Here is a 48035-nt window from a genome sequence, read left to right as displayed (position 1 = left end):
CTCGGCCCCTGCGCCGGCGGCGCCGCCTACAGCCCCGCGCTGACCGACTTCGTCTTCATGGTCCGCGAGACCTCGCAGATGTTCATCACCGGCCCCGACGTCGTCCAGGCCGTCACCGGCGAGAAGATCACCCAGAACGGCCTCGGCGGCGCCGACGTCCACTCCTCGCTCTCCGGCGTGGCCCACTTCGTCTACGACGACGAGCAGTCCTGCCTGGAGGAGGTCCGCTACCTGCTCTCGCTGCTGCCGCAGAACAACCGCGAGATGCCGCCCGCGGCCCCCGCCGACGACCCGGTCGACCGCCGCTGCGAGTCGCTGCTCGACCTCGTCCCGGCCGACGGCAACCGCCCGTACGACATGCGCAAGGTCATCGAGGAGATCGTCGACCACGGCGAGCACCTGGAGGTCCACGAGCGCTGGGCGCAGAGCGTGATCTGCACCCTCGCCCGGATCGACGGCCACGTGACCGGCATCATCGCCAACCAGCCGCAGACCCTGGCCGGCGTGCTCGACATCCACTCCTCGGAGAAGGCGGCCCGGTTCGTCCAGCTCTGCGACGCCTTCTCGATCCCGCTGGTCACCCTGGTCGACGTCCCCGGCTTCCTGCCGGGCAGCGACCAGGAGCACGGCGGCATCATCCGGCACGGCGCCAAGCTGCTCTACGCGTACTGCAACGCCACCGTCCCGCGGATCCAGCTGATCCTGCGCAAGGCCTACGGCGGCGCGTACATCGTGATGGACTCCCGCTCCATCGGCGCGGACCTGTCCTTCGCCTGGCCCACCAACGAGATCGCCGTCATGGGCGCCGAAGGCGCGGCGAACGTGGTCTTCCGCCGGGAGATCGCCGCCTCGCCCGACCCGGAGGCCACCCGGGCGATGCGGATCAAGGAGTACAAGAGCGAGCTCATGCACCCGTACTACGCGGCCGAGCGCGGCCTGGTCGACGACGTGATCGACCCCGCCGACACCCGGACCGTGCTCGCCCGGGCGCTCGCCATGCTGCGCGGCAAGCACGCCAGCCTGCCGGCCCGCAAGCACGCCAACCAGCCGGTGTGATCCGCGATGACCACCGCCACCCCCGAGGAACTGGTGCTGAAGGTGGTGCGGGGCAACCCGCACCCCGAGGAGATCGCGATCGCCACGGCGGCGCTGCTGGCCCTGGCCCGGATCCGCGCCGCCGCCGGGCACCCCGCCGACGGGCCGGGCCGGACCCGTCCGACCGGGACGGGCTGGCACCCCGACCCCGACTACGGCCCGCCCGGCTCCTGGGCCGCCTGAGAACGCCGAAGGCCCCCTCGCGAACGAGGGGGCCTTCGACCGTCTGTGCGCCGCCAGGGACTCGAACCCCGGACCCGCTGATTAAGAGTCAGCTGCTCTAACCAACTGAGCTAGCGGCGCCTGCTGACGGGGACGACTCTAGCAGCGGCCCGGTCGGGAACCAAAATCGAATACCGCCGACCGGTCGCGCCCCGTTCAGTCCCCGTTCGACACCCGGTCACGGCCGCTGTTCTGGCCCCGCGCGGCGCGTACGCAGGCCCAGAGCACCACGGCCGCGCCGGGCAGCCAGGGCTCGCTGCTGTCCGGCGCGACGATCCAGCGGCCGGCGCCGGGGGAGTCCGGGGCGTCCAGCATCCGCTGCACCGGCGGGACGGTCACCGCGTCGCCGAGGCCGTGGCAGAGCAGCGGCGGCACGTCCCGGGCCCACTCCTCCCAGGCGAGCAGGGTGCGCAGCCGGGGCGCCGCCCCGGGCTGGACGAACAGCAGGGTGCGGCCCCGGTAGCTCGCCACCGGGCCGCAGCCGGGGCCGGAGGCCCACAGCTCGTCCAGCACCCGGCGGCCGAAGACGGCCGGCAGGCTGATCACGTCGAAGGTCTTCCCGCACGGCAGGACGGCCGGCGCCCACGGCCGGGACTCCCACAGGGCGCGCATGGAGCGCGGGTAGTCGCTGGCCGAGGCGAGCCACGCCTCGCCGGCCGCGGTGACGTACTCCACGGTTTGATACGTCCAGATGTCCACGGCTTCAGCGTGGCGCGGACATGCAGCCGCACGGGCCGAAAGGCCGATTCGCCGGACAGCGGGCCGGTCGTGGGCGTACCCTCGCCCGGCGCATATGCCACTGGCGATCGAACGGCCGCCGAACCGCTCCGTGGACAGCCCCGACGGCCCCCGGTCGCCGCCGCTACCATCGGCCGCCTCTGAACGATCAACCGGAGGTCCATCCATGATCCAGCGCATCGCCAGTGGCGCCCGCATGAGCGAGGCCGTGGTGCACAACGGCACCGTCTACCTGGCCGGCCAGGTCGCCGGGAACCTCGACGAGGGCGTCGAGGGCCAGACCAAGCAGGTCCTGGACTCGATCGACCGCCTGCTCGCCGAGGCCGGCAGCGACAAGGCGAAGATCCTGCGCGCCGAGATCTTCCTCGCCGACATCGCGACCTTCGCCGAGATGAACGCCGCCTGGGACGCCTGGGTCCCGGCCGGTGCCACCCCGGCCCGCGCCACCGTGCAGGCCGCGCTCTACCGCCCCGAGGCCCTGGTCGAGATCGTGGTCACCGCCGCCGTCTGACGCCCGTCCGGCGCCCGCCCCGGCGGGGTCCGCTCAGTGCAGGTCGCCCTCGGCGCTGCGCTGCTTCTGCAGCGTCCGGCCGTAGTCGACCATGCGCGCCGCGTAGTCCGGCGTCCAGTCGACCCGGTCGGCGATCTCGGCGGGGGTGAGCGCGTCGAACCGCCGGGGGTCGGCCAGCTGCGCGGCGGCGATCGCCTGGAAGTCGGTGGCGCGCTCCGCGGCGGCGCGGAAGGCCAGCGCCAACTCGGTGGAACGGCTCAGCAGTTCGGCCGGGTCGGCGATCGACTCCAGGTCGAAGAAGCGCTCCGGCTCCGGCTCGCCCGCCTGCGGCTCGAAGATCAGCTGCGCCGGGCGAAGCCGCCGGCCCTGCGCGCCCGGGCCCGTCGCGGCCGCCGTGGTCGGACCACTCGGGTCGGACGCCTGCGCGTGGGGATCGGGCATGGTGGGGCACCTCCGGAGTCTGGGTGGTGGTTCGCCTGGGCGGATCGGCCGTCGTCCATTGTCGCTCGCCGGCCGCCCGTAGCGGAACGGTGCGCGTCCGGTCGCTATTCCCCGCCGACCCGCGCGCACCGTTCCCCGCGCGCCCCCGAGGGCGCCCCGCTCAGCCCAGCCGCACCCGGTGCCCGGCCAGGTGCGCCAGCACCGCGTGGTTGGCCTCCCAGCCGTCCGGGAACTTCACCGAGACGCCCAGCTGCACCGGCTCGGTCGACGGATGCCGGTCCAGCAGCTCGGCGATCCCCTCCCGGGCCACCACGATGCACGCGTGCCGGTGCCGCGAGGCGAGCACGCACAGCCGGCCCGTCTCCAGGTGGAACGCGGTCGCGTCCGGCCGGCCGGACAGCGGGTGCAGCACCACCGTCACGTCGTACTCCCGGCCCTGCAGCCGGTTCGCGGTGTCCACGGTGACCGCCGGCCCCTGGGCCGCGTCCACCGGCACGCCCAGCTCCGCCAGCGCCGCGCGGACCGCCGCCGCCTGGTCCCGGTGCGCCGTGCCGACCGCGACCCGCCCCGGCGTCAGCGGCGCCGAACCCTGTTCCGAGTGCGCGGTCAGCCCGCGCTCCAGCAGCCGCCGCACGGTGCCGGCCACCGCCCGCACCGCCTCCGGATCGGTCCGCACCGTCCGCCGGGCGGGCAGCTCCAGCAGCGCCCAGCCGTGCCCGGCCGCCTCGTCGATCGCCGCGTCCACCGCCGAACCGTCCGCCGGGACCGCCGCCTCCAGCCGCCGCTCGCCCGGGCCGGTGCCGGAGCGGAACGGCGTGTACGGGTAGAACGCCGAGGAGATCAGCGGCGCCGCCGAGGCCGGCAGCCGCCAGGACACCGGCAGCCGGTGCGGCACGATCGCCGGATTGTGCGCCAGCAGCGTCACCACCGCCGACCCCGACGGGTCGTACGACAGCCCCGCCCACTGCTCGGTGCCGACCACCGTGAACGGGTCCAGCTGGCCCGGGTCGCCGACGAACAGCGCCCGCTCGAACAGCCGGGCCACCGCCAGCAGCGCGTCCGAGCGCATCTGGTACGCCTCGTCGACGATCGCGTGCCGCCACGGCGCCTCGACCCGCACCCACTGCCACTTGGCGGCCGTGGAGATCACCACGTCCAGCCCCAGCAGGTCCGCCACCTTCTCCGAGGCGGTCACATTGGCGTGCCGCAGCGCCTCCGGCGCCGGCCGGCCGTCGCTCGCGTGCAGCCGGCCCACCGTCAACTCCGGGGCCTTCTCGGCCAGCCGGTCCACCAGGTCGTCGACCTGGCTGTTGGTCTGCGCCACGATCATGATCTTCTCGCCGGCGCCGACCAGCTCCCGGGCCGCCCGGACCACCAGCGTCGACTTGCCCGCGCCCGGCGGCGAATCCACCACCACCCCGCGCGGCGCCCCCGGCTCCGGCGACACCACGGCCGCCAGGATCCCCGCCACCGCCGCATCGGCCGCCTCGCCCGGCGACCACCGATCGGTCATGCCGACGCTCACTCCCACTCCTCCTGGCCGACCGCCCCGAACGCCCCCGGCGGGCCGCCGTGCGTCCACGGCGTGTCCTCCGGCTCCGGCAGCGGCGCCGACTGGCGCGGCGCCAGCTCGAACAGCGTGAACACCACCCGGTCGCCGACCGCGGGCACACTGCCCGGCTCCGGCTCCTTCTTCCGCCCCATCCCGGACAGCAGACGGACCGTCACCTCGCCCGGCGCCGAGCCCACCACCTCCGCCTTCTGCGCCGGCTCGGCGTGCGCCCGGAACACCTCGCGCCCCGGATCCGCGTGCGGCCGGTCCGGCGTACGCACCGTCAGCACCGGCCGCGGCTTGGGCCGCGGACCCTCCGAGAACTCCACCGCCACCTCGGCCACCACCCCGGCGAACGCCTCGCCCGCCAGCCGGTGCTCCGCCATCGCCAGCGGATCGTCCAGCGCCTCCTGGATGTCCAGCCGGGCCTGCTCCCGCTCCCGCTGCGCCAGCTTCCGCGCCGCCGTCACCGCGTCGTCCCGCTTCGGCTGCGGCGGCTCACCCGCCGCCAGCCGGTCCCGGTGCCCGGTGTACGACCAGCGGTCGCCCTCCCAGCGGTCCGCCAGGTGGGCGGCGGGCGGCAGCGCCCGCAGCAGGCCGAGCCCGCGCCAGACGTCCTCCCAGGTCGGCCGGAGCACCCCCAGCAACGCCGTCTCCAGCGCCGACCGGGCCTCCTTCAGCACCACCGCGGCCCGCTCCGCCTCCGCCTCCGGCGCGGACCGCTGCGCCGCCAGCGCCGCGTCGTGCCGGGCGATCGCCGGTGCCAGCACCAGCTCGTCGAAGCGCGGATCGGTCGCCGGACCGGCCGGCGGGTGCAGCAGCTGCCCCGCCGCGTCCCGCTCCGACTCCGCCAGCTCCGCCGCCCGCGCGCCGGACAGGCCCGGCGGCGGGAAGTGCCACGCCAGCTGAGCCGCCAGGTGCTGGTCCTCCATCCGGCTCTGCCCGGTCGCCCAGTGCCGGGCCAGCAGCCCGGTCATCGGCAGCACCATGCTGGAACCCGGCACCTGCGCCCGCTCCGTCAGGTGCGTCAGCCACCGGCCCATCAGCGGCACCCGGGTCGGCGCCGGGAAGTCCCCCGGATCCGGGTCCTCCGCCGTCCGCCGGAACCGGGTCGACCGGCCCAGCAGCGCCAGGTGGTGCACCGCCCCCGTGTTCGGCACCACCAGCTGCGGCGCGTCCGTGCACAGCTCCCGGACCACCGGCACCTTCTCCCCGGTCTCCGGATCCTTCTCCGAACCCTCCAGCAGCTCCACCCCGGCGCCGAACGACTCCAGGTACGGCAGCAGCTCCGCCGCCAGCTCCGCCAGGTACTCGAAGCGCTGCGTCCGGTTCAGCGGCTGCGGCACCAGCAGCAGCCGCGGCGCCGCCCGTTCCGTCCCCACCAGCGCCGCCAGCGGCGCCCCCGACTCACCCGCCGTCGCCAGCGGCACCAGCACCAGCGGACGCTCCGACAGGTGCCGGTGGCACACCGTCGCCAGCGGCTCCGCCCGGCCGCTGCGCACCGCCTCCAGGCGGGCCAGGGTCGACAGCAGGCTCACTCCGCCGCCCCCGTCAGCGCCTCGGCACGCAGCGCCGCCGCGTACTCCAGGCGGCGCGCCGCATCCGCCTCCACGTCCTCGCCGGCCGCACCCGCGGCCGCCGCCAGCGCCTCGTCCACCGTGCCGATCGCCCCGAGCTCGCCGCGCACCCCGCGGCCCAGCTGCTCCACCGCCCCGGCGCAGCGCGCCTGCTCCCGGCAGTGGAAGCCCAGCTCGCAGGCCGAGATGCAGTCCGGGCTGTACGCCGCCTCGACCGTCTCCACCGCCGCCGCCAGCTCCTCGGTCGGCCGGGTCGGCGCACCGCTGTCGTCCACCGCCAGGTCGAAGGTGGTGCCCGGCGGCAGCGCCGCCAGCAGCTCCTCGACCCGGGTCAGCCGCGCCAGCTGCCGCCGGGTCGTCGCCAGCTCGCGCCGCACGTCCACCACCGACACCGTCGGCCGGTTCGAGAAGTCCTTCGGGCACGCCAGCAGCACGCTCGACTCCGGGCTGCCCGGCAGCTCCTGCACCGTGTACGGATCGGCGCTCGCCGGCACCCCCGCCAGCTCCGCCGCCGTCTCCTGCAGCGCCAGCACGTACACCGCCGCCTGCCGCGCCGCCGCCCCGACCTTCGCCGGATCCGCCGTACCGTCCAGCACCGGGAAGGACTTGATCTCCACCACCGTGCAGCGGCCGCCGTGCACCACCAGCAGGTCCGGCTCCAGGTACGCCGGGCCGCCGGCCACCGTCAGCCGCAGCATCGGGTGGTCGAGCAGCGTCCACGCCTGCTCCTCGGCCGCCGCCCGGGCCAGCACCTCGCGCGTCCGCTCCACCCGCACGGCCGGGGTCGCCCGGCGCAGCAGATCGGGCACCACCGGGGCCGGCCCGCCCTCCGGCGGCAGGCCGAACCGGGCCCGCAACGGGCCGAGCAGCGCGGCGAAGCCGTCCTCTTTCAGCCGGGCCTCGAAGAGGTTGCCGCGACTGATCGCGAACGGCGACTGGCCGAACGGCGCGGGCCGCCCCAGCCGCGACGCCACCGCCGCCTTGTCCACCCCCGCCGCATCCAACAACGCCCGCCGCCGACAACCGGGATTCGCCGCCAACGCGGCCAGTGCTCGGGCGTCCAGACTCCGCTGCGGAGCCGCCCCCCGCAGCTCGGCCAGCCGCTCCAGGTACAAGACATTCATGGTGCGGCCCAGTCTCGCACCCCCGACCGACAATTCCCCGAACACCCCGACCCTCCGCCGGGCGAGCGGCAGGAACCGGCCGGTGGGGCTGGGCAGCGGCGGGGCTGGGCAGCGGCGGGGCGTTCGGGCATCATCGGACCATGATCGAAATTCTGGCGGGGGTCCTGGCCTGTGCGCTCACCGGATGGTGGCTCGCCACCCGGCGCGCCCGCCGCACCGCGGCGGCCCGGGCCGCCGGGCTGCGGGTCGACATCAGCTGCGCGGTGCGGCCGCGCGACGGCGGGTCCTGGCGGCGCGGCCGGCTGACCGCAGGCGGGCCGGTCGCCACCTGGCAGCCCGCCTCCGGCCGGGTCCAGCCGGTACAGCTGCCGGCGCAGACCACCCCGCCGGTGGTCCGGTCCGCCTCGGCCCGTGAATGGATGGCGCTCAACCCGTCCTGCCGGATCGTCGAGTGCGACAGCCCGGCGGTCTCCGTCGCCGTCCTGCCGCAGGACCTCGACGCCCTGCTGGCCGTCCTCTCGCCGGCCTGACCGCCCACCGGCGGCCCCGGTCCGCGAGCGGACCGCCCCGGACATCGTGCAGCCGGTGCTCCCACTCCGCGCAGTGGGCGGTGCCGGCGGCCGCGGTGCCCGGGCGCGGGGCCGGGTGCGGGATCATAGGGACGGCCCTCAACGGCGAGCCCGGCCAGCGCAACCACCGCGAGGAGATACCCATGCCCGCCCGTATCGTGCTCGTCCGCCACGGCGAGACCGCCTGGTCGGTCACCGGCCAGCACACCGGCCGGACCGACGTGCCGCTCACCGACGAGGGCCGGGCGATGGCCCGCGCGCTCGGCGCCCGCCTCGCGAAGTCCCCGTGGGACAGCCTCCCCGACGCCGTCGTCTACACCAGCCCGCTCTCCCGCGCCCGGGAGACCGCCGAGCTGGCCGGCTTCGGCGCCCGCGCCGTCGACCGCCCCGAACTGCTGGAGTGGGACTACGGCCAGTACGAGGGCCGGACCGGCCACGACATCCGGGCCACCGACCAGCCCGGCTGGCTGATCTGGCGCGACGGCGTCCCCGGCGGCGAGAAGCTGGCCGAGGTCGCCGCCCGCGTCGACGCCTTCCTCGACGAGCTGAACGACACCCACGGCACCCCGCACCCCGAGACCACCACCATGCACGCCGCAGACTGCGACGTGGTGCTGTTCGCCCACGGCCACCTGCTGCGGATCCTCACCGCCCGCTGGCTCGGCCTGCCCCCCGAGACCGCCCAGCGCTTCAAGCTCGGCACCGCCGCGCTCTCCGTCCTGTCCTGGGAGTACGGCCTGCCCGCCGTCGAGATCTGGAACGACCACAGCCACCTCGAGCGGCTGTCCGCCCACTAGGCCGCCTCAGGCGGCCACCGCGCTGCCGTACGACTCCAGGAACGTCCGCACCTCCGGGACGCCGCGGTGCTCCCGCAGCCGCCCGGCGGTGTCGGCGAGCATGTGCCGGATCCGCGCCGACCGCACCTGCCCGAGCAGGGCGACGGCCGCCGTGCCGTGCTCGCCGGCCCCGGCGAGATCGCCGCGGCCCAGCCGGTCGTGCGCCAACTCGGCGGTGTACAGCGCCCTGTTGCGGACGAAGTGCGGGTCCTGGAGCAGTATCGCCCGCCCGGCCCGCTCGCTCGCCAGGTCCCACTCGCCCAGTGCGGACCAGCACTGGGCCTCCAGCCCGGCGAGCTCGGCGTCCCCGTAGAAGCTCATCCACTCCGGGTCGGCCGGGCCCGTCCCGCGGTCGTACAGCCGGTACGCCCGGGCCAGCGCGCGCCCGCACCCGGCCCGGTCCTGCAGCAGCGCCCAGCCGCCGGCCTCGCGCATCGCGAGCAGCGACAGCAGCCGGTCCGAGCCGAGGCCCTTCGCCGCCGCCTGCCCGGCCTGCGCGGCCCGCAGTGCCTCCCGCGGCCGTCCGGCGTCCCGCGCCAGGAAGGCGCTGTTGCTGAACACGTGCGCCTCCAGCGCTGCGTCGCCGGCCATCCGCGCGGTGGCCAGCGCCTCCGCGTAGAACGACCGGGCGTCCGCCAGCCGGTTCGAGTCGTGCGCCAACCAGCCGACGGAGATCGCGAGTTCACCGGCGCCGGCCTGCAGCCGGCGCTCCGTGTCGGCGCTGTAGTCGCCGTCGTTCAGCAGGACGTACGCGTTGCGCAACGACTGCCCGGCCATTTCGAGCAGGGCGTCCGCGCCGTGCGCGTCGTCCAGCAGCCGGATGTCGCGGATGGCCTGTTCGACCCCCCGGACCTCGGCGGCGCCCACCTTCCGGGGCGCGGGCGGCTGCTGGGCAGGGACCGCGGCGTGCGCGGGGCGGTCCAGGCCCAGCGCTGCCGCCAGGGCGGACGGGCCGCCGCTCAGGAACGTACGGCGACGCACGTCGTCGTTCTCCTCATCGGACAGGTGCGAGTCGGGCGCACCCGGGAGCGGAGGCAGCGGCCCGGCGCCCGGCGGACGGCGGCGCACCGCCGTCCGCGGCGCGAAGCCGAGGTCCTCCAGCGTCCGGTCCGGCCACATGTGCCGGAACACCCGCTCGTAGGCGTAGTTGGGGCAGCGGATCTCGCCCGACTCCACCCGGCCGACGTACCGCGCGTCGCAGGACACGTGCTCGCCGATCTCCCGTGCCGCGCGGCGGACCGCCAGCGCGAACTCGCCGGGGGAGAGGTCGCCGCGAAGGTCGCGCATCGCCGCGTTGGGAGCGGCCGGCGCCGGCCGCGGGACGCCTGCTCTGATGGCTGCCATGCTGCGGGCTCCAAGGTCGTGCCAGGGGGTGCCGGGCGGGCCCCGGAGGGCCGCCGCGTCGCCACGACAGTACCGGCCGTGACGCTCCGGCTACGCGGGGTCGCCGACGGAGCGCCGGTCAAAAGCTGACAATACGGACGCCATTGCCCGGTTCCGCCATGAAATGCCATGGCTTGCTGTACGCCACCCCGTGGCCTCGCCGCCCCCTCGGGCGTTGTCCTGATACGTGGAGAGCCGCCGAGCCTCCCCACCCGCACCCGGTCGTCGACACCCGACCGGGTGACGCGGGCCCGGCGGGTTTCCGAGCGACGGAGTGACCAGGAGGTCCGATGACCACCGAAGTGCCGCAGTACCGACGCCCGGACGCGCCCGCGGCCCCGCCGGCAGCGCCCGATGCCACCCCCGTCACCACCTACGACACCGTCACCGCCGCCACCCGGCACGGCCTGGAGACCGTCGACATCCTCCGCCTCCGCCGCGCCTGCGGCTCCGTCCGGCAGTCCGCCGACGGCGCCTCGATCGCCTTCCTCGTCCCCGCCGGCACCGCCCTCGGCTGGCACCTTCCCGGCACCACCTGCACCCCCGGCGCCACCCTTCCGCCCCCCACCGACCCCCGCTGGATCATGCCCCCGTCCGGCCCCGGCCCCCTCGCCCGCCCCACCGACTCCTGGGTCCTCCGCTCCGCCCTCTGCGAAGCCGCCTCCACCCTCACCGCCGGCGGCCTCGGCCCCTTCTGACCCGGCGCCCCGCGCCGCTGCGCCCTGCCCGCCTGCGCCCGCCCGCTCCCACCGGGGACAATGGCCGGATGGGACGCAACAGGGCCGGTCGAGCCCGCGACGAGGACTCCGCCGCCACCACCGGCACCGACGGCCGTACCCACGCACAGGGCCCGCTCGTCGTCCCCGTCGGCTCCGGCACCGCCGAGCTGCGCCCCGACCGCGACCGCCCGAACGCCTGGCAGTTGCTGATCGACGGCGCCCCGCAGTCCCTGGTCGACCTCGCCGACCCCACCCACCTGGGCTTCGAGTACCAGCGCCGGCTCGGCCACCTGATCGACCTCGCGGCCCCGCCGGGCCGTCCGATCACCGTCCTGCACCTGGGCGGTGGCGCCCTCACCCTGGCCCGCTACACCGCCGCGACCCGCCCGCGCTCCCGCCAGCAGGTCGCCGAGATCGACACCGCCCTCACCGAACTGGTGCGCACCGAACTCCCGTTGGACCGCACCTGGCAGATCCGGGTGCGCGGCGCCGACGCCCGCGCCGTCCTGGAACGCACCCCGGAGACCTCGGTCGATCTGGTCATCGCGGACGTCTTCTCGGGCGCCCGCGTCCCGGCGCACTGCGCCACCGTGGAGTTCGCGACCCTCGCGGCCCGCGCCCTCACCCCGGAGGGCCGCTTCGCGGCGAACATCACCGACGGCTCCTCCCTTGCCTTCGCCCGGGCCCAAGTGGCCACGCTGCTGGCGGTGTTCCCGGAGGTGTGCCTGGTCGCCGACCCGGCGGTGCTGCGCGGCAAGCGCTTCGGCAACCTGATCCTCGCGGCCTCGCACCAGCCGCTCCCGCTCGCCGAGCTGAGCCGCCGGGTGGCCACCGACTCCTACCTCGGCCGGCTCGAACACGGCCGCGCCCTGGCCGACTTCACGGCCGGCGCCGCCCCGGCGACGGACGCCACCGCCGCCCCGTCCCCGGCCCCGCCCCCGAAGGCGTTCCACTGAGTCGGAACCCGAACCCGAGCCGGAACCCGAACCGACCACCACCCCCGGCCCGGCTCACCGCAGCTCGACGGTCATTCCGGCCCGCTCCAGCATCCTGACCGCCGAGGTGAAGTAGTCCCCCTCGGGCACCGCGTCCAGGCGCCCTTCGGCCAGCGCTCGACGGGCGACGTCCGCGTCGTGCCAGACCAGCGTGAACGGTTCCGGGAACAGCAGGGACGTGCAGGAGCAGCCGTGCGGCAGGTTCCAGCAGAGACTCACCTGTTGTCCCGGTCCGGCGAGCGCCTCGCCGACCGCGCACCGCAGTCCGGGCAGGTCGGTGACGTACCGGCCGTCCAGGTGCCCGACCCCGCCCGCCGCCGCCGGTTCGACGACCCGGACGAACTGTAGCCATTCCTCGCGCCCTTCGGTGTCGAAGGCGGCCCAGCCGTTCCGCTCCCGTCCGGCTCCGCGTCGCCAGGCCCGCCAGACCGGTTCGACGGCCGGCCGCGGCGGCGATGCCGGCCCTTCCCGCAGCTGGACGTCGAGCAGTCCTCCGCCGAGTACCGACGGCCGCGCCTCGACGATCTCCAGGTCCAGCCGATCGCGGGTCCGGACCACCGTGCCGTCGCGGTCCACCGGCCACAGCTCCACGGTCATCGGCCCCGCCGGGTCGCTGCCGGCCCTGGGCCGGGCGAGCTGCAGCGCCAACTGCTCGGCGGGTTCGCAGCCGACCAGCCGCAGCGGTGGACCGGCCCGCCGCGGGCGTTCCAGGTACAGGCCGGGGATCCGACGGCAGACGCCGGTCCGGCCGGTGCCGTCGTCGTCGATGGACAGCTCGAGTCCTTCGGGTTCACCGTCCGGGTCCGGGGTGAGGCTCCCGCCGAACGGGCCGGCCACGAGCCCGGTGATCCGTACGTCGAGCAGGTCCGGATCCGAGCCGTTCGGCTCGCTGCCGTGGACCACGACCTCGTGCAGGTCCCAGTACTGGATCGCCCAACCGTCGTACGAGTTCGGGTGGTCGCAGGGGAACTCCGCGGTCAGGTTGAGCGTCCCCAGGCGCACCGGCTCCCGCTCGGCTCGTCGGATCGCCTTCAGGAGCCGTCCGGTCGGGCTGCACGCCTCCAGGACGAGCTCCTCCGGCGCCGGACCTTCGACGAACAGGCCGTCCACGTCGGAGCACCGGGCCAAGAGCAGCTGCCCGCCGTCGCGCTCCTCACCGACCAGCAGGTACCGCAGGGGTACCGGACGCTCCCATTGCCACCGCAGCTCCTCGAACCGCTCCCTGCCCACCGCACTCCCGACCGCGCGCTCCGCACTCACGCGCGCCAGCCTGGCACGGCCGGCCCCGGCCGCCCAGCGGTTATCGGCAGGGCCCGGCCGGCCCGGGGTCAGTGGCCGCGGGGCAGGCCGCGGTGCTTGTACATGGCGGCGCCGGTGAGCAGCAGGCCCGCCGCGATCGGGACGAGCACGGCGGTGCCGGTGTCGCCGCCGTCGGGGCGGGCCGGGGTGGCGGCGGCGAGGGCGAGTTCGTCGCGCTCGGCGGCGTCGGCCGCCGGTGCGGCGCCGTCGCCTGCGGGGAGCGCCTGCCGGGGGCCGGCCGCCCGGCCGTCGGCCGCCGGGGCGATCGGGGCGGGCACGGCGGAGGCGGTGCCGCGCTGTGCGGGTACGGCGACGGAGACGAGGTCGGTGGCGCCGCGGGCCGGGCCGCCCGCGGCGCCGTTCGTGGAGCGCGAGGCGCGCTGGATGACGTCGTCGGTGTCACCGGTGCCGTCGGTGCTGCCGCGGCCGCCCTGGGCGGGGACGGCGGGGAGCAGTCCCGACGCGATGGCGAAGGCGTCGGGCAGGGTGGCGACCTGGCCGGGCAGGGGCAGTCCGCCGGCCCGGATCTGCTCCTGGAGCACGTGTTCCACCGGTGCGGTGGAGCCGCCGAGCAGTGGTCCGGCGGTGCCGGTGAGGTGGCCGACCAGGGCATCTCCGGTGGACTCCACCGCGTCGACGCCGCCCCTGACGCCGGTCCGTTTGCCGGTGCCGGTGCCGGTGCCGCCGGACCGGAGGGTGGTCCGGCCACCGGGTCGTTGCACGGCGGAGGTGTCGGCCTGCGCCACGGAGGGCGCACCGGCCGCCGCGCACGCCTCGCTCACGCCGAGCCCCAGGCCGCACACCTGCGCGGCGAGGACCGCGCCACCGGCGGCCAGGGTGCCGGGTCGGGGCAGCCGCAGGGCCCACCGTCCGGGAACCCCGACCGGTGCTCCGCTGCGGTCCCGCACGCCGTGGGGCCCGCCGACGCCATCGGCCCCGCCGATGCCGATGGTTCCGGCGGTCCCGCGCCGTCCGCCGCGCCCGTCCCGCTCGCGCCGTCCGGGCCACGGCAGTCGCCAGGTCCGTCCCCGCTCCTCGGACGGCTGCGGCGTCTGGTTCGCGTGATTGGCTCGCACGTGAGAGGAGAACGAGCGAGCCCCTCCGACGTCACGCTTCACCCTTACGCAGAGTGATCCGTCGGGGCGGGGGTTGTCAGGCCAGCCCGCCCCGACGGATCACCTGCGAGTACCAGTGGGCGCTGGACTTCGGGGTGCGGACCAGCGTGTCGTAGTCCACGTGCACCATGCCGAAGCGCTTCTCGTAGCCGTAGGCCCACTCGAAGTTGTCCATCAGCGACCACAGGTAGTAGCCGCGGACATCGGCGCCGGCCTCGATCGCGTCGGCGATCGCGCCGAGGTGCCCCTCGATGTAGCGGATCCGCTCCGGGTCGTGGACGCTGCCGTCGGCGGAGACGACGTCCTCGAACGCGGCGCCGTTCTCGGTGACCAGCAGCGGCAGTCCGTGCTTGCGGTACAGCGAGGTCAGCGAGTCGGACAGGCCGGTCGGGTCGATCGGCCACCCCATGGCGGTGACGTCCTCGTTGGCGAGGTGGAAGGCCACGTCCTCGGCGCCCGGCCAGGGACTGTGCGAGCTGTCGCCGTGGCCGTCGTGCCGGGGGAGGTCCTTGGCGTTGTCGGCGGAGGAGACCACGGTCGGGTTGTAGTAGTTGAGCCCGAGCAGGTCGATCGGCCGGCCGATCTCGGCGAGGTCGCCGTCGTGGACCAGTTCGGACCAGTCGACGAGGTGCGAGGTGTCGGCGATCAGGTCGGCCGGGTACTCGCCCTCGAACATCGGGCCGGTGAAGATCCGGTTGCCGACGGCCTCGATCCGGCGGGCGGCCTCCAGGTCGTCCGGGTGCCGGCTGAGCGGCCGGACGGCGTGCAGGTTGAGCGAGACGGCGATCCGGGAGCCCGCCGGGAGGGCGGAGCGCAGGGCGCCGACGGCGAGGCCGTGGCCGAGGTTGAGGTGGTGGGCGGCCTTGAGGGCGTCGGCGGGGTTGGTCCGGCCGGGGGCGTGCACGCCGGAGCCGTAGCCGAGGAAGGCGCTGCACCAGGGCTCGTTGAGGGTGGTCCAGGTGGAGACCCGGTCGCCGAGCGCCTCGGCGGCGAGGCCGGCGTACTCGGCGAAGCGGAACGCGGTCTCGCGGCTGGGCCAGCCACCGGCGGACTCCAGCTCCTGCGGGAGGTCCCAGTGGTAGAGAGTGGCGACGGGGGTGATGCCGTGCGCGAGCAGTTCGTCGCACAGGGCGCGGTAGAAGTCCAGGCCGCGCTCGACGGCGGGGCCGCGGCCGGTGGGCTGGATCCGCGGCCAGGCGAGCGAGAAGCGGTAGGAGGTGAGGCCGAGGTCGGCCATCATCCGGACGTCCTCGCGGAACCGGTGGTAGTGGTCGACGGCGATGTCGCCGGTGTCGCCGCCGACCACCTTGCCGGGGGTGTGGCTGAAGGTGTCCCAGATGGACGGGGTCCGGCCGTCCTCCGCGCTGGCCCCCTCGATCTGGTAGGCGGCGGTGGCCGCGCCGTAGGCGAAGCCGGGCGGGAAGGCCCGTCGGGCGACCTCGGGGGAGGGGGTGGGGGCCGGTACGGAACCGGCCGCGGCGGGGGTCTCTGTCACGGTCATTGCGGGAGCGCTCCCATGGATCGTAGTGGAACGGGTCATCTGGACGGCTCAGCTCTTCACGGCGCCGGCGGTGATGCCGCCCACGATGTACTTCCCCAGCAGGGCGAAGATCAGCAGCAGCGGCAGGGTGCCGACCAGCGCGCCGGTCATGATCACGGCCTGGTTGATGTCGTGGCCGCTGCCGCCGCCGATCGCGGAGAGCGCGACCTGCACGGTCGGGTTCTGCTGGGTGAGCACCACGAACGGCCAGAAGAAGTCGTTCCAGGACTGCACGAAGACCAGCATGCCGAGCACCGCCATGGCCGGCCGGGCGACCGGGAACACCACGTGCCAGATGATCCGCAGGCTGTTCGCACCGTCCACCCGGGCGGCCTCGATCAGCTCGAACGGCAGTGCCTCGGAGAGGAACTGGCGCATGAAGAAGACGCCGAACGCGGCGACCAGCGAGGGCAGGATGACCGCCTGCAGGTGGTTGCCCCAGTCCAGCCCGGTGATGATCCGGTAGAGCGGGATCACGCTCAGCTGCGGCGGGACGGTCATGGTGGCGACCACCAGGGTGAGCAGCGCGTTGCGCCCCCGGAAGGTCAGCTTGGCGAAGGCGAAGCCGGCCAGCGTGGAGAACAGCACCGTGGACAGCGCCACGCAGCCCGCCACGATCGTCGAGTTGAGCAGCGCGGTGCCCATCGCGGCCTGGTCCCAGGCGGTCGAGATGTTGTTCCACAGCTCGCCGCTCGGGAACAGCGGCGGCGGCGACTGGGCGACCCGCTCGCCGGTCGAACTGGCGGCCACGAAGGTCCAGTAGAGCGGGAAGAGCGAGACCACGGCGGCCAGGCCGAGGACCAGGTAGGTGACCGGGCCGGCCTTGTCGTGGTCGCCGGCGCCGGCGCGGAAGAGGCGGCGCTTGCCGCCGGTGGTGGGAAGGGCGTCGGTGGCCACGGTTCAGCCTCCCAGCTGCTTGGTGCGGTTGCGGCGGGCGAACAGGTACTGCACGAGGCCGATCAGCAGCAGGATCAGCAGCATCGTCCAGGCCACCGCCGAGGCGCGGCCCAACTGCCGGCTCGGCCAGCCCAGTTCGTACATGTAGAGGCTGAGCGTCTGGAACTGGTGGGCGGAGCCGCCGCTGACGCCGACGCCGCCGCCGAACAGCATCGGCTCACCGAACAGCTGGGTGGCGCCGATGGTCGAGACGATGATGGTGAACAGGATGGTCGGCCGGATCGACGGGATGGTGATCCGGGTGAACTGCTGCCACCGGTTGGCACCGTCCAGGCTGGCCGCCTCGTAGAGGTCCTTCGGCACGGCCTGCATCGCGGCCAGGTAGATCAGCGCGTTGTAGCCGGTCCACCGCCAGGTGACGATGGTGGAGATGGCGATCTGCGAGGGCCAGGTGTCGGCGTACCAGTCGGTGCCGTGGATGCCGAACATCGAGAGGAACCAGTTGATCATCCCGTAGTCCGGGTTGAACAGCTGGACGAAGACCAGGGTGGCCGCCGCGATCGAGGTCGCGTACGGGGCGAGCACCGCCACTCGGAAGAAACTCCGGCCCCGCAGCCGGTAGTTGAGCAGGTGGGCCAGGCCGAGGGCCATCAGCAGCTGCGGGACGGTGGAGATCACCCCGATGGTGAAGGTGTTCCGCAGCGCGGTCCAGAACTGGTCGTTGCTCCACAGCCTGGTGTAGTTGTCGAACCCCTTCCACTCCATCACGTCGGGCTTCAGCAGGTCGACGTAGTGCAGCGACAGCCAGCCCGTCCACAGCAGCGGGAAGAGGCCGAAGGCGGCGAAGCAGATGAAGAACGGGGCGATGAAGGCGTACGGGGAGCCCTTCAGGTCCAGCCGGTAGAGGCGGGAGCGCCAGGCGGGGCGCGGCCGGGGAGCGCTCGGAACGGGGGCGGTGCCCTCGTCCTTCGCCGCGGCGCGGATGGTGGTGGCCACTGGGGTTTCCCTCCCGGAGGTGGCGGCGGTCGGTGGAGCAGGCGCCCGGCCGGGCCTCGACGGCCCGGCCGGACGGATGGGCTGACTCGGTGTCAGTGGCCGGTCTTGTCGTCGACCAGCTTGACCACGTTGGCCCAGGCCTTCGCCGGGTCGGTGCCGTGCTCCTCGATGTCGAGGATGCCGTTGTCGGTCAGGATGGTCTTCACGTTGCCGTCCTGCTCACCGATCGGCGAGGGGGTGATGGACTGCGCGGCGGCCGCGAAGATCTGGCCGGTCGGGGCGTTGTTGAAGTACTCCTGCTTGGCCGACTGGACGGCGGGCTGCTGCAGGCCGCCCACGGTGGAGGGCAGGTTGCCGACCTTGGTGAAGACCTTGGCCTGCTGCTCCGGCGCGGTCAGCCAGGCGGCCAGCGCGGCGGCCTCCTTCTGGTGCTTGCCGGCCTTCGGGACGGTCAGGAAGGCGCCGCCCCAGTTGGAGGCGACCGGCGGAGCGGCCACGTCCCACTTGCCCTTGCCGGAGTCGCCGGAGTACTTGCTGATGATGCCGGTCATCCAGGACGGGCAGACCACGGTGGCGAACTTGGCGTTGGCGAACGCCGCGTTCCACGGGTCCTGGAACTGCCGCAGGCCGGCGCTGATCTTCGCCTGGGAGGCCGAAACCGCAAGGTCCCAGGCCTTCTTGACGCCCGGGCTGTCCTTGTAGACCAGCTTGCCGGAGGCGTCCGAGTACTGCTCGGCCTGGGCCGACAGGGCCGCGTTGAACAGGCCGCTGGCGGAGTCGGTGAAGAAGGTGCCGGCCGGGGCCTTGGCCTGGTAGGTCTTGCCCGCCTCGACGAACTTGCTCCAGTCGCCCTGCCAGAGCTTGGCGACCTCGGCGCGGTCGGTCGGCAGACCGGCCTGCTGGAAGAGGTCGGTGCGGTAGCAGATCGCCATCGGGCCGATGTCGGTGCCCAGGCCGATCAGCGAACCCTTCGCGGTGGTGGCCTGCTTCGACTTCCACGGCAGCCAGTTGCCGGCGTTGACGCCCTCGACCTTGCTCAGGTCGGTGAACTTGTCGCCCAGGGTGTTGGTGGCCTGCGCGATGTAGCCGACCTCGACCGCCTGGATGTCGGCCAGGCCGCTGTTGGAGGCCAGGTGGGTGGTGAGCGCGTCCCAGTACTTCTGACCGTCCTGCGTGGTCTCGTACTTGATGGTGATGTTCGGGTGGGCGGCCATGTACTCGTCGTACAGACCCGCCTCCTTGTACCCGAAGGTGCCGAAGTCGCCCACGGTCAGCGTGATCTTCTCGCCCCCGGCCGCGGAGGAGTTGCTGTCCGAGCCGGACTTGGTGCCGCTGCTGCAGGCGGTGAGCAGCAGAGCGGAGGTGGCGAGGGCCGCGGTGGCCAGGACGGCCGCTCTGCGGGGGCGGGAGGTGGTGCGCATGGCGATCTCCTTGTTTTCCACTACAGTGTGGGGCACGTTGTGGGAGCGCTCCCACACCGGGCATGCCGGAAGGTTGCTTGGTCCCGGGGGTGAGTGTCAAGACGTGGTGACGCAAACGTTGCGGCGCTGTGTCCTGACGGAAGGCCACCCGGACCTCTCCCCACATGCCCTTACCGGCCACAATGGGCAGGCAAGCCCGACCCCGCCGACTCCACGAGAGGTGAGCGATGAGCCAGACCGCACAGCGTTCCGATGGGCCCCCGGCCACCGCCGGGGCCGTGGGACGCTCCTCCGCACGCCCAACCCTGGAGGAGGTCGCGGCACTCGCCGGCGTCGGCCGGGGCACCGTCTCCCGGGTGATCAACGGCTCGCCCCGGGTCAGCGACAAGGCCCGCGAGGCGGTCCAGACCGCCATCGCCGAGCTCGGCTACGTGCCCAACCGGGCGGCGCGCACCCTGGTCACCTCGCGCACCGACTCGATCGCCCTGGTCGTCCCCGAGGCCGAGACCCGGCTCTTCTCCGAGCCGTACTTCTCCGACATCATCAGCGGCGTCTCCGCCGAACTCGCCGAGACCGACATGCAGCTGCTGCTGATCCTGGTCCGCAACCAGCGCGAGCGGGAGCGACTTTCGGCCTATCTCACCGCGCAGCGCGTGGACGGCGTGCTGCTGGTCTCCGTGCACCAGGACGACCCGCTGCCCAGCCTGCTGGAGAGCCTGGAGATCCCCTCCGTGCTGGCCGGCCGGCGCGGCGACCTGGAACCGCTCAGCTACGTCCACGCCGACAACGCCGGCGGCGCCCGGATGGCCGTCCGCCACCTGCTCCGGCGCGGCTGCACCAAGGTCGCCACCCTGACCGGCCCGCTCGACATGGAGGTCGCCACGGCCCGCCTCGGCGGCTACCGCCGCGCCCTGGAGGAGGCCGGGCAGACCTACGACGAGGCCCTGGTCGGCCTCGCCGACTTCACCGAGGAGGGCGGCAAGCTCGCCATGCGCGAACTCCTCGACCGCCGCCCCGACCTGGACGGCGTCTTCTGCGCCTCCGACGTGATGGCCGCCGGAGCCATGCAGGTGCTGCGCGCCGCCGGCCGCCGGATCCCCGACGACGTCGCGGTGATCGGCTTCGACGACTCGATCGTCGCCCGGCACACCGACCCGCCGATGACCAGCATCCGCCAGCCGATCGAGGAGATGGGCCGCACCATGGCGCGCCTGCTGCTCGACGAGATCGCCGAACGCGGCCGGGCCCGCCGGCAGGTCGTGCTCGCCACCGAGCTGGTGGTCCGCGACTCGGCCTGACCCTCGCATCGGCGGACGCCGCGGTGCGGGTTCGCGTCGCCGTGCGTCGCGGTGCCGACAGGGCCAGCCGGGCCGGCCGCGGGTGGTGCGGTGGAGGGCCGGGTCGGCGAGTGGTGCGGTGGAGGTGCAGGTCAGCGAGTGGTGCGGTGGCCGTCGCGGTGGCTGTTGTGGAGGGCAGCCAGGGCGACCATCCGGCGCATCACCGCCACCGGCAGCGCCGGGTTCCGGGCCGCGTCCGCGGCCGCCTCGGCGTCCCGCAGCAGCCGGGCCAGTTCGGCCTGCGGCAACACCGGGTTCCGGCCTGCGAAGGCGCGGACGGTGGCGCTCCCGTCGGCCGTCAGCCGGACGGCCGAGGCAGGGGTCAGCCGCAGGTCCTCGGCCGCGCGGGAGCGCACCCCGGGATCCGGGTCACCGGCGAAGCGCTCCACCAGCGCGGGCGTCGAAGCCGGATCGTCCAGGGCCAGGACGCGCATCCGCGGGCGCGGGTCGTCCGCGAAGCGCAGCAGCCCGGCCCGCGGGAAGCCGGGGTGGTTGCGCGGACGCCCGGGGAAGGAGAGGCTGCCCGGCCACCACGACCAGACGTCCAGCAGCAGCTCCGGCGGCGCGTCCTCGCAGGACTCGCTGAGGAACAGCCGCACCGCCCGGTCCGGGTCGCGGGCCAGCAGCGCGGCGACGTCCGGCGGGAGGTGCGGGGCGCGGGCCACGCTGCGCCGGATCCACAGCTTCGGCGAGGACGCCAACTGCCGCATCGCCACCGGGTCGTCGTGCAGCGCGGCCACCCACCACAGGGCGTACGTGCGGTCCTCGACCGGGATCTCCGGCACCTCGTCGGCCCACGCGGCGATCTCCGCCGCGGTCGCGGGCGGACGGTCGTCGGGGTGCGGCCGGCGGGCGACGCCGACCCCGCCGCCGGACGCCCGTGCCGCCAGTTGCTCCGCCGCCATCTCCGCCAGCAGTTCGCGCAGGGCACTGCCCGCCCGGACGGCCAGCAGCCGCTCCCACTGCGCGGCGGACAGCCGCCCGCTCTCGGCGGCCCGGCCCCACACCGCTCTCAGCGGGTGGACCGCCGCCGCGTCCAGGACACCGTCCGGCAGGTCGGTGCGGTGCAGGAAGCCCGCGTGCCCGGCGTCCAGCAGGGCGATCAGCACCTCCGCCGGAGCCGCGCGGTTGAACCCCAGGCCGGTCAGCCACGCCTCGGTGACCGCGGGGCCGGGCCGGTCGGGCAGGTCGGTCAGGTCGCTCCAGGTGCTCACGGCTCCCACGCTAACCACCGGCCCGCGGGCCCCGGGCATCGGCCTGGGCCTGGGCATCGGCCTGGGCCGGGGCCTGGGGCCGGGCCGATGCCCGGGTGGAGCGTGCGGGTCAGTCGTTGGGGCGCAGCGTCCAGGTGATGGTCATGACGCCGGTCACCGCGCCGTCCTCGCGGGTGATGTCCACGGTGACGTCGAACTCGGGGCGCTCGCCCTTGTCCAGCTCGGCGACCACGTCGGCGATCGGGCGGCCCAGCGTGGCGGTGGCGGTCACGTCGCCGCGGGCGATCTTCTTGAACGCGATCTGGGCGTTGGTCGGCAGCGGCACCGCGCGGCCGAGCTGGTCGCCGAACGCGGCGAGCACGATCGCGCCGCTCGCCGACTCCGCCAGCGTGAACATCGCACCGGCGTGCGGCCCGCCGACGTGGTTCTGGTACTCGGGCTGGTCCCGCAGCACGAGCACGGCCCGCTCGGCGGAGGTCTCCAGGTACTCCAGCTTGAGGGTCTTCACCATCGGGACGGTGTTGGCGAGCAGCTCGCCGAGGGGAGTCGAGGTCATGCCGAGCATGTTACTGCCCGGTAGCTTAGTCGTCCATGATGCGTTTCTGAACGCGAATCAGCCCCTGACCTCGATCGAGGTCAGGGGCTGATTCCTGATGGGGTGAGTGACGGGACTCGAACCCGCGGCCACCTGGACCACAACCAGGTGCTCTACCAACTGAGCTACACCCACCATCTGTCCGGTGCGCTCTCCGCTTTCGCGTTCCCCGCTCCGACAGGAAGAACTCTACAGGATCCGAGAGGGTGCTCGCGCCAGGGTTTCCGCTCCTGCCCGGAACGGCCCTGATCGGGGCCTTGATCACCGCCCCGGCACCGCCGCCGGGCCCTCCCGGGACCGCGCTACTCCGCCGACAGCTGGTACTTCGCGGCGATCGCCCGCGCCTCGTCCGTCTCCGGACCGGGCTGCGCGACGAACACCGCCTCGCGGTAGTAGCGGAGTTCGGCGATCGACTCGCGGATGTCCGCCAGCGCGCGGTGGTTGCCGCCCTTCTGCGGGGCGTTGTAGTAGGCGCGCGGGAACCAGCGGCGTGACAGCTCCTTGATCGAGGAGACGTCCACGATCCGGTAGTGCAGGTGCGACTCCAGCGCGGGCATGTCCCGGGAGAGGAAGCCCCGGTCGGTCGCGACGGAGTTGCCGCACAGCGGGGTCTTCCCCGCCTCCGGCACGTGCTCGCGGATGTACGCCAGCACCTTCGCCTCGGCCTCGGCCAGCGTCACCCCGTGCTCCAGCTCGTCGAGCAGGCCGGACGAGGTGTGCATCGCGCGCACCACCTCGGGCATGTTCGCCACCGCCTCGGCGGGCGGACGGATGATCACGTCCACGCCCTCGCCGAGGATGTTCAGCTCGGAGTCGGTCACCAGCGCGGCAACCTCGACCAGGGCGTCCCGGTCGAGGTCCAGGCCGGTCATTTCACAGTCGATCCATACCAGACGGTCATTCACGCACCTCACCCTACGGCGCGACCCCGCCGCCCGGACACCATCCGGGCCGCACCACCCCCACCGACCTCCCGGATCCGCCCCCGGCGGACCGCGCCGCCGGTGGGAACCGTGCCCGGGCATCCTCGTCCGGCGCGCGGTCGGTGCTCGGTGCTCGGTGCTCGGCGGTCGGTGCTCAGTGCTCGGCGCTCTGCGGCCGGTGCCCGGCGGTCGGCGAGGCACCGGCAGCCGCCGGTCGCGGGCACGCCGCGCCCGGCCGCCGGCCGGAAGGTCCTCCCGGCCGGCGTGCTGCCCAGGGGCGCGCCGCGGGCACCCCTGGGCAGCACGCGACGGGGGCCCGGGCGCGGCGTTCTACCGGGCGCGCTCCCGTCGTCCGTCGGCCGCGGCCTCGACGTTCTCGACGTCGGCCGCACCCGACTGTGCCGGGACCGTCCCGGCGGACGGGTCGTGGTCGGGCCGGTCCGCCCGGTGCCCCAGCCGCTGGCCGCGCGCACTCGGCTGGTCCGAGCCGTACTCGTCCGCGACCGCGGCGTGCTCCGGCGCCCGCTCCACGGGTTGGCCCGCCCGCCCGGCCGCCCGGACCGGCCGACCGCCCGCCGGACCGCCGACCGGTGCCGGCCCGCCCTGCGGAGGCACCAGCGGACGGACCCGCTGCCGCCCCCCACCGCCCGCCGGTCCGGCGCCCGTGCCCGGACCGCCCGCCCCGGGGCCGCCGTACGGACCCGCCGCGTGCGCCCCGCCGCCCTGCTGGCCGCCGGGCACCGCGCCGTACGGACCGGCCGCCGGCCCGCCGTACTGCCCCGGACCCGCATGCATCCCGCCCTGCGCCACCATCCCGTGCTGGTTGCCGCCGTGCTGGCCGCCACCGTACGGACCCGCCGGGTGCGGCATCGCCCCGTGCTGGCCCCCCGTCGGCGACTGGCCGGCGCCCTGCGGCATCCCACCGGACATTCCGCCCGTCAGTCCGCCCGCCATTCCGACGCCGGCCCCGGCCTGCGCCGACACCACCGTCGCGGGCCGCCGGGCCCGGTACCCGGTCCGGTACGCGGCGGGGGAGACCCCCAGCTGCCGGCGGAAGTGCCCGCGCAGCGCCACCGGGGAACGGAAGCCGCAGCGCCGGGCCACGTCGTCCACCGACAGGTCGGAGGTCTCCAGCAGTCGCTGCGCCTGCAGCACCCGCTGGGTGATCAGCCACTGCAGCGGCGCACTGCCGGTGAGCGTGCGGAAGCGCCGGTCGAAGGTTCGCCGGCTCATGTACGCGCGGGCCGCCAGCACCTCCACGTCGAACTGCTGGTTGAGGTTCTCCAGGGCCCAGGTGACGACCTCGGCGAGCGGGTCGTTCCCGATCTCCTCCGGTAAAGACTGGTCGATGTACTGGGCCTGTCCGCCGCCGCTGCGGCGGTTGGGCACGACCAGGCGGCGGGCCAGCGCGTTCGCGGCCTCGGCGCCGTGGTCGCTGCGGACGACGTGCAGGCAGAGGTCGATCCCGGCGGCGGTGCCGGCCGAGGTGAGCACGTCGCCGTCGTCCACGAAGAGCTCGCGCGGGTCGACGTGGACCCGCGGGTAGCGCTTGGCGAGGGTCGGCGCGTACATCCAGTGGGTGGTGGCGGGCCGGCCGTCCAGCAGGCCGGCGGCGGCGAGGACGAACGCGCCGGTGCACAGGCCGATGATCCGGGCGCCCTCGTGGTGGGCCTTGCGCAGCGCGGCGATCGCCTCCACGGGCGGGGGCTGCGAGATGGAACGCCAGGCGGGGACCACGATGGTGCCGGCCCGGGCGAGCGCCTCCAGGCCGTACGGGGCGGTGAGGGTGAGACCGCCGGTGGTGGTCAGCGGACCGTCCTCGCCGCCGCACACCAGCAGCCGGTAGCGGGGCACGCCCGCGTCCTGCCGGTCGACGCCGAAGACGGAGAGCGGGATCGAGCTCTCGAAGATCGGCGCACCACTGAACAGCAGGACCGCGACGGTCTCGCGCCGGCGCCGGCCGGAGAGCTTGCGCGGCGCGGGAGCCTGCAGCGCGGAGACGGCCGTGACCGCGGCCGCCGCGGCGGCCGAACCGGCGGCCGCGGCCGCGGAGGCCACGGCGGACTGCTGGACGGGGGCGGCGGACGAGCCGGGCAGGTGGGCTGCGGGATGTGCGGAGGAGTGCGGCTGAGCGTGAGTCAGGTGGTGTCCGGAGGGGATGTGGTGACCGTTGGTCAACTGACCACCGGAACCGAAGCCGTGACCGCCTGTCGGGGAAGCGGTCGTCCCGGGCTTGGCCGTGCCGACTCTCGAGCCACGCCCGGGGAGGCCGGCCGGCGGCTGGCCGCCCTCAGCACCCGCGTCGCTCCTGCTCACCCTGCTCAAGGCGCTCCAGCCCCCTCGGTGGTGTGGTGTCGTGGTGCGGCTCTGCTCGCCAAGATCGAATCTACTTGGTGGACCGTTGCTGTTGTGACAAGTTCACCATCCGACGCTATGTCGACATGGCAATTTGGCGTGATGCATTCGATCACGAAGCGTGGCAGCCGTCGACCCCCCTGTGAAGGGGGCGCGGACAAGCGTGGCTGGTTGTCGCACGACCCATCCCCGGACCCCACGCACTGACGCCACTCGCCGGCCGGTGTGGGCTGCGGCTTTGTCCGACGGGAAGGGGGTGGACGCAGAATGACCGAAAACAGGCGGTCCCCATCGGGGGCGCGCGAGTAGGGTCCGCGCGCCCGCGCACACCCTTCCGCACCCCCGGAGGCCGGCCCCACCCCTGCCGTGCGCCCGGCGGGACCGCTCCCACCCGACCCGCGACCGGCCCGCGACCGGCGTACGGACACTCGCCCGGCCGCCGCCCGACCCGCGGTTCCACCCGCCGAAATGCGCAGCTCCCCGCCGTCCCGCCCGGCTAGGGTCGCCCCATGGACACCCCTGCGGACCTGCGCGCCCACCCGCCCGCGGACCACCCCTCCGGACCCGCCGCAGGCCACCCCGCGGACCGCTCGGACGGCGCCCCCGGCCGACTCGAACTGGCCAACGACAACGCCGCCGCCTTCTGGCTCGCCCAGGCCGCCGCCAACGGGTGGGACCACCTGCGCCGACCCCACTACACGGCGGTCCGCCGCGACGGCGTCGGCCACCGCGTCGTGATCACCCGCCCGTACGCCGAACCGGACCGCCTCCGCGACGAGTTGGCCGACCTGCTGATCGGCACCTGGGGCGGCGGGCCGTTCTGTCTGGAGGACCCGTACGGCCGCCTCGACCTCGCCGCGCTCGGCTGCGAGGCCGGGCTCGGACAGGCCGTCATGGTCCGCGAACCCGGTCCGCTGCCCGCGGCCGCCCTCACCACCCGCCGCCCGCCCCGGCCCACCGAGCCGGCACCGGCCGCCCGGGAGGGCCGGGAACGCCGCGACGTCCGCGAAGTCGTGGACGCGGACGGCCTCGCCGACGTCGAACGCGTCGTCGTCGACGGGTTCCCGATCCGCGACCGGCAGCCCTGGCACCGAGGCGAGCTACTGCCGCACGCCCTGCTCGCCCAGCCGGGCGTGCGCGCCTGGCTGGGCCTGCTGGACGGCCGCCCGGCCGGCGCCTGCATCACCTACGAGGACCTGCGGACGGGCACCGTCGGCGTCTACTGGGTCGCCACCCTCGCCGACCACCGCTCCCGCGGCATCGCCCGCGCCGTCGTCACCCACGCCCTCGCCGCCCACCCGGACCGCACCGCCACCCTCGTCGCCACCCTCCTCGGCGAACCCCTCTACCGCCACCTCGGCTTCACCCCCCACGCCCTCACCCACTGGTGGCGCCACCAACCCCACTGACCCCCATCCCCGGCCGACCCGCCCACAGCCCCCCACCCGCGCCGCACCGCCGCAGACGGCCACCCGCCCGGTCACCGTCTGGGCCCGGGGCCACGGAGCGGGCTCACGCGGCCCGCCGCAGGCGCTGCTTCCCCGGCCTCCCGCCGCCGGCGGCTGTCCCGGCGCGGGATGCGTCCCGCAGCGTCCCGGCTGCCGGCGTGCCGGTTCCGCTCTCTGCGCCCGCAGCTCGCTGCCGGTGGCCGCGTTCGCTCCTCTATTACTCGTACTACTCGCCCTCGCCGCCCGCTACGGCGGCTTGCGGCTTGCGGGCCTGGCTCTCGGCGACGGCCTTGAGCGATGCCGCCACCGCTCCGGCGGCGGCCAGGGCCGCAGCCGGTGTGGACGGTGCGAACCGGGTGCGCTGGCGGGCGGCGACCGGCCCGGTGGTCGCCGGGCGGCCGCGAGTGGCGAGGACGTCGGCGACCGTGGGTGCCTCCCGGGCGCCGAGGACCATGCCGACGGCTTCCGGCAGTCCGGGGGCGCTGAGGGTCGGCCGGTAGCCGAGTTCGGCCCAGGGGCGGCCGTGGTGCAGCCAGACGCTGCGCAGTCCGGTCGCTTCCGCGCCGGCGACGTCCGCGGGGCCGTAGTCGCCGACCATCCAGGTGTGTGCGGTCCACCGGCCGTCGGCGACGGGGAATCCGCACCGCCGGGCGGCGATCTCGAAGATCAGCGGGTCGGGCTTGAGGCAGGCGGCCTCCTCGGAGATCACCCAGCCGTCGACCAGCGGGGCGAGTCCGGTCCGGCGGATCTTCTCGAGTTGTGGCCGGGTGCCGCCGTTGCTGACGATGCCGAGCGTCCAGCCCGCGTCGCGGGCGACCCGCAGGGCGGCGATGTGCGAATCGGGGCACCGGATGTGGGAGTTGATGCCGCGCCGGTAGTGGGCGAGGAGCAACTCCATGGAGTGGTCGAGTCCGTAGCGGCGCTTCGCGGCGCCCAGTACGGTGCTCCGGGGTACGTAGCCGCCGCCGTCGAGGGTGGTGAGCCAGTCGAGGTCGCCGGCGGGCAGCCGGTGGTCGGCGAGGAAGTCCTGTGCCCAGGCCCGGAACGCGGCGTCGCGGGGCAGCAGCGTGTTGTCGAGGTCGAACAGGAGCAGCGGCATGCCGAGCATGCTGCCAGCGTCCTGCCGGTATGCACGTGGCAATTGCCAATGGCGGGGAAAAATCCCGCGAATTGGCCGAATCCGGATGGTTCGGGCCGTGATCGAACGGTTCTGTCGGCGGTGACAGTCGGGTCACGTTGTGGGGACGCCCTGTTGCGTACGCGGGGGCGGTCGGTCAAGCTCCTGGGAACGCACGTACCCCGTAGGCGGGATCCTTGCCGCGCAAGCGTCGTGCTGCTGGGCTGAGCCCACCCCTGGTCGTACTCTGAGAGGAACAGGCCCGTCCCAGGTGAAGAGCATTGAGCCATGGCTGGTTTTGAGCCTTCCGGATCCGTCGACGAGGACCGCCCCGCGCGTCGGGGCTGGCCGCGACCGCGTCATCGTCGACTGCCGGACAGTCGAGGGGACGGCGCGATGACGGACGGCATCCGGCCGACGACCGACCGCCGGGACGGCGAGGGCGGCGGTGAGCGCGTGCTGAAGGAGCAGACCTCCCGGGCCTGCGATCCGGCGTTCCAGCACGGTGTGGTGGTGGGCTTCGACGGCTCGCTCTCCAGCGAGCGCGCGCTGGCCTACGCGGTGGGCATGGCGAAGCGCTCCCGGTGCGGACTGGTGATCGTCCACGTGGCCAACCGGCTTCCCGCCACCGTGTGGGCGGGCTGCGAGCCGCCGGTCTTCGTGGACCTGCCGGACCACCGCACCGAGATCCTGGGTCTGGAGCTGGCGTGTGCGGACTTCCTCGCCGACGTCCCGTGGATCCTGGTCGAGCGCGGCGGCGACATCTGTCACGAGATCGAGGAGGTGGGCCGTGAGTACGCGGCCGACGCGATCGTCGTCGGCAGTACCCACGGCCTCCTCGGCAAGCTCTTCGGTTCGGTGTCCGGCCGCCTCGCCCGCCGGGCCAACCGCCCCGTGATCGTCATTCCTTAGGGATCCCGCGGGGGTCGCTCGGGGACCACGCGGGATCCTGCCAGGGGTCACGCAGAGGTCAGGCCGAGGTGATGCCGAGCTCTCGCGCGATGAGCATCCGCTGCACCTCGGACGTGCCCTCTCCGATCTCCAGGATCTTGCAGTCGCGCCACATGCGGGCGACCGGGTACTCGTTCATGAAGCCGTACCCGCCGTGGATCTGGGTCGCTTCCCGGGCGTTGTCGACCGCGGCCTCGGAGGCGTACAGCTTCGCGATGGCGGCCTCCTTCTTGAACGGTTCGTTCTGCAGCAGCCGGGAGGCGGCGTCCCGCCAGGCCAGGCGGGCGGTGTGGGCGCGCATCTCCATGTCGGCGAGCTTGAACTGGATGACCTGGTTGGCGCCGATCGGCCGGCCGAAGGCGCGGCGGGTACCGGCGTAGGAGACGGACTGGTCGACGCATCCCTGGGCCAGGCCGGTGGACAGGGCTGCGATGGCGATGCGGCCCTCGTCGAGGATCCGCAGGAACTGGGCGTAGCCGCGGCCGCGCTGCCCGAGCAGGTTGGCGGCGGGGACCCGGCAGTCGGTGAAGGAGAGTTCGCGGGTGTCGGAGGCGTTCCACCCGACCTTGGAGTACTTCTTGGACACCTGGAACCCCGGAGTTCCAGTGGGCACGATGATGGACGAGATCTCGCGGGTGGGCGAGAGTTCCGCGCCGCTTTCATTCGAACGAGTGAGCGGCTCGGTGAGCGCGGTGACGGTGACCAGGCCGGTGATCTCGGTGCCGGAGTTGGTGATGAAGCACTTGGTGCCGTTGATCACCCACTCGTCGGTGGCCTCGTCGTACCGGGCGGTGGTGCGGGTGGCGCCGGCGTCCGAGCCGCCCTCGGGCTCGGTCAGGCCGAAGGCGCCGAGCATCTCACCGCTCGTCAGCTTCGGCAGCCACTCGCGCTTCTGCTCCTCGGTGCCGAACCGGTAGATGGGCATGGCGCCCAGCGAGACCGCGGCCTCCAGGGTGATCGCCACCGAGGAGTCGACCCGGGCCAGCTCCTCCAGCACCAGGCCGAGCGCGAAGTAGTCGCCGCCCATGCCGCCGTACTCCTCGGAGAAGGGCAGGCCGAACAGGCCCATCCGCCCCATCTCGCGGACGATCTCGTACGGGAACTCGTTCTGCTCGTAGAACTCGGCGATCTTGGGCGCGATCACGTCGTTGGCGAATTCGGCCACGGTGCGCCGCAGTTCCTCGTACTCGGAGCTCAGCCGGTGGTCGAACATGGTGGTCCTCCTGGATCGCGGCCGGTGGGCCGGGGTGAGGGTGAGTGGGTGGTTCACGGGGGGCCGGGAGCCCGTGCGGGTGGCGCGAGCCCCGGCCGACTCAGGCCGACGGCCCGGAGGTCCCCAGCAGGGCGCGGAGGGTCCGCGAGGGGCTCGGGCGGCCGAGCTGCCCGGCCATCCAGCCGCTGGTGGCGGCCAGGGCCGGGAGGTCCACGCCGGTCTCGATGCCGAGGCCGTGCAGCATCCAGACCAGGTCCTCGGTGGCGAGGTTGCCGGTGGCGCTCTTGGCGTACGGGCAGCCGCCCAGGCCGCCGGCCGAGGCGTCCACCACGGTGACCCCGGCGCGCAGCGCGGCCAGGGTGTTGGCCAGCGCCTGGCCGTAGGTGTCGTGGAAGTGCACGGCCAGCTGCCCGACCGGCACCCCGGCCGCGGTGAAGGCGGCCAGCAGCGCGGTGACCTGGCCGGGGGTGGCGACGCCGATGGTGTCGCCGAGGCTGAGCTCGGCGCAGCCCATCTCCAGCAGCCGCACGCCGTGCCGGACCACCTGCTCGGCCGGGACGCGGCCCTCCCAGGGGTCGCCGAAGCACATCGACAGGTAGCCGCGGACCGGCAGGCCGGCCTCGCCGGCCCGCTCCACCACGGGGCGGAACATCTCCATCGCCTCGTCCGCCGAGCGGTTGAGGTTGCGCCGGGCGAAGGTCTCGGTGGCGCTGGCGAAGACCGCGACCTCGCCGGCGTGGTGGGCGAGCGCCCGGTCCAGGCCGCGCTCGTTGGGCACCAGGACGGGCAGCCGCAGGCCGGGGTGGCGCTCCGTCAGCCCGGCGAGCCGGGGCATCAGTTCCTCGGCGTCGGCCAGCTGCGGCACCCACTTGGGGTGGACGAAGCTGGTGGCCTCGACGGTGTCCAGGCCCGCCGCGGCGAGCCGGGCGATGAACTCGGCCTTCACCTCGACCGGGACCAGGGCGGCCTCGTTCTGCAGCCCGTCGCGCGGGCCGACCTCGTGGATCCGGACCCGGGCGGGCAGCTCCGGGTCGCGGACCGGGTCGGGCAGCCCCAGCTCCAGCACTCCGGGTTCGCCGTTCGTCATGACGCCACCTCCGTGACCGCGGTCTCCTCGGCGGGCGTGACCACGGCCAGCAGCTCGTCCATCGCGACCGTCGCGCCGGCGGTGGCGCGCAGCTCGCTCACGGTGCCGTCGTGCGGCGCCGCGATCACGTGTTCCATCTTCATGGCCTCCAGCACCAGCAGCGCCTGGCCACGCCGGACCTGCTCGCCGGGGGTGGCCTTGACCACCGTGACGGTGCCGGGCATCGGGGCGGTGAGCGCGCCGTGGTGCGCCGCTCCGGCGGCGGCCCGCTCGGCCTCCGGGTCCCAGGGGTGGACGGCCCAGGCGTCGCCGTCCAGGGCCAGCCAGTCGACCGGTCCGGCGGGGGAGCGGTCGACGGTGTGGGCGAAGGTGGTCCGGATCCCGTCCAGGGCCAGCTCCAGCCGCCCGTTCGCGAGGCTCGCCCGGGCCCGGCGGACCGGGCCGTCGTCCACCCGGACCTCCAGCGCGGAGCCGTTGTCAGTGGCCTCGGCTACGTTGCCGTCCGTGGCGGTTCGGATCCGGATGGTGACCGGATCGTGGCCTGCCAGCCGGAGTCGATGGGTGGTCCAGGCGGCCTCGCCGCCGAGGCGCCACCCGGAGGGGAGCGAGAAGGGGTCGGCCCAGCCGCCGGGGGCGGCGGCGGGGTTCAGTTCCAGGTGCCGCGCGAGTGCCGCGGCCAGGTGGAGGGTGTCGGTGGTCTCCAGCGCATCGGGGGCCTCGCCGCCGTCCCTGGTGTACGGGGAGGCCAGCAGGCCCGGGTCCTGCTGGACGGTCCGCTCCACCAGGCCGGTGTCGAGGCGGCCCGCCGTCACGTCCTCCTGCGCGAGCAGTCGGCGCAGGAAGCCGGTGTTGGTGGTCACCCCGAGCACGCGGGTCTCGGCCAGCGCGGCCCGCAGCCGGCGGAGCGCGGTCGGGCGGTCGGGCCCGTACGCGATCACCTTGGCCAGCATCGGGTCGTACAGGCTGCCGACCTCGCTGCCGGCCGTGACGCCGGAGTCCACCCGCACGCCCTCGCCGGAGGGCTCGTCCAGCCGCAGGATCCGGCCGCCGGTCGGGAGGAAGTCCCGGTCGGGGTCCTCGGCGCAGATCCGGGCCTCGATCGCGTGGCCCTGGAAGGAGACGTCCGGCTGGGTGAACGGCAGTGCCTCGCCGGCGGCGACGCGCAGCTGCCACTCGACCAGGTCGAGCCGCTGCGGGCCGTCCGGGCCGGCGACGGCGACGGCCAGTTCGGTGACGGGGTGCTCCACCTGGAGGCGGGTGTTCATCTCCATGAAGAAGAAGTCCAGGACGCCCTCGGGGGCCGGCCCGTCCGGGTCGATCCCCGGGACGATGAACTCGACCGTCCCCGCGCCGGTGTAGCCGCAGGCCTCGGCGGCGCGGACGGCGGCCGCACCCATCGCGGCCCGGGTCTCCGGGTTCAGCAGGACGGAGGGAGCCTCTTCGATCAGCTTCTGGTGGCGGCGCTGCAGGCTGCACTCGCGCTCGCCGAGGTGCACGGTCGTGCCGAGGGTGTCGGCCAGGACCTGCACCTCGATGTGGCGCGGGCGGTCGACCCAGCGCTCGACCAGCAGGGTGTCGTCGCCGAACGCGGTCCGGGCCACCCGGCGGGCGGCGGCCAGCTCGGCCGGCAGCTCGGCCGGGTCGCGGACCAGCCGCATGCCCTTGCCGCCGCCGCCCGCGGAGGGCTTGAGCAGCACGGGGTAGCCGATCTGCGCCGCGGCGGCGATCAGCTGCTCGTCGGTGGGCGAGCCGTCCTGGCTGCCGGGGACGACGGGCACCCCGGCGACCCGGACGGCCTCCTTGGCGTTGATCTTGTCGCCCATCAGTTCGACCGCGGCCGGCGGCGGGCCGATGAAGGCGATCCCGGCCTCGGTGCAGGCCCGGGCGAAGCCCGGGTTCTCGGCCAGGAAGCCGTAGCCGGGGTGGATCGCCTGCGCGCCGGTGCGGCGGGCGGCGGCCAGGATCAGCTCGCCGCGCAGGTAGGTCTCGGCGGCGGTGGAGTCGCTGCGGTCGGCCGGCCCGAGCCGGACGGCCAGGTCGGCCGCGCGGACGTGCGGCGCGTCGGCGTCCGCGTCGCTGTACACGGCGACCGACCGGACGCCGAGCCGGCGCAGGGTGCGGATCACCCGAAGGGCGATCTCGCCCCGGTTGGCGACCAGAACGGTGTCGAACATGGGAGGTGTTCCTCCGGGTCGAGGGTGTCGGGGGTCAGGAAGCGCGGGGGGTGACCCCGGGTCACATCCGGAAGACGCCGTACGGCCGGGGTTCGGCCAGCGGGGCGTTGGCGCACGCGGTGAGCGCCAGACCCAGCACGGTGCGGGTCTCCATCGGGTCGATCACGCCGTCGTCCCACAGCCGGGCGGTGGCGTAGTACGCGCTGCCCTGCCGCTCGTACTGCTCGCGGACCGGCCGCTTGAACTCGTCCTCGGCCTCGGCCGACCACTGCTCGCCCTGGCCCTCCAGCTGGTCCCGGCGGACGGTGGCGAGCACCGAGGCGGCCTGCTCGCCGCCCATCACGGAGATCTTCGCGCCGGGCCACATCCACAGGAAGCGCGGCGAGTAGGCCCGGCCGCACATCGAGTAGTTGCCCGCGCCGTAGGAGCCGCCGATCACCACGGTCAGCTTGGGCACGCGGGTGCAGGCCACCGCGGTGACCATCTTGGCGCCGTGCTTGGCGATGCCGCCCGCCTCGTACTGCCGGCCGACCATGAAGCCGGTGATGTTCTGCAGGAAGAGCAGCGGGATGCCGCGCTGGTCGCACAGCTCGATGAAGTGCGCGCCCTTCAGCGCCGACTCGGCGAACAGCACGCCGTTGTTGGCGACGATGCCCACCGGGTGCCCGTGGATCCGGGCGAACCCGGTGACCAGGGTGTTCCCGTACTCCGCCTTGAACTCGGCGAAGCGGCTGCCGTCCACCAGCCGGGCGATCACCTCGCGCACGTCGTACGGCGTGCGCGGGTCCACCGGCACGGCGCCGTACAGCCCGGCCGGGTCGACGGCCGGCGGCTCCACCGGGGTGACCGTCCACGGGCGGGGGGCGCGCGGCCCGAGCCCGGCGACGATGGTGCGCACGATGGACAGCGCGTGCCCGTCGTCCTCGGCCAGGTGGTCGGTGACGCCGGAGGTCCTGGAGTGCAGGTCGCCGCCGCCCAGCTCCTCGGCGGTGACCACCTCGCCGGTCGCCGCCTTCACCAGCGGCGGGCCGCCCAGGAAGATGGTGCCCTGGTTGCGGACGATCACCGCCTGGTCGCTCATCGCCGGGACGTACGCGCCGCCCGCCGTGCACGAGCCGAGCACCGCCGCGATCTGCGGGATCCCGGCGCCGGAGAGCCGCGCCTGGTTGTAGAAGATCCGGCCGAAGTGGTCGCGGTCCGGGAAGACCTCGTCCTGCATCGGCAGGAAGGCGCCACCGGAGTCGACCAGGTAGACGCAGGGCAGCCGGTTCTCCAGCGCCACGTCCTGGGCCCGCAGGTGCTTCTTCACCGTCATCGGGTAGTACGTGCCGCCCTTGACGGTGGCGTCGTTGGCGACCACCATCACCTCGCGCCCGGCCACCCGGCCGATACCGGCGATCACGCCGGCCGCCGGAGCGGCGCCGTTGTACAGGCCGTCGGCGGCCAGCGGCGCCAGTTCGAGGAACGGCGAGCCGGGGTCGAGCAGGGTGTCGACCCGGTCGCGGGGCAGCAGCTTGCCGCGCGCGGTGTGCCGCGCCCGTGCCTTCTCGCCGCCGCCGAGCGCGACAGCGCCGAGCTTGCCGCGCAGTTCGGCGACCAGCGCCCGGTGCGCCTCGGTGTTCGCCCGGTAGGCCGCGGAGCCCGGATCGACCGCGCTCTCCAGTCGCGGCGCCGGCGCGGCCGGAGCGGTGGACCCTGCCTCAGAGAGGACCATTCCCAAGAGCTCCCTTGCCCTCGGAGCGGAAATGGGTACGCGGACGGGTGAGTCCGGCACCCGTGTTAATGAGCGTTAACTCCTGCCGCCAGGTTAACGGCCGATAACTCCACTGTCTACGATGGGCAGCATGCCGAACGTCCCCGCAGCCTCCGCGCTCCCACGCCGTGACCAGATCAGGAAGGAGGCCGCCCGCCTCTTCGCCGCCCGCGGTTTCCTGGGCGTCGGTGTCGACGAGATCGGCAAGGCGGTCGGCATCAGCGGCCCCGGCCTCTACCGGCACTTCGCCGGCAAGGACGCCATGCTCGCCGACCTCCTGATCGGCATCTCCGAGCGACTGCTGGAGGAGGGGCGCCGCCGGGCGGGTGAGGCGGAGGGCCCGGGCGCGGCGCTGGACGCGCTGATCGGCGGCCACGTCGACTTCGCGCTCGACGACCGCGACCTGATCATCCTGCACGACCGCGAGCTGCTCCATCTGAAGGAGGAGGACCGCCGCAGGGTCCGCCGGCTCCAGCGCGGCTACGTGGAGCTCTGGGTGGAGGTGGTCCGCCAGGCCTTCCCGGCGCTGGCCGCCGCCGACGCCGAGCCGGTCGCCCGCACCTCCGTGCACGCCGTGTTCGGCCTGCTCAACTCCACCCCGCACAGCGCCGACCGCTCCCCGCTGCCGCGCGACGGCATGGCCGCCCTGCTGCACACCCTGGCCCAGGGGGCCTTTGCCGCGGCCGCGGCGCGGGTCGCCTGAGCCCTGGGCTGCCTGGGCCCCGGGCCGTCTGAGCCCCGGGTCGCCTGGGCCCCGGGTCGCCTGGGCCCCGGTCCGTCTGAGCCCGGGTCCCAGGCCCAAAGGCGGAGCCGGACCGGGACGCCGGTCCGGTGCCCCTGGTGGTCGCGGCGGCGCACCATGGAGCCGGGAAGCAACCGCGGTTCACCGTGGTTGAGGGTCCCGTAACGTCTCCGCAATGCGTCTGCCCACGTCCGGCCGAATGGTTAGTATCCCTAAATATGTCTGAGACTCACCGCTCTGACCCGGAGGCCGGCTGGCTGCGCCGCCTCGGCGGCTACTGCTGGCGCTACCGCCGCAACGTCCTGCTCTCCTTCGGCGCCTCGCTGGCCGGCATGGCGATCACCGCCGTGGTCCCGCTGATCACCAAGCTGATCATCGACGACGTGATCACCGCCCACACCCGCCCGCTGGCGCCCTGGGCGGTGCTGCTGCTGGTCGCGGCCGCGGTGGTGTTCCTCTGCACCCAGGTCCGCCGCTACTACGGCGGCCAGCTCGCCCTCGACGTGCAGCACGACCTGCGGGCCGACCTGTTCCGCTCGCTCACCCGTCTCGACGGTCACCGCCAGGACCGGCTGGACACCGGCCAGGTGGTCGGCCGGGCCACCTCCGACCTGCAGCTGATCAACGGCCTGCTGTCGATGCTGCCGATGATGACCGGCTACGGCCTGATGTTCGGCATGTCGCTCGTGGTGATGCTCTGGCTCTCGCTGCCGCTCACCCTGATCGCCCTGGTGATGGCCCCGGCCCTGTGGTGGCTCGCCACCCTCAGCCGCAAGCGCCTCTTCCCGGCCACCTGGGCCGCGCAGCAGGAGGCCGCGGCGGTCGCGGGCGTGGTGGACGCGGCGGTCGGCGGCGTCCGGGTGGTCAAGGGCTTCGGCCAGGAGGCCCAGGAGCGGGCCAAGCTGGAGGGCGTCTCCCGGTCCCTGTTCGCCGCCCGGCTCCGCTCGATCCGGCTGACCAGCCGGTACAACCCGGCGATGCAGGCGATCCCGGCGCTCGGCCAGGTCGCGGTGCTGGCCCTCGGCGGCTGGCTGGCCGTCCGCGGGGACGTCACGCTCGGCACCTTCGTCGCCTTCTCCACGTACGTGGCGCAGCTGACCGGCCCGGTCCGGATGCTGGCCATGGTGATCACCGTCGGCCAGCAGGCCCGGGCCGGCGTGGAGCGGGTGCTGCAGCTGATCGACCAGCGGCCGCTGGTCACCGAGGCGCCCGGCGCCCGCCCCCTCGACCTCTCCGCCGCCGCCCCCGGCACCCCGGCCCTGGAGCTCGACGGCGTGGAGTTCCACTACCGCGGCGAGGACCCGGGCCCCGGGGAGCCGGTGCTGAACGGCCTGACCCTGCGGATCGCCCCGGGGGAGACCCTGGCCCTGATCGGCTCCTCCGGCTCCGGCAAGTCCACCGTCGCCCAGCTGGTGCCCCGCTTCTACGACCCGACCGCCGGCACCGTCCGGCTCTACGGCCAGGACCTCCGCGAGCTCACCCTGGACTCGGTGCGCGGCGCGATCGGCACCGTGCCCGAGGAGAGCTTCCTGTTCTCCGAGAGCGTCCGCACCAACATCGCGTACGGCCACCCCGAGGCCACCGAGGAGCAGATCGAGGCGGCCGCCCGGATCGCCCAGGCGGACGGCTTCATCCGCGAGCTGCCCCACGGCTACGACACCAAGGTCGGCGAGCAGGGCCTCACCCTCTCCGGCGGCCAGCGGCAGCGCATCGCGCTCGCCCGGGCCGTCCTCACCGACCCGCGGATCCTGCTCCTCGACGACGCCACCTCCGCCGTCGACCCGCAGATCGAGGCCGAGATCCACAGCGCCCTGGACAGCGTGATGGCCGGCCGCACCACCCTGCTGATCGCCCACCGCCGCTCCACCCTGCAGCTCGCCGACCGGATCGCCGTCCTCGACACCGGCCGCCTGGTCGACCTCGGTACCCACGAGGAGCTCACCGCCCGCAGCCCCCGCTACCGGGCCCTGATCACCGACCCCGACGCGCTCGCCCCGCCCGCGCCCACCGAGCCGCCGGCCGCCGAGGCACCGGAGGAGCCGGAGCCCGCACCCGCGAAGGACACCGGCACCGACCCCGAACTGCTCGCCAAGGTCGCCGCCCTGCCGCCCGCCACCGACACCCCCGACATCCCGGTCGAGCAGGCCGAGGCCGTCGACCTGCGGTTCAGCCTGCGCCGCCTGCTTGCGCCGTTCCGCCGCCCGCTCGGCCTCGCCCTGCTGCTGGTCGCCCTCGACACCGCCGCCGGGCTCACCCTGCCGATCCTGATCCGGCACGGCATCGACGACGGCGTCTCCAAGGCCGCGATGAGCGGCGTCGCCGTCGCCTCGCTGCTGGCGCTCGTCGTCGTGCTGCTCGACTGGCTGGTCCAGTCCGCCGAGACCCGGGTCAGCGGCCGGACCGGCGAGCGCGTCCTCTACACCATGCGGCTGAAGATCTTCGCCCACCTCAACCGGCTCGGCCTCGACTACTACGAGCGCGAACTCACCGGCCGGATCATGACCAGGATGACCACCGACGTCGACTCGGTCTCCAGCTTCCTGCAGACCGGCGTGGTCACCGCCGTGGTCAGCGTCTTCACCTTCCTCGGCATCTTCGCCGCCCTCCTGGTGATCGACGCCGGCCTCGCCCTGGTGGTCCTCGCGGTCCTTCCGCTGCTGGTGATCGCCACCCTGGTGTTCCGCAAGAAGTCCTCCGAGCAGTACCAGATCTCCCGCGACCTGATCTCCACCGTCAACGCCGACCTGCAGGAGAACGTCGCCGGCATGCGGATCGTCCAGGCGTTCCGCCGCCAGGGCGCCAACACCGACCGCTTCGTCGAACGCGGCCTCGCCTACCGCGACGCCCGCGCCCGGGCCCAGCTGTACATCTCGCTGTACTTCCCGTTCGTCCAGTTCCTCGCCAGCGTCGCCAGCGCGCTCGTCCTCATCGTCGGCGCCTCCCGGGTCGACAACGGCACCCTGACCATCGGCGCCCTGGTCGCCTACCTGCTGTACATCGACCTCTTCTTCGCCCCGGTCAACCAGCTCTCGCAGATCTTCGACGGCTACCAGCAGGCCGCCGTCGGCCTCGGCCGGATCCGCGACCTGCTGCGCACCCCCACCTCCACCCCGGAGTCCGCCGACCCCGTCCCGGTCGAGAAGCTGCGCGGCGAGATCAGCTTCGAGGGCGTCTCCTTCGCCTACAACGGCGGCGGCGAAGGCAGCCCCGACGTGCTCACCGGCATCGACCTGCACGTCCCCGCCGGACAGACCGTCGCCCTGGTCGGCGAGACCGGCGCCGGCAAGTCCACCCTGGTCAAGCTGGTCGCCCGGTTCTACGACGCCACCGGCGGCACCGTCCGGGTCGACGGCACCGACCTCACCGCCTACCACCTCGCCGACTACCGGCACCGGCTCGGCGTCGTCCCGCAGGAGGCCTACCTCTTCGCCGGCACTGTGCGCGACGCCATCGCGTACGGCCGCCCCGATGCCACCGACACCGAGGTCGAGGCCGCCGCCCGCGCCGTCGGCGCCCACGAGATGATCACCAAGCTGAGCGGCGGCTACCGGCACGAGGTCGCCCCGCGCGGCCGCAACCTCTCCGCCGGCCAGCGCCAACTCATCGCCCTCGCCCGCGCCGAACTCGTCGACCCCGACATCCTGCTGCTCGACGAGGCCACCGCCGCGCTCGACCTCGCCACCGAAGCCGCGGTCAACCGCGCCGCCGACCGCCTCTCCGGCGGCCGCACCACCCTGGTCATCGCCCACCGCCTCACCACCGCCGAACGCGCCGACCGGATCGTCGTCCTCGACCACGGTCGGATCGTCGAGGACGGTACCCACACCGACCTGCTCGCCCGCGACGGCGCGTACGCCGCACTCTGGCGCGCCTTCGTCGCCGAGGGCCACCACCCGCAGCCGGTCGGCGGCCGATAGTCGTTCGATCACGGAGGGATCTCGGCCGGGACGCAACTGTGCAGCTCAGCGGTTGCGAACCGGCCACCTCCGACCGCCCGGGCAGGCACGCCTGGTAGACAGTCGGTGCGACCGAGCAGTTGGCCGGGAGCAAGTCCCCGGACCACCTCGGTCGAGAGGCCATGCCCATGTCCCCGCGCCCGCGCTCCGCCGCGCCCGCGGCCCTCTTCGCAGCCGGTGCCCTCCCCGCCTACCTGCTCCCCACCATCGTCGGCCGCCTCACCGGCGACCTCCACCTCACCACCACCCAGTCCGGCGCCCTCGGCACCGCCCTCCTCCTCACCTCCGCCACCGCCGGCCTCCTCCTCGCCCGCCGCGCAAGCGCCGGCGGCCCGGACGCCCAGCCCGCTGTCGGCGAGCCTCTTGGCCTGGTAGGCCGAGTCGGTTGCACTGATGGGGCCGGTTCCGCCGACTTCCGTGCCATCCCCGATTCGGCCTCGCCGTCCCGCCGGGGGAGTGCCGGTGGCCCGGCCGTCCAGCCCGGCTGCGGCGAACCTTCTGGCCGGGTGGGCCGAGTCGGCTCCGCGGCCGAGGCCGGTTCTGCCGGTCTCCCCGTGCCTGCCGGTGTCGGCGGCTTGGCCGAGCGGTCCGACTCCGCCACGGTTCCCGGCCGCGCCGGCCACCCCGACTCCGCCGATTCCGCCAGTGCGGCCGCGTCCGCCGCATCCGGGCGGTCCCGCTCTGCCGGCGCCGGTGGCCCAGTTGGCCAGTTCGCTGGAGGCGAGCCTTGTGGCCCGACGGGCCGAGTCGCCCGTGCTGATGGGGCCGATCCTGCCGACTTCCGCGCCACCCCCGGCTCGGCCGGTCCGTCCTGCGGTGCGGGCGTCGGTGGCCCGGTCGTCCGGTTCGGCTCCGGGGGCCCTTCGGGCCCGATGGGCCGAGCCTGCTGTGCCGATGGGGACGACGCGGCCGGTTTCCCGGTGCGTGCCGGTGCCGGCGGCTTGGCCGAGCGGTCCGGCTCCGCCACCGCGCCCGGCCGTGCCGGCCATCACGATCCCGCCGGTTCCCGCTCTGCGGCCGGGTCCGCCTCGGCCGGTGCGTCCCGTCGTGGGGGTGCCGGTGGCCCGGTCGTCCGGTTCGGCTGTGGCGGGCCTCTTGGCCACGGTGGCCGAGGGGGTGCGGTGGATCGGGCCGACTCGGCCGTCGTCCCCGTCCGGGGTGGTTCGGCCCGCCTGTCCGACTCCGCTGCTCCGTCCGGCCCGGGTGGCCGGGTCGGTGGTGTCGACCCGGGCGGTGCGGTCGGCGCCCCAGGTGCCGCCCGTCGCCTCCGCCGGGGGCGCCGTCGTCCCTCGCGTACGGGCGGCTCGCCGTTCCGGCCCGGGTCCGCCGCGGCGGTCGGCCGTCGGGCGCGGATCGGACTCGGGCTGCTGGCCCTCGGCTTCACGCTCGCCGCCGTCGCCGCCGCGGTCTCCGCCGTCCCGCTGCTCGTCGTCGGCTGTCTGCTCGGAGGCCTCGGGGCCGGTACGGCCACCGCTGCTGCGGCGACCGGGATCGCGGCCGCCCCCGACCCGCACCGCGCGACCGTTCGCGGCCTGCTCACCACCTCCGCCGCCGCATCCGCCCTCTACCTCCTGCTGCCGCACCTGGGCTCGTCGGCGGCACTCCCGTTCGCGGCCCTCGCGCTGGCCGCCGTCGCCGCCATCCCGTTCACGCGCGCCGCAGGCCGTACCCCCACCCCGACCCCGGTCTCCCCCGCCGCCGCACCCCGCTCCGGCCCGGCCGCCACCTCCCGCCTCCGTGGCACCGTTCTCGCCGGAACGCTCGCCGTCTGGTCGATGGCCCAGAACGCCCTCTGGGGTGTCAGCGGACGCCTCGGCGTCGAGCAGGTCGGTTTGGACGAGCAGTTCCTCGGCCTGGTGTTCGCATCGGCCCTGGGCGGCGGACTGCTGGGTGTCCTCGCGGCGGGTGCGATCGGCCTCCGGCTGGGCCGCGCGGCGCCGATCTGTTTCGGCACGCTGACCATCGCGGGGTGCGCCGCGCTCACGGGTACCGCCGTCACGGCTGTTCCGTTCACGGCCGGTGAGCTGATCTGGAACCTCTGCTACCCGTTCGTCTTCAGCCATCTGATCGGTACGGCCGCGGCTCTCGACCGGTCGGGCCGCTGGGCGGTGCTCGCGGGGGCGGCGTCCTCCTTCGGCGTCGCGTGGGGTCCGCTGGTGGGTGCCTCGTTGGTCGCCGTGTCCGGTTACCCGGGTCTCGGTGCGGTCCTCGCCGGCCTGCTCGCGGTGACGGCCGTCCCGCTCACCCTGGTGGCCCGCCGCCACACCCCGCCACCGGCTCCGCTGCCGACGATCCGCATTCCGGCTCAACGCCGTTCGCAGGCCGCGGAATCGGCTCGACACCCCCAGGTGGCTCTGCGAGGGTGAACGGATGCGACTTCCGAGGCTGAGGTTCAGGCGATCCGGCGAACGAACGCCCCGTCAGGCCGCGAGAACCGTCGTCCTGGCTCCGGACGGCGAGGTCTTCCTGCTCCGTTCCGACAACCGCGAGGTCGGGGTGCACTGGACGATGCCGGGTGGCGGTATCGACCCGGGCGAGTCCCCGCGCGAGGGCGCGACCCGCGAACTCGGCGAGGAGACCGGCTGGACCGACCTCACCCCTGGGCCTCTGCTGTGCACCTGGGAGCACGACTTCACGTGGCACGGCATCCCGGTCCGTCAGCACGAGCACATCTTCCTGACCACCGGCCCGCACCGGGGTCCGCTCGGTGACGTCAGTGCGGTCCACTCCGTCGACGGCATCCTCGACTGGCGCTGGTGGACCCCCGAGGAGCTGTCCGCCGAGGACGCCGATCCGCTCTGGCCCCCGCAGCTTCCCGAACTGCTCGCCGCGGTCCGCGCCCGCGTCCTCGCGGGGGACACCACCATCGAGCCCGTCGACCTCGGTTACGTCCCCAACGCCCCCAAGCCGTCCGGGACCACCCGCCCCGCGGCTTCCCGCACCCGCACCCGCTGAGCAGAGACCACCCGCTCGCGCCTACGCCCCGGTCCGCCGCCGCGTCCGCCCGGTCGGCGGTTCGGCCCGCCACTCCCGCGGGTCGAGCTCCCGGTCGTGCAGCGCCTCCGGGTTGATCAGCACGCTGAGCCGGGTCGCGGCGAGCCCTTCCCGGTCCACTCCGGTCTCGGCGAGCAGGCGCTCGGTCGGTATCGACACCGCGATGGCGGGCCGCCACTCGGGCAGCACCACCTGCGTGGTGCCGTCTCCGAGCCGGACCAGCTCGACCGCCACCCGGCGCGCACACGCCTGTCCGCCGGGCCCGCTGCCCGGCACCGGTCCGCGTCCCACCGAGCCGCCGATCAGCACGCCCATCGGCGGACCCGCCCGGTCCTCCGGGGGTGCCGGATCGCCTGCTGGTTCCACCGTTCCGGACTGCGACGGCGGGCGCTGGCCGTGCACCCGGCTGAGCCGCCGCGAGGGCACCGGCCGCCGCAACTGCCGCCGCCGGACCGCTGCGGCTCCGTCGGGCGAGTTCTGGTCGGACGGGGTCATGCTGGGGATCCTCCTGAGGCCTGATCGGACGATCCTCCCGCACCCGGCGCCGTCCGGCCAACGGCCCTACCCGGCCCGCCCGCGCCAGGAGTTGTTCGCCTACCCCCGACCACGGTCACTCAAGCCCCGGACGCCACAGAAGCCTTGAGGTCGGCGAGCACCGCGCCCGCGGCCAGGACGCCCAGCCCGAGGTACCACGTCTCGTCCGAAACCTGGCGCACCCGACCCGACTTGACCGCGCCGAGGCTCTTCCAGCGCGCGCCGCCGAGGACCGCGTCCTGACCGGTCGAGCTCGGCGGGCCGTACGAGCCGTAGAACACCCAGTCGGCGTCCGCCTGCTCGATCTGCTCCGGTCCGACCTCGACCGCCAGCTCCTTCACCTGCTCGATCCTCGGCTGCGGCAGCGGGACGTCCGCCAGCACCGTGCCGATGAACGACAGCCCCGTGTACAGCCGGATCCTGCCCGGCATGAAGCGCAGCGGCGACACGGTCGGCTTCCGGCCGCCCAGCGTCCGCCCGATCTCGCCCGCCGTCCTCCGGTACGCGTCCAGCTGCGCCCGGGCCTCCGCCTCCAGACCGAACGGCACCGCGTTCAGGGCGAAGTTCTCCTTCCACGGGTAGCCCGGACGGATCGAGAACACGGTCGGCGCGATCTTCGACAGCGCCGCGTACTGGTCCTGCGCGCGCAGCGTCGAACCGAGGATCAGGTCCGGCTTCAGCGCGGCGACCGCGCCCAGGTCGATGCCGGAGACGGTGCCCACCGGGGCCGGGTTGCCGGCCCTGTCCTTCAGGTACGCGGGCACGGCCGTCGACCCGTCGGCGTACGCGGCGCCCACCGGCTGGACGCCGAGCGCCACCACGTTGTCCAGCTCACCGGTGTCCAGCACCACCACCCGCACCGGTCTCGCCGGAATCACCGTCGAACCCATCGCGTGCGTCACGGTCCGCGGGAACACCTCGGCGGCCGCGTCGGTGCCGAAACCCCTGGTCCGCTCGACCACCGCCAGGTGGTCACCGCCCTGCTGCACCGCGGGCGGCTGCGGTGTCGCAGCCCCGGAGGCCCCGCCGCCCCTGCCTCGGCTCCCGCCGTTCCCGCCCGAGCCGTCGCAGGCGGTGAGCAGACCGCCGAGGCCGAGGACTGCGCCGCTCGCCAGACCGGCGCCGAGGAAGGCACGCCGGGAGGCGCGGGGGGTGGTGCTGGCCACGGGTTCTCCTCCGACCGGGGCGTCACATGAGGTGAGGCAAACCTATCCGACGCTGTCCGCCCCGATCGCCCGGCCGGAATTCCCTACCGGTCCGTCCGGCCGCAGGGCTACCCTGAACACCATGAAGACCACGTCGTGCCTGAGCTGGTGGCCGTCCTAGGACGGCACCCCACGCATGACCCCAGGGCCGTCCGTACGGGCGGCCCTGTCGCGTTCCCTCCGGACGCGGGGACCCGCACCGGCGGGCGGTCACCACCCGACCACCCGCCCCGAGGAGTCACCGTGCAGACCGTCCCCACCGCCCCCGCTCCCACCGCCACCGCCACCGCCGCTCAGGACGGCCCCGCCGTCGCACCCCGCATCCTGACCGGCGACCGTCCCACCGGCCCGCTCCACCTCGGCCACTACTTCGGCACCCTGCGCAACCGCGTCCGACTCCAGGCCGACGGCCACGAACTCCTGCTGGTCATCGCCGACTACCAGGTCATCACCGACCGCGACGTGGCCGACCGCCCCGCCGAGCACGCCGAGAACCTGGTCCTCGACTACCTCGCCGCCGGCGTGGACCCCGAGCGGGCGGTGATCTTCACCCACAGCGCGGTCCCGGCCCTCAACCAGTTGATGCTGCCCTTCCTCAGCCTGGTCACCGTGGCCGAACTCGGCCGCAACCCCACCGTCAAGGACGAGATCGCCCACTCCCGTCAGTCCGCCGTCAGCGGACTGATGTTCACGTACCCCGTCCACCAGGCCGCCGACATCCTCTTCTGCAAGCCCGACCTGGTACCCGTCGGCCAGGACCAGCTCCCGCACCTGGAGACCACCCGCACCATCGCCCGCCGCTTCAACGACCGCTACGGCCGCGGAACCACCGTCTTCCCCGAACCCAAGGCCCTGCTCTCCGACGCACCCCTGGTCCTCGGCACCGACGGGACCAAGATGAGCAAGAGCCGCGGCAACGCCATCCCGCTCGGCGCCGACGAGGACCGCACCGCCAAACTCATCCGTGCCGCCGTCACCGACACCGACCGGCACATCACCTACGACCCGGACGCCCGACCCGGCGTCGCCGCCCTCCTCACCCTCACCGCCCTCTGCCAGGGCCGGCGGCCCGAGCAGATCGCCGAGGAGATCGGATCCGCCGGCGCCGCCCGGCTCAAGCAGGTCACCACCGAGGCCGTCAACGAACACCTCCGCCCGCTCCGCGCCCGCCGCGCCGAACTCGCCGCCGACCGCGAGCAACTGCGCCGGATCCTGCGCACCGGCAACGAACGCGCCAACGCCATCGCCGACACCACCCTCGCCGAGGTCAGGAGCGTCATGGGCGGCATCTGAAGGTCCGGCGGCGGGCCCTGCCGCGGGCAATCCGCCGCGGCGCCTGCCGCAGAACCCGACGCGGAATCCGCCACAGAACCCGCCGCGCAAGCGTCCCCGCCACCCCGGGCGGGGATACCGTCACCGGACGGACATCCCCGCCCACCCCGAGAGCCTCACCCTCCACCGCGGCACCCCCTTGTCCGCCGGTCCCGGAAACCCCGCACGAGCTTGTCCGCCGGTCCCGGAAACCCCGCACGAGACGGAGACAGACGATGCCCCAGCCGCCGGCCGGCCCCGCCGACGCACGACCGCGCCGCCTGGTCCCCGGCGACCGCGTCGCCCTGATCGCCCCCAGCGGAGCGGTGGCCGAGCCCGGCCTGCTCGCGGCGGGCACCGAGCTCCTCCGTTCGTGGGGCCTCGACGTGCTGACCCTCCCGCACGTCCACGACACCCATCCCGACCTCGTCCACCTCGCCGGCACCGACGCGCACCGGGCCGCCGACTTCCACCGCGCCTGGCTCGATCCCTCCGTCGCCGCCATCATTTGCGTCCGCGGCGGGTTCGGCGTCCAGCGCATGATCGACCTGCTCGACTGGGACGCCCTGCGGGCCGCACCTCCCAAGACCCTGGTCGGCTACAGCGACATCACCGTCCTGCACGAGGCCGTCCACACCCGCCTCGGCGTCCCCACCCTCTACGGCCCGATGGCCGGAATCGGCGCCTTCACCTCCGACCACCGGACCGCCGACCACCTCCGCCGCACCCTCTTCCACCCGGAGACGACGACCGTCATCCGCTCCGACGGAACCGCACCCCTCGTCCCCGGCCGTGCCCGCGGAACCCTCGCCGGCGGCTGCGTCTCCCTGCTCGCCTCCGAACGTGGCACCCCCACCGCCCGGCCTTCCTTCGCCGGCACCCTCCTCGTCCTCGAGGACGTCAACGAACAGCCCTACCAACTCGACCGGATCCTCACCCAGCTGCTCCGCTCCGGCGCCCTCGACGGCGTGGCCGGAGTCGTCCTCGGCTCGTGGGAGAGCTGCGGGCCGCCCGAGGACGTCCACCGGGTCATGGAGGACCGCCTCGCCCCGCTCGGCGTCCCCGTCCTGTGGAATCTCGCGTTCGGGCACGGCCCGTCCGCCCTCACCATCCCGCTCGGCGTGCCCGCCGTCCTCGACGCGACCGCCGGCACCCTCACCCTCGACCAACCGGTTCTCAGCACCCCGAACGGTCAGTAAGGTGCGCCCCATGCACCACGAAGGCCCGCTCCCCGCCCCCACTTCGCCCGCGGCGCTGGTCGAGGACGCACTGCGCCTGCTCCACGGCCCCGGCAGCCGCCACGGCCGGGCCATCCTCGGCCTGGCAGGCCCGCCGGCCGCCGGAAAGTCCACTCTCGCCGCGCACCTGATCACCGAGATCACCCGCCGCGAAGGCCCGGAGACGGTCGCCTACCTCCCGCTCGACGGCTTCCACCTCTCCAACGCCCAGCTCGACCGCCTCGGCCTGCGCGCTCGCAAGGGTTCGCCCGAGAGCTTCGACGCCTGGGGCTACGCCGCGCTCCTCCAGCGCGCCGCCGCCGACCGCTTTTGCGACGTGTACGTCCCCGACTTCGACCGCACCCTCGACGAACCCGTCGCAGCCCGCCACGTCATCCGCCCCCACACCCGCCTCGTCATCACCGAGGGCAACTACCTCGCCTCCGACGACGCCCCCTGGCAGGCGGCCCGCCGGCACCTCCACGAGCTCTGGTACCTCGACACCGCCGACGCCGTCCGCGACGCCCGCCTCCTCGACCGCCACCGCACCGGCGGCCAGACCCCGCAGGACGCCCGCCACCGCATCGACAGCAACGACCACCCCAACGGCGAGTACGTGAAGGCCGGCGCCCCACTCTGCACCCGGATCGTCCAGCTGCCGGATTTGCACCCGACGCCGGTTGGGCGTACTGTTTCCTAGTCGCTCGGCAGGGAGCACCGGACACGTGTCGACGTGGACGGTCCCGGGGCGGCCAATCCTTGAAACACCACTTCTGATCCGTGACGGGTCGCGTCTGTTCGCGTCTCCGTTCGTATTTGGTGTGCGCGTTTATATGGATTGCGGCCGGATTCGCTTTTCGGAGCGGGGATCGGCTAGAG

The 48035-nt window shown here is 74.3% G+C and carries 39 protein-coding genes, 2 tRNA genes and 1 pseudogene; 17 read left to right on the top strand and 25 right to left on the bottom strand.

Annotated elements, in window-relative coordinates; genetic code table 11:
• Both ACGFX4_RS37755 and ACGFX4_RS37750 read left to right on the top strand, forming a co-directional pair.
• Positions 1 to 1056: acyl-CoA carboxylase subunit beta (locus tag ACGFX4_RS37755; protein ID WP_393084935.1), on the top strand; the 1056-nt coding region annotated here is incomplete at its 5' end.
• 6 nt (positions 1057 to 1062) lie between these two features.
• Positions 1063 to 1278 carry an acyl-CoA carboxylase epsilon subunit gene (locus ACGFX4_RS37750; RefSeq protein WP_393084932.1) on the top strand — a complete coding sequence of 72 codons (216 nt, stop codon included), beginning with the start codon at positions 1063 to 1065 and terminating at the stop codon, positions 1276 to 1278.
• Between the two features lie 46 nt (positions 1279 to 1324).
• Here the strand turns inward: ACGFX4_RS37750 and ACGFX4_RS37745 are convergent.
• Together ACGFX4_RS37745 and ACGFX4_RS37740 are read right to left on the bottom strand one after the other, a co-directional pair.
• A tRNA-Lys gene (locus ACGFX4_RS37745) sits at positions 1325 to 1398 on the bottom strand.
• A gap of 75 nt (positions 1399 to 1473) precedes the next feature.
• Entirely contained in the window at positions 1474 to 2016 is a 543-nt protein-coding gene (locus ACGFX4_RS37740) for a bifunctional DNA primase/polymerase (RefSeq protein ID WP_393084929.1), read from the bottom strand.
• Between the two features lie 205 nt (positions 2017 to 2221).
• Between ACGFX4_RS37740 and ACGFX4_RS37735 the strand changes: the two genes are divergently transcribed.
• Positions 2222 to 2566, top strand: coding sequence for a RidA family protein (locus ACGFX4_RS37735; protein WP_345697176.1), 345 nt, complete (start codon positions 2222 to 2224; stop codon positions 2564 to 2566).
• A gap of 33 nt (positions 2567 to 2599) precedes the next feature.
• On the opposite strand, the gene ACGFX4_RS37730 is transcribed toward ACGFX4_RS37735, so the two are convergent.
• From ACGFX4_RS37730 to ACGFX4_RS37715, 4 genes are all read right to left on the bottom strand, one after another.
• Positions 2600 to 3007, bottom strand: a complete 408-nt coding sequence (locus ACGFX4_RS37730) for a hypothetical protein (RefSeq protein WP_393084926.1) — start codon at positions 3005 to 3007, stop codon at positions 2600 to 2602.
• Positions 3008 to 3167: 160 nt separating this feature from the next.
• Positions 3168 to 4520, bottom strand: coding sequence for an AAA domain-containing protein (locus ACGFX4_RS37725; protein WP_393084923.1), 1353 nt, complete (start codon positions 4518 to 4520; stop codon positions 3168 to 3170).
• A gap of 8 nt (positions 4521 to 4528) precedes the next feature.
• The gene (locus ACGFX4_RS37720) at positions 4529 to 6097 is read right to left on the bottom strand and encodes a hypothetical protein (protein WP_393084920.1); all 1569 of its coding nucleotides are present in this window, start codon (positions 6095 to 6097) and stop codon (positions 4529 to 4531) included.
• On the bottom strand, positions 6094 to 7260 hold the full coding sequence (locus tag ACGFX4_RS37715; RefSeq protein ID WP_393084917.1) for a hypothetical protein: 1167 nt from the start codon (positions 7258 to 7260) through the stop codon (positions 6094 to 6096). The genes ACGFX4_RS37720 and ACGFX4_RS37715 overlap by 4 nt, the downstream gene beginning before the upstream one ends.
• Before the next feature lie 140 nt (positions 7261 to 7400).
• On the opposite strand from ACGFX4_RS37715, the gene ACGFX4_RS37710 reads away from it, so the two are divergent.
• Together ACGFX4_RS37710 and ACGFX4_RS37705 are read left to right on the top strand one after the other, a co-directional pair.
• Positions 7401 to 7790, top strand: a complete 390-nt coding sequence (locus ACGFX4_RS37710) for a hypothetical protein (RefSeq protein ID WP_393084914.1) — start codon at positions 7401 to 7403, stop codon at positions 7788 to 7790.
• Between the two features lie 182 nt (positions 7791 to 7972).
• A complete protein-coding gene (locus ACGFX4_RS37705) occupies positions 7973 to 8626 on the top strand; it encodes a histidine phosphatase family protein (RefSeq protein ID WP_393084911.1) in 654 nt (217 codons plus the stop codon).
• Positions 8627 to 8632: 6 nt separating this feature from the next.
• Here ACGFX4_RS37705 and ACGFX4_RS37700 read toward each other — a convergent pair whose 3' ends face one another.
• Positions 8633 to 10009, bottom strand: a complete 1377-nt coding sequence (locus ACGFX4_RS37700) for a tetratricopeptide repeat protein (RefSeq protein ID WP_393084908.1) — start codon at positions 10007 to 10009, stop codon at positions 8633 to 8635.
• A gap of 329 nt (positions 10010 to 10338) precedes the next feature.
• Between ACGFX4_RS37700 and ACGFX4_RS37695 the strand changes: the two genes are divergently transcribed.
• Together ACGFX4_RS37695 and ACGFX4_RS37690 are read left to right on the top strand one after the other, a co-directional pair.
• Positions 10339 to 10746: a hypothetical protein gene (locus ACGFX4_RS37695; RefSeq protein WP_393084906.1), complete on the top strand. Its 408-nt coding sequence runs from the start codon at positions 10339 to 10341 to the stop codon at positions 10744 to 10746.
• A gap of 68 nt (positions 10747 to 10814) precedes the next feature.
• Entirely contained in the window at positions 10815 to 11723 is a 909-nt protein-coding gene (locus tag ACGFX4_RS37690) for a spermidine synthase (protein WP_393084902.1), read from the top strand.
• Between the two features lie 54 nt (positions 11724 to 11777).
• On the opposite strand, the gene ACGFX4_RS37685 is transcribed toward ACGFX4_RS37690, so the two are convergent.
• From ACGFX4_RS37685 to ACGFX4_RS37660, 6 genes are all read right to left on the bottom strand, one after another.
• Positions 11778 to 13022: a hypothetical protein gene (locus ACGFX4_RS37685; RefSeq protein ID WP_393084899.1), complete on the bottom strand. Its 1245-nt coding sequence runs from the start codon at positions 13020 to 13022 to the stop codon at positions 11778 to 11780.
• 68 nt (positions 13023 to 13090) lie between these two features.
• Positions 13091 to 14137, bottom strand: coding sequence for a hypothetical protein (locus ACGFX4_RS37680; RefSeq protein WP_393084896.1), 1047 nt, complete (start codon positions 14135 to 14137; stop codon positions 13091 to 13093).
• 76 nt (positions 14138 to 14213) lie between these two features.
• Complete coding sequence (locus tag ACGFX4_RS37675) at positions 14214 to 15677, bottom strand: GH1 family beta-glucosidase (RefSeq protein ID WP_393084893.1); 1464 nt, start codon at positions 15675 to 15677, stop codon at positions 14214 to 14216.
• 48 nt (positions 15678 to 15725) lie between these two features.
• Complete coding sequence (locus ACGFX4_RS37670) at positions 15726 to 16613, bottom strand: carbohydrate ABC transporter permease (RefSeq protein ID WP_393084890.1); 888 nt, start codon at positions 16611 to 16613, stop codon at positions 15726 to 15728.
• A gap of 3 nt (positions 16614 to 16616) precedes the next feature.
• On the bottom strand, positions 16617 to 17609 hold the full coding sequence (locus tag ACGFX4_RS37665) for a carbohydrate ABC transporter permease (RefSeq protein WP_393084887.1): 993 nt from the start codon (positions 17607 to 17609) through the stop codon (positions 16617 to 16619).
• A gap of 92 nt (positions 17610 to 17701) precedes the next feature.
• Positions 17702 to 19030: an ABC transporter substrate-binding protein gene (locus ACGFX4_RS37660; RefSeq protein WP_393084884.1), complete on the bottom strand. Its 1329-nt coding sequence runs from the start codon at positions 19028 to 19030 to the stop codon at positions 17702 to 17704.
• A gap of 227 nt (positions 19031 to 19257) precedes the next feature.
• On the opposite strand from ACGFX4_RS37660, the gene ACGFX4_RS37655 reads away from it, so the two are divergent.
• Positions 19258 to 20328 (top strand): LacI family DNA-binding transcriptional regulator, encoded by a 1071-nt coding sequence (locus ACGFX4_RS37655; protein ID WP_393084881.1) that lies wholly within the window; start codon positions 19258 to 19260, stop codon positions 20326 to 20328.
• 131 nt (positions 20329 to 20459) lie between these two features.
• Here ACGFX4_RS37655 and ACGFX4_RS37650 read toward each other — a convergent pair whose 3' ends face one another.
• The 5 genes and pseudogenes from ACGFX4_RS37650 to ACGFX4_RS37630 form a co-directional block, all read right to left on the bottom strand.
• Positions 20460 to 21581, bottom strand: coding sequence for a hypothetical protein (locus tag ACGFX4_RS37650; protein WP_393084878.1), 1122 nt, complete (start codon positions 21579 to 21581; stop codon positions 20460 to 20462).
• Positions 21582 to 21690: 109 nt separating this feature from the next.
• On the bottom strand, positions 21691 to 22137 hold the full coding sequence (locus ACGFX4_RS37645; RefSeq protein ID WP_345697160.1) for a DUF4442 domain-containing protein: 447 nt from the start codon (positions 22135 to 22137) through the stop codon (positions 21691 to 21693).
• A gap of 98 nt (positions 22138 to 22235) precedes the next feature.
• Positions 22236 to 22311, bottom strand: a tRNA-His gene (locus ACGFX4_RS37640).
• 167 nt (positions 22312 to 22478) lie between these two features.
• Positions 22479 to 23081, bottom strand: coding sequence for an oligoribonuclease (gene orn, locus ACGFX4_RS37635; protein ID WP_393084875.1), 603 nt, complete (start codon positions 23079 to 23081; stop codon positions 22479 to 22481).
• 1011 nt (positions 23082 to 24092) lie between these two features.
• Positions 24093 to 25091, bottom strand: a pseudogene (locus ACGFX4_RS37630) (helix-turn-helix domain-containing protein); the annotation flags it as partial.
• Between the two features lie 872 nt (positions 25092 to 25963).
• Here ACGFX4_RS37630 and ACGFX4_RS37625 point away from each other — a divergent pair.
• A complete protein-coding gene (locus ACGFX4_RS37625; protein WP_393084871.1) occupies positions 25964 to 26863 on the top strand; it encodes a GNAT family N-acetyltransferase in 900 nt (299 codons plus the stop codon).
• 265 nt (positions 26864 to 27128) lie between these two features.
• On the opposite strand, the gene ACGFX4_RS37620 is transcribed toward ACGFX4_RS37625, so the two are convergent.
• The gene (locus ACGFX4_RS37620; RefSeq protein WP_393084868.1) at positions 27129 to 28001 is read right to left on the bottom strand and encodes an HAD family hydrolase; all 873 of its coding nucleotides are present in this window, start codon (positions 27999 to 28001) and stop codon (positions 27129 to 27131) included.
• Between the two features lie 414 nt (positions 28002 to 28415).
• On the opposite strand from ACGFX4_RS37620, the gene ACGFX4_RS37615 reads away from it, so the two are divergent.
• Positions 28416 to 28931 (top strand): universal stress protein, encoded by a 516-nt coding sequence (locus ACGFX4_RS37615; protein WP_393084865.1) that lies wholly within the window; start codon positions 28416 to 28418, stop codon positions 28929 to 28931.
• 58 nt (positions 28932 to 28989) lie between these two features.
• Here the strand turns inward: ACGFX4_RS37615 and ACGFX4_RS37610 are convergent, their stop codons facing one another.
• From ACGFX4_RS37610 to ACGFX4_RS37595, 4 genes are all read right to left on the bottom strand, one after another.
• On the bottom strand, positions 28990 to 30183 hold the full coding sequence (locus tag ACGFX4_RS37610; RefSeq protein WP_393084862.1) for an acyl-CoA dehydrogenase family protein: 1194 nt from the start codon (positions 30181 to 30183) through the stop codon (positions 28990 to 28992).
• A 100-nt stretch (positions 30184 to 30283) separates the two neighbouring features.
• Positions 30284 to 31270 carry a hydroxymethylglutaryl-CoA lyase gene (locus tag ACGFX4_RS37605; RefSeq protein WP_393084859.1) on the bottom strand — a complete coding sequence of 329 codons (987 nt, stop codon included), beginning with the start codon at positions 31268 to 31270 and terminating at the stop codon, positions 30284 to 30286.
• The gene (locus ACGFX4_RS37600; RefSeq protein WP_393084857.1) at positions 31267 to 33444 is read right to left on the bottom strand and encodes an acetyl/propionyl/methylcrotonyl-CoA carboxylase subunit alpha; all 2178 of its coding nucleotides are present in this window, start codon (positions 33442 to 33444) and stop codon (positions 31267 to 31269) included. The genes ACGFX4_RS37605 and ACGFX4_RS37600 overlap by 4 nt, the downstream gene beginning before the upstream one ends.
• A gap of 61 nt (positions 33445 to 33505) precedes the next feature.
• Positions 33506 to 35158, bottom strand: a complete 1653-nt coding sequence (locus ACGFX4_RS37595; protein ID WP_393084854.1) for a carboxyl transferase domain-containing protein — start codon at positions 35156 to 35158, stop codon at positions 33506 to 33508.
• Positions 35159 to 35288: 130 nt separating this feature from the next.
• On the opposite strand from ACGFX4_RS37595, the gene ACGFX4_RS37590 reads away from it, so the two are divergent.
• From ACGFX4_RS37590 to ACGFX4_RS37575, 4 genes are all read left to right on the top strand, one after another.
• Positions 35289 to 35900: a TetR/AcrR family transcriptional regulator gene (locus ACGFX4_RS37590; RefSeq protein ID WP_393084852.1), complete on the top strand. Its 612-nt coding sequence runs from the start codon at positions 35289 to 35291 to the stop codon at positions 35898 to 35900.
• Between the two features lie 257 nt (positions 35901 to 36157).
• The gene (locus ACGFX4_RS37585; protein ID WP_393084849.1) at positions 36158 to 39856 is read left to right on the top strand and encodes an ABC transporter ATP-binding protein; all 3699 of its coding nucleotides are present in this window, start codon (positions 36158 to 36160) and stop codon (positions 39854 to 39856) included.
• Between the two features lie 1160 nt (positions 39857 to 41016).
• Complete coding sequence (locus ACGFX4_RS37580; protein ID WP_393084846.1) at positions 41017 to 42261, top strand: MFS transporter; 1245 nt, start codon at positions 41017 to 41019, stop codon at positions 42259 to 42261.
• A gap of 4 nt (positions 42262 to 42265) precedes the next feature.
• On the top strand, positions 42266 to 42850 hold the full coding sequence (locus ACGFX4_RS37575; protein WP_393084844.1) for an NUDIX hydrolase: 585 nt from the start codon (positions 42266 to 42268) through the stop codon (positions 42848 to 42850).
• 21 nt (positions 42851 to 42871) lie between these two features.
• On the opposite strand, the gene ACGFX4_RS37570 is transcribed toward ACGFX4_RS37575, so the two are convergent.
• The gene (locus ACGFX4_RS37570) at positions 42872 to 43384 is read right to left on the bottom strand and encodes a hypothetical protein (RefSeq protein WP_393084841.1); all 513 of its coding nucleotides are present in this window, start codon (positions 43382 to 43384) and stop codon (positions 42872 to 42874) included.
• 119 nt (positions 43385 to 43503) lie between these two features.
• A complete protein-coding gene (locus tag ACGFX4_RS37565; RefSeq protein ID WP_393084839.1) occupies positions 43504 to 44589 on the bottom strand; it encodes an ABC transporter substrate-binding protein in 1086 nt (361 codons plus the stop codon).
• A 282-nt stretch (positions 44590 to 44871) separates the two neighbouring features.
• On the opposite strand from ACGFX4_RS37565, the gene trpS reads away from it, so the two are divergent.
• The 3 genes from trpS to ACGFX4_RS37550 all read left to right on the top strand — a co-directional run bounded on the left by trpS (position 44872) and on the right by ACGFX4_RS37550 (position 47856).
• Complete coding sequence (gene trpS, locus ACGFX4_RS37560) at positions 44872 to 45921, top strand: tryptophan--tRNA ligase (protein ID WP_393084836.1); 1050 nt, start codon at positions 44872 to 44874, stop codon at positions 45919 to 45921.
• A gap of 254 nt (positions 45922 to 46175) precedes the next feature.
• Positions 46176 to 47138, top strand: coding sequence for an LD-carboxypeptidase (locus tag ACGFX4_RS37555; RefSeq protein WP_393084833.1), 963 nt, complete (start codon positions 46176 to 46178; stop codon positions 47136 to 47138).
• Positions 47139 to 47148: 10 nt separating this feature from the next.
• The gene (locus ACGFX4_RS37550) at positions 47149 to 47856 is read left to right on the top strand and encodes a nucleoside/nucleotide kinase family protein (protein WP_393084830.1); all 708 of its coding nucleotides are present in this window, start codon (positions 47149 to 47151) and stop codon (positions 47854 to 47856) included.
• The last annotated feature ends 179 nt before the right edge of the window (positions 47857 to 48035 follow it).

This window comes from Kitasatospora sp. NPDC048365, assembly GCF_043200835.1.
Classification (GTDB): Bacteria; Actinomycetota; Actinomycetes; order Streptomycetales; family Streptomycetaceae; genus Kitasatospora; species Kitasatospora terrestris.
Note: the sequence above shows the minus strand (reverse complement) of the source record. Positions and strands in the feature narration are given on the sequence as shown.

Excerpts from the sequence above, each read along its gene's own strand:
- ACGFX4_RS37610 (WP_393084862.1), bottom strand. The coding sequence starts at position 30,183 with ATGTTCGACCACCGGCTGAGCTCCGAGTACGAGGAACTGCGGCGCACC.
- ACGFX4_RS37730 (WP_393084926.1), bottom strand. The coding sequence starts at position 3,007 with ATGCCCGATCCCCACGCGCAGGCGTCCGACCCGAGTGGTCCGACCACG.
- ACGFX4_RS37660 (WP_393084884.1), bottom strand. The coding sequence starts at position 19,030 with ATGCGCACCACCTCCCGCCCCCGCAGAGCGGCCGTCCTGGCCACCGCG.
- ACGFX4_RS37555 (WP_393084833.1), top strand. The coding sequence starts at position 46,176 with ATGCCCCAGCCGCCGGCCGGCCCCGCCGACGCACGACCGCGCCGCCTG.
- ACGFX4_RS37750 (WP_393084932.1), top strand. The coding sequence starts at position 1,063 with ATGACCACCGCCACCCCCGAGGAACTGGTGCTGAAGGTGGTGCGGGGC.
- ACGFX4_RS37605 (WP_393084859.1), bottom strand. The coding sequence starts at position 31,270 with ATGACGAACGGCGAACCCGGAGTGCTGGAGCTGGGGCTGCCCGACCCG.
- ACGFX4_RS37695 (WP_393084906.1), top strand. The coding sequence starts at position 10,339 with ATGACCACCGAAGTGCCGCAGTACCGACGCCCGGACGCGCCCGCGGCC.
- ACGFX4_RS37710 (WP_393084914.1), top strand. The coding sequence starts at position 7,401 with ATGATCGAAATTCTGGCGGGGGTCCTGGCCTGTGCGCTCACCGGATGG.
- ACGFX4_RS37620 (WP_393084868.1), bottom strand. The coding sequence starts at position 28,001 with ATGCCGCTGCTCCTGTTCGACCTCGACAACACGCTGCTGCCCCGCGAC.
- ACGFX4_RS37725 (WP_393084923.1), bottom strand. The coding sequence starts at position 4,520 with ATGACCGATCGGTGGTCGCCGGGCGAGGCGGCCGATGCGGCGGTGGCG.
- ACGFX4_RS37615 (WP_393084865.1), top strand. The coding sequence starts at position 28,416 with ATGACGGACGGCATCCGGCCGACGACCGACCGCCGGGACGGCGAGGGC.
- ACGFX4_RS37690 (WP_393084902.1), top strand. The coding sequence starts at position 10,815 with ATGGGACGCAACAGGGCCGGTCGAGCCCGCGACGAGGACTCCGCCGCC.
- ACGFX4_RS37595 (WP_393084854.1), bottom strand. The coding sequence starts at position 35,158 with ATGGTCCTCTCTGAGGCAGGGTCCACCGCTCCGGCCGCGCCGGCGCCG.
- ACGFX4_RS37715 (WP_393084917.1), bottom strand. The coding sequence starts at position 7,260 with ATGAATGTCTTGTACCTGGAGCGGCTGGCCGAGCTGCGGGGGGCGGCT.
- ACGFX4_RS37590 (WP_393084852.1), top strand. The coding sequence starts at position 35,289 with ATGCCGAACGTCCCCGCAGCCTCCGCGCTCCCACGCCGTGACCAGATC.
- ACGFX4_RS37735 (WP_345697176.1), top strand. The coding sequence starts at position 2,222 with ATGATCCAGCGCATCGCCAGTGGCGCCCGCATGAGCGAGGCCGTGGTG.
- ACGFX4_RS37645 (WP_345697160.1), bottom strand. The coding sequence starts at position 22,137 with ATGACCTCGACTCCCCTCGGCGAGCTGCTCGCCAACACCGTCCCGATG.
- ACGFX4_RS37550 (WP_393084830.1), top strand. The coding sequence starts at position 47,149 with ATGCACCACGAAGGCCCGCTCCCCGCCCCCACTTCGCCCGCGGCGCTG.
- ACGFX4_RS37705 (WP_393084911.1), top strand. The coding sequence starts at position 7,973 with ATGCCCGCCCGTATCGTGCTCGTCCGCCACGGCGAGACCGCCTGGTCG.
- ACGFX4_RS37675 (WP_393084893.1), bottom strand. The coding sequence starts at position 15,677 with ATGACCGTGACAGAGACCCCCGCCGCGGCCGGTTCCGTACCGGCCCCC.
- ACGFX4_RS37585 (WP_393084849.1), top strand. The coding sequence starts at position 36,158 with ATGTCTGAGACTCACCGCTCTGACCCGGAGGCCGGCTGGCTGCGCCGC.
- ACGFX4_RS37600 (WP_393084857.1), bottom strand. The coding sequence starts at position 33,444 with ATGTTCGACACCGTTCTGGTCGCCAACCGGGGCGAGATCGCCCTTCGG.
- ACGFX4_RS37625 (WP_393084871.1), top strand. The coding sequence starts at position 25,964 with ATGGACACCCCTGCGGACCTGCGCGCCCACCCGCCCGCGGACCACCCC.
- ACGFX4_RS37655 (WP_393084881.1), top strand. The coding sequence starts at position 19,258 with ATGAGCCAGACCGCACAGCGTTCCGATGGGCCCCCGGCCACCGCCGGG.
- ACGFX4_RS37570 (WP_393084841.1), bottom strand. The coding sequence starts at position 43,384 with ATGACCCCGTCCGACCAGAACTCGCCCGACGGAGCCGCAGCGGTCCGG.
- ACGFX4_RS37575 (WP_393084844.1), top strand. The coding sequence starts at position 42,266 with ATGCGACTTCCGAGGCTGAGGTTCAGGCGATCCGGCGAACGAACGCCC.
- ACGFX4_RS37700 (WP_393084908.1), bottom strand. The coding sequence starts at position 10,009 with ATGGCAGCCATCAGAGCAGGCGTCCCGCGGCCGGCGCCGGCCGCTCCC.